Here is a 56,895-nt window from a genome sequence, read left to right on the forward strand (position 1 = left end):
TTTCAAAAGCGCGCGCCACTTTGATCACGGGGCGTGCCGCAGCTTTGACGATCGCTGCGCGAGCGACGGGTAAACGCGCGACCTACCAAGCCGTCAGGGATGATGTCGCATGACGTCCGAAGCACAAACATTGGCCCATGACGAGGTGCCGGCGGCATCGCGCAGCTCGTTCTACGCGGCCATGCGCATGCTGCCGCAAGAGCAGCGCGATGCGATGTATCACGTCTATGCCTTCTGCCGGGCTGTCGATGACGTCGCCGATAACGGCGGCCCGAGAGAAGCCCGCATGGCGGAACTCGCGCGCTACCGCACCGATATCGAGCAGTTTTACGCCAACGGACAGACGACGCTGCGGACGAATTACCTTGCGCGGCCGATTACGAAATTCGGGCTCAAGAAGGATGATTTCATTGCCGTTGTGGACGGCATGGAGATGGACATCGTGCGCGATATCCATGCTCCCGACTGGGCGACACTCGATCTTTACTGCGACCGCGCCGCGTCTGCGGTCGGTCGGCTTTCTGTTCCGATCTTCGGTATCGAGGGCGAACTCGGCATCGATCTCGCGCATTATCTCGGCCGGGCTCTGCAACTGACGAATATCCTGCGTGACATCGACGAAGATGCGTCGCTCGGCCGGCTCTATCTGCCGAAAGAAGCACTGAACGAAGGCGGCATTACCGAGACAGAGATCGACGCTATTCTTGTGCATCCCGCGCTGGACCGAGTTTGCCGGGGCATCGCCCAAAAGACGCGTAATTATTACCGGCGGTCGGAAGCCCTTATGGCGCGTTGCCCGCGCCGCTCGGCGCGTTCGCCCCGGATGATGGCGACGGTCTATCGCGGCATCCTCGAGAAGCTGATTGCGCGGGGGTGGCATGCGCCGCGCGCCGATGTCCGTCGCTCGAAGCGGTATGTGCTTTGGGCCGTGCTCCGCGACGGCATCTTCTAATGTCATCGGGTACGACGCACATCGTCGGGGCCGGTCTCGCCGGCCTTTCGGCGGCGGTTGAGCTTTCGCGCAGGGGTAAGCGGGTGGTCGTGCATGAGCTGGCGCGGCATGCGGGCGGCCGTTGCCGGTCGTATTACGAACCGGCATTGGGCCTCACCATCGACAACGGCAATCATCTCATTCTGTCGGGCAATGAGAGTGCGCTTGCCTTCCTCGATGTGATCGGGGGGCGCGATGTCCTCGCGATGGCGGATCACGCCGAGTTCACCTTTCATGACGTCAAATCGGGCGAGCGGTGGGTGCTGCGGCCCAACGATGGACCGGTGCCGTGGTGGGTTTTCTCAAAGCAGCGGCGTGTTCCGGGAACGCGCGCGGCGGATTACGCGCGCCTCGGAAATCTGTTGCTCGCAAACGGGTCCGATACCGTCACGCAAAAGATCGACAGCCGCAGCGACGTCTATCGCAAGTTGCTCTATCCGGTCTTGCTAGCGGCATTGAATTGCGATCCGGCGGAGGGCTCGGCGCGCTTGGCGGGCGCGGTCGTTCGCGGCACGCTGGCGAAGGGCGGGCGCGCGTGCCGGCCACTCTTCGCTGCCAAGGGGCTTGGACCGGCTCTGGTCGATCCGGCCGTTGCATTCATTCGCGAGAACGGCGGCGAGGTTCGCTTTGACGATGCAGTGCGGGCGTTCGAATTCAGTGAGGATCGTGTCCGGTCTCTGCAATTTGCAGAAGGCGCACTGAACCTTAATCCGGAAGATCATGTCATTCTTGCCGTTCCGGGGTGGGTCGCGCGGACGCTCGTTCCAGGTCTCCCGGTGCCGACGGACTATCGCGCGATCTTCAATCTGCATTTCAAGGTCGCGCCTCCTGCCGACTTGCCAAAGATCATCGGGGTCATCAACGGGACGACGGAGTGGCTTTTTGCATTCGACGGTCGGCTGTCGGTGACGGTCAGTGCTGCCGATCGCTTCAATGAAACGGAGCGGGAGCCGCTGGCGCGGCAGATCTGGTCCGAAGTCGCGAAGATCGCGGGGCTGAACGGCGAGTTTCCGCCGTGGCAAATCGTTAAGGAGCGGCGCGCGACTTTTGCCGCAACGCCGGAGCAGGATGCGCTCAGGCCCTCGACCGAAACGAGGTGGCGCAACTTCCATCTTGCGGGCGATTGGACTGCGACGGGCCTGCCGGCGACGATCGAAGGCGCGATTCGCTCGGGCGAGAAAGCAGCCAAACTGGCGATGGCCAGGGGTTTCTGATACGACGCAAGGCTTCTGGGAGAGCCTCCATGACCACCAACGCGGCCGCAACATTTGCTCGTTCCGTAGACAGCGCATCGCGAGATGTTTCGGGACATGATCTTGAAGCGGCGATCTCGTCGGCGCGCAACTCGCTGCTCGCGCTTCAACGTCCCGACGGGCATTTCGTGTTCGAGTTGGAGGCGGACGCGACGATCCCGGCCGAATACGTGCTGATGCGGCACTATCTCGGCGAGCCTGTCGATACGGTGCTCGAGGAAAAGATTGCGCGCTATCTTCGGCGCATCCAGTCGGACGACGGCGGCTGGCCGTTGTTTCACGACGGCGTGTCGAACATCAGCGCTGCGGTTAAGGCCTACTATGCGCTGAAGATGATCGGCGACTCGCCCGACGCGCCTCATATGAAGAAGGCGCGTGCGTGGATTTTGGCGCAGGGGGGCGCATCGCACAGTAACGTCTTCACGCGCAATCTCCTGGCGCTTTTCGGGTCCATTCCGTGGTCGGGCGTGCCGGTGATGCCGGTCGAGATCATGCTGCTGCCGCGATGGTTCCCGTTTCACATCGACAAGATTTCCTATTGGGCGCGGACGGTTCTCATTCCGTTAACGGTGCTCAACGCGCTGAAGCCGCGGGCACGGAATCCGAAAGGGATCGGCATTGCGGAATTGTTCGCCACGCCGCCGGAGCAGGTTCGGAATTGGCCTAAGGGCCCGCATCAGAAATTTCCGTGGTCGCAGGTCTTCGGCGGTATCGACCGGGTGCTGCGGTTGGTCGAGCCTGCTTTTCCAAAGTCGCTGCGCAAAAAATCCATCGATAAGGCCGTTGCTTTCGTAACCGAGCGTCTCAACGGTGAAGACGGCCTTGGCGCGATCTTTCCGGCAATGGTCAATTCGCTGCTGGTCTACGATGCGCTCGGGTATCCGCAGGATCATCCGGACTATGTGACGGCGCGCGGCTCGATCGAGAAGCTGCTCGTCGTCAAGGACGACGAGGCCTATTGCCAGCCGTGCCTGTCGCCGGTCTGGGATACGGCGCTCGCAGCACATGCGTTGATGGAATCGGGTGGTGCGCAGACGGAACAAAGCGTCGACCGGGCGCTTGCGTGGCTGAAACCGCTGCAGGTTCTCGACACAGTCGGTGACTGGGCGGCAACGCGACCCGGCGTGCGTCCCGGAGGCTGGGCATTTCAATATGCGAACCCCTATTACCCGGATGTCGACGATACGGCCGTTGTCGTGATGGCGATGGATCGCGCTGCAGGAAGAGACGCGTCGAAACGCGAGCAATATCGAGAGTCGATGGCGCGTGCGCGTGAGTGGATCGCCGGCGTGCAGAGCAAGAACGGCGGCTGGGGCGCGTTCGATGCCGACAACACTTACGAATACCTCAATCAGATTCCGTTTTCGGATCATGGCGCGCTTCTCGATCCGCCCACAGCCGACGTTTCGGCGCGCTGTGTCTCAATGCTGGCGCAGCTTGGCGAGCGGCGAGACACAAGTGCGGTCCTCGACAAAGCACTCGCGTATCTCGAAAACACCCAAGAGAAAGACGGAAGCTGGTATGGCCGTTGGGGTATGAACTACATCTACGGTACGTGGTCGGTGCTCTGCGCATTGAATGCTGCGGGCGTCGATCCGTCGGCGCCGCCAATGCGCAAGGCCGTCGACTGGCTCGTCTCGATACAGAACTCGGATGGCGGCTGGGGCGAGGACGGCGAGAGCTACAGCCTCGACTACAAGGGCTATGAGCGCGCACCGAGCACAGCATCGCAGACAGCGTGGGCGCTGATGGGATTGATGGCTGCTGGCGAGGTCGATCATCCGGCTGTCAAGAAAGGCGTTACCTATTTGACGTCCAAGCAGGGCAGCGATGGCTTCTGGGGCGAAGAGCGCTTCACGGCAACGGGGTTTCCGCGCGTCTTCTATCTTCGCTACCACGGCTATTCGAAGTTCTTCCCGCTGTGGGCGCTGGCGCGTTACCGGAACCTCAAATCGGCCAATACCAAATCCGTTCTTGTCGGGATGTGATGCCGTGCACGCTCAAGGCTTCGTCGTCGCTGCGACCGGCCTTCGAACAGAGGCGCGTGTTGCGGAGCATTCGCCCGGTGTGAAGGCGGTCATCGGCGGGGGTGACGAAGCACGGCTTGCGGCATTGCTCGAGCGGGCGCTCGTTGGCGGCGCGCTCGGGCTTATCAGTTTCGGGATCGCGGGGGCGTTGCAACCGGGTCTGAAGCCGGGAACGTACGTCGTCGGGATGGCTGTTCTGAGCGAAGGGCAGAAATTCGACGCCGACGGAGCGTGGACCGATCGGCTGTCTGCCGCGCTTCCCGGCGCGCGCCGCGAAACGGTTTTCGGTTCGTCGCGAGTTGTTGGCGAAGTCGATGCGAAAGCGGCGCTCTATCGGGCGACAGGGGCTGCGGCCGTCGATATGGAAAGTCACATCGTGGCGCGCATCGCGACTGCGCACGAATTGCCTTTCGCAATTCTGCGCGTGATCGCCGACAGCGCAGAGCAGCGCTTGCCTCCAGCCGCGGTCAACGGCATGAAGTCCGACGGAACGCCCGATATCGTGGCGGTACTCAAGTCCCTTGGCTCGCAGCCCGGTCAACTACCAGACTTGATGCGGACCGCTTTCGCGGCCCGGCACGCAATGGCTGAGCTATTCCGCTGCCACCGTCTTGTTGGGCCGGCCCTTGGCTTCAGCTTGATCGATTTCGGCTAGTTTCTTCTCGACATGACGCGAGAAGACGAACTCGGCCGGCCGCTGATTGTGCAACGGGATATCGGGAGCCATCGGGCCATCGGTCTTTACGCCTTTGAGCGCGACGGCGGCGATTTTCCACGGACGCCTGACGGCGTCGACGACGGCGGTTGCTTCGAAGCCCGAATGGACCATGCAGTCGGCACACTTTTCGTAGTTACCGGTGCCGTACTTGTCCCAGTCGGTGTCTTCCATCAGTTCCTTGAAGGTCTTGGCATAGCCTTCGCCAAGGAGATAGCAGGGCCGCTGCCAGCCGAAGACAGTGCGCGTCGGGTTGCCCCAAGGCGTGCACTGGTAGGTCTGGTTGCCTGCGAGGAAGTCGAGGAACAGCGCCGACTGGAAGAACGGCCAGGCGCGACCGCCGCGTCCGCGCTTCAGAATATCGCGGAAAAGCTGCTTCGTTTTCGTACGGTTCAGGAAGTGCTGCTGATCGGGCGCGCGCTCGTAGGCGTAGCCTGGCGAAATCGTGATGCCGCCGATGTCCATCGCCTTGACGTCGTCGAGGAACCTCGCGACGCGCTCCGGCTCGGCATCGCTGAAGAGTGTGCAGTTGATGTTGACGCGGAAGCCTTTGTCCTTGGCGATCCGGATGGCTTCGACGGCGCGATCGTAGACGCCCTGCTGGCACACGGACTTGTCGTGCATCTCACGGTCGCCATCGAGATGGATCGACCAGTTGAAACGCTTGTGCGGCTTATAGAGATCGATCTTCTTTTCCAGCAACAGCGCGTTGGTGCAGACCGTCACGAACTTGCCCTTGGCCAGCGCGCCATTGACGATCTCAGGCAGCTCTTTATGGAGCAGGGGCTCGCCACCTGCCATGACGACGACGGGCGCGCCGCATTCATCCATCGAATGGAGGGCGTCGGCGACCGAGATGCGTTGGTTCAGGATCTTGTCAGGATAGTCGATCTTGCCGCAACCCGCGCATGCGAGGTTGCAGCGAAACAGCGGCTCCAGCATCAGCACAAGAGGATACCGCTTACGGCCCGTCAGGTGCTGCTTCAGCACGTAGGCACCGATCGACAGTGCCTGGTCTAATGGAATTCCCACCCCTCAAGGCTCCTTCTAGCGGTGCTCATAACCCCGGTGCCTCACGACGCTTTGAGCAATTCAGGCGGCAAGCGAAAGGTAATTTTTTCCTCGACGCCTTGTAGCGCCTTGATCTCGACCGACCCCAGCTTAGCTAACGCCCCGATTACGTCATCGACAAGGACTTCCGGCGCAGACGCTCCCGCAGTTATGCCGATGGTTTCCTTTCCGGCAAGCCATCGCGGATCGATCTGACCGCCATCTGCGACGAGATAACTCGGGACGCCGCATTCTTCCCCGATTTCCCGAAGCCGGTTGGAGTTGGAGCTGTTTGCGGACCCGACCACGAGCAGGACCTCGACGTGACCGCAGAGGTTGCGCACGGCCGTCTGGCGATTCTGGGTGGCATAGCAGATGTCGCGCGTCTCGGGGCCGATGACATCGCTGAAGCGCGCTTTGACGGCCTCGATCGTCTGGCGCGTGTCGTCAACGCTTAGCGTCGTCTGCGTGATGTAGGCGATGGGCGTGTCGTCGGGAATGTTGAGGTTAAGAACGTCCTCGCGGTTCTCGACGAGGTAGACCGGGCCGGTGATTCGGCCCAGCGTGCCCTCAACCTCGGCGTGCCCCGCGTGGCCGATCAGGATGACGGTGCGGCCGAGGGACGAATAGCGCTGTCCCTGATTGTGGACCTTGGTGACCAGAGGGCAAGTTGCATCAATAACGTTCAAATTGCGCTTCGCAGCGCCATCCTCGACATCGCGCGAAACGCCGTGGGCGCTGAAGATCGCAACCGCGTCGGAGGGGATCTCGTCCAGATCCTCAACGAACTTCGCGCCTTTCGCCTTCAGGCTGTCGACGACGTGACGGTTGTGGACGATCTCGTGGCGCACGTAGACCGGTCCTTCGCCCGTGGCGAGCGCCCGTTCGACGATCTCGATGGCCCGGACAACGCCGGCGCAAAAGCCGCGCGGCTGCGCCAGGATAATTTTCATGCAGAATTCCCCGTTCTGCCGATACACGACTGCGATCTGCTCCAGCCCGGCTCCCGATGGGATGCGATCGCGTGCTGTGCTGAATACTTCAGTTTTTCCCAGAGCAGACTTTACGCGCTAAATATTTGAATATGGACTCACGGCGGCGTTACGCGGCGAAGGGCCGGACTCTGGTGTCTTAAAAGCAACATATCTGTTGGCTGGGGTGCGAAGCCAAGGCACATCTGATAAGCAGCGGTTTCATCCACTGAAATTCTGATGAGTTTGGCAGGCATGCCCATCATTTATTCCAGTTACCGGCACGAGCAGGGCGAGTCCGTGACGGCATGATCGAACGTATGGTTGCGGGCATCGTCGCCGCCGCGCTGCGTCTGCCGTGGCTGACAATCGTGCTTGGGGCTGCGCTTACTGTAGGCGCGATCTCCTACGTTGAGTCGCACTTCGCCATCACGACAGACACGAGCCAGCTGATCTCGTCGGACCTCGATTGGCGACAGCGCGAGCAGCAGTTCGACGCCGCGTTTCCGCAACATAGCGATACGATCGAGGTCGTCATCGACGGCACGACGCCGGAACTGGCCGAGTCGTCCGCGCGGAAGCTCTACACCGCTCTTTCCGCCAAGGTTCCGAAGCCCTTCGAAGCAGTTCACCGGCGCGAAGGCGGTGCGTTTTTCGACAAGAATGGCTTGCTTTACCTTTCGCTCGAAGAGGTCAAGCAAACGACGGAAAATCTGATCAAGGCGCAGCCGGTGCTCGCGACGATGGCCGCCGATCCGACTCTCAACGGCCTGGCGAAAGCGCTATCGTTCGTGCCCCAAGGCGTTGAAGCGGAGCGCGCGACGTGGGCCGATTATGAAAAGCCGCTGTCGGTGCTCGCCGGTTCCATCGACGATCTGGTCACGGGTAAGCCGTCAGTCTTTTCGTGGGATGAGTTGCTAACGAATGAGAAACCGGCTTCGGCGGACCTGCGCCGCTTTCTCGAAGTGAAGCCGATTCTCGATTTCGGAGAGTTGCAACCCGGTGCGGAAGCGTCTGAGATCATTCGAGAGACGGCGCGGCAGCTCGGTTTGACGCCGGATCACGGCGTGCGCGTCCGCCTGACCGGGTCTGTGCCTATGGCGGATGAAGAATTCGGGACGGTCGCGGAGGGGCTGGTCGTCAATACGGCTCTCACCATTGCGGCCGTTCTCGTGATTTTGTGGTTAGCGCTCAGGTCGGGACGGATCATTTTCGCCGTCATCGTCTCGCTGTTCGTAGGGCTGACGCTGACGGCAGCAGCGGGGCTCGCCATGGTCGGCGCCCTCAACCTGATCTCGGTCGCGTTCGCGGTGCTGTTCGTCGGCATCGGCGTCGATTTCGGCATTCAGTTTTCGGTCAGATACCGGCAAGAGCGGCACAATCTCGACGCGCTTCGCGAGGCTTTGGTTGCTGCGGGGCGGAACGCCGGAAAGCCGCTGGCGCTCGCCGCGGCAGCGACGACCGCCGGTTTCTATGCGTTTCTGCCGACAGCCTATCGCGGCGTCTCGGAGCTTGGTCTGATCGCCGGCAGTGGCATGATCATCGCATTTCTAACGAGCATTACGCTGCTGCCGGCGCTGCTCGTCTTGCTCAATCCGCCGGGGGAGCCGGACGAGGTCGGCTATCGCGCGCTGGCGCCCGTCGATCGTTTCATGGCGCGGCACAGAATCGCGATTCTGACCGTCACCGCGATCTCAGTGGCCGCCGGGCTGCCGCTGTTGCAGCGTCTGACGTTCGATTTCAATCCGATCAACCTCAGGAGCGACAAGGTCGAGTCGGTCGCGACGTTCAACGACCTGATGAAAGACCCTGCGACCGCTCCAAACACGATCGACATCCTGACGCCATCGCTTGGCGACGCGAAGGCGCTCGCTGCAAAAATCGAGCAGTTGCCCGAAGTCTCGCGCGTGGTGACGCTCGCGAGCTTCGTACCCGACCAGCAGCCGGAAAAGCTTGCGGTCATTCGGGATGCTGCGAATCTGCTCGGACCTTCTCTCGACACGCCGGATGAGCGCAAGCGGCCGACCGACGAGGAGACGAAGGCGACGCTCAAGGAGGCGGCGTCGGGATTTGCCGATGCTGCAAAGAAGGGCGGCGGATCGCCGATCGCGGCGCGCATGGCGGACGTGCTCGGCAGGCTCGCGGATGCAACGCCGGATCAGCGTTCAAAGGTCGAGAGCGCCTTGATGGATGGCTTCAAGCTGCGGCTTACGCAAATTCGCGCGGCGCTGGGAGCCGAGCCCGTGACGCTGGAAAAGCTGCCGCAGGATATCGTTTCCGACTGGACGACCAAGGACGGCCGGGCGCGCATTCAGGTCGCTCCCGCGGGCGACGGGAACGACAACGCCAATTTGCGGCGTTTCGCGACGGCCGTGCTTGCCGTGGCGCCGGGTGCGACGGGCGTTCCGATCCTCATCCAGGAATCCGCAAAGACGGTTGTCTCGGCTTTCATTCAGGCCGGCGCGCTGGCGCTGATCTCAATCACGCTGATCCTGTTCGTGGCTCTGCGACGGGTGAGCGACGTGCTGCTGACGCTCGTTCCGCTCTTGCTTGCGGGCGTCGTGACGCTTGAGCTGTGTGTTTTGATCGGATTGCCACTCAACTTCGCCAATATCATCGCGCTGCCGGTGCTTCTCGGCGTCGGCGTCGCGTTCAAGATCTATTACGTGCTCGCGTGGCGAGAGGGCGAGACGAGCTTGCTTGCGTCGGCTCTGACGCGCGCCGTCATTTTCAGCGCCATGACGACGGCGGTAGCGTTCGGAAGCCTGTTCTTCTCAAGCCATCCGGGGACGTCGAGCATGGGCGAATTGCTCGCGCTGTCGCTCGTGACGACGCTCGCCGCAGCGGTGTTGTTCCAGCCCATTCTGATGGGTCCGCCGCGGAACGAAAAAAAGCCGGAGCAAGTTAGCCCGGCTTCTTCGACTGAACTCAGTGAAAGTCTTTAGGCTTCTTCGCGGTTGCGCAGGAACTGGAAGAATTCGACACCCTCGCGCAGGCGTCGCTTCATCATCTCGGGCGACGTAATCATCTCGCCGACGATGGAAGCAATCTTCGACGGGCGGAAATAGAACTTCTTGTAGAAGTCTTCGACCGAATTGAAGATTTCCGTGTGGCCGAGGTGAGGATAGTTGAGTGGCGCGATCTGCGTGCCGCCTTCGGTCAAGAGATCGGTTTCCTCGGCGAACCAGCCGTTTTCTTTCGCCTGATTGTAGAGGAACGTGCCCGGATAGGGCGCGGCGAGGGACACCTGGATCGTGTGCGGGTTCACTTCCTTGGCGAACTCCAGCGTTTCCTGGATCGTCTCGCGCGTCTCTCCGGGAAGGCCCAAAATAAACGTGCCGTGGATGACGATGCCGAGTTCGCGGCAATCCTTCGAGAAGCGCTTGGCGACGTCGACCAGCAGGCCCTTCTTGATGTTGTGAAGGATTTTCTGATTGCCCGATTCATAGCCGACGAGCAGCAGCCGCAGGCCGTTGTCCTTCAGGATCTCGAGCGTCTTGCGCGGGACGTTGGCCTTGGCATTGCACGACCAGACGACGCCGAGCTTGCCGAGTTCCTTGGCCAGTGCCTCGACGCGCGGAATGTTGTCGGTCAGCGTATCGTCGTCGAAGAAGATCTCCTTGACCTGCGGAAATTCGCGCTGGACGTATTTCACTTCCTCAATGACGTGCTCGATCGAGCGGACGCGATAATTGTGGCCGCCGACGGTTTGCGGCCACAGGCAGAACGTGCAGCGCGATTTGCAGCCGCGGCCGGTATAGAACGAAATGTAGGGGTGCTTGAGATAGCCGCCGAAGTATTTGTTGATGTCGAGGTCGCGTTTGTAGACCGGCGTCACGAAGGGCAGCAGGTCCATGTTGTGCAGGACCTCGCGATCGTCGTTGCGGACGACGACACCTTCCTTGTTGCGGTAGGTGATGCCTTTGACGTTGGCCCAGTCGCGGCCGTCGGCGATTTCCTTGATGGTGAAATCAAATTCGTTGCGGGCGACGAAATCGATCGCCGACGTTTCCGTGAATGCCTTTTCGGGTTCGACCGCAACCTTGGCGCCGATGAAGCCAACCTTTGCAGTCGGGTTGACGTCCTTGATCATCTCGGCCGTCTTGATGTCCTGGCGGAAGGACGGCGTCGAGGTGTGAAGCACGATCAGGTCTTTGCCGCGGATATCGCCCTCGATGTCCTTGAAGGAGAGATCATGCGGTGGCGCGTCGATCAGCTTCGAGCCTTCGACGAGCGCGGCCGGTTGCGCGAGCCATGTCGGATACCAGAACGAGCGCACCTCGCGCTTCATCTGATAGCGCGCGCCCGCACCACCATCGTAGCCGTCGAAAGAAGGAGCTTGCAAAAAGAGCGTGCGCATATCGGCGCCTTTCAGAGCGGCGTGACGGACCCATCAGATTCGACGCTGTAGCGGCGGCCCCGCCAGCTGACGGCGCCGGGCACGAAACTCGCGACGAACACTGCGAAACTCACGAGATCTCGCAAAGGGCTGAGCCAGAGCGAACGTTTGCCCCCGCCCGGCAATCGCTCAACTTGTATCGGAACGAAAAGGCGCGACGCAAGCGTTGCGGCAAGGATCATCACGGCTATTGCGCTGAAGCCACTCAGCGGCAGCGCGGCCAGCGCGAAGGGGAGCGGGTGAGTGACGATAGAACCCACATAGCCCATTGGATCGACGAGGCGAATCGTGCGCGCCCAGCGAAGCTCGTGGGAAATGAGTTCCGTAAACGATGCGTCGGAAAAGGTGTGCCCGATGGTGAACGGAGGTATCGCGACTTTAAGCCCGAGTCGGCGCACTGCCTCTCCCATTTCATAATCGTCAGCGAGAGCATCCGCGAAAGCTTCAAAGCCGCCGATGCGCCGAAGCGTTTCACGTCGCAGCGCGATCGTCGATCCGAAGCAAGGGTGCGCGAGCCCGAATTGCAGCCCGACGAGGACGTTTGGGAGAAAATGCTGATCGACGGCGGCAGCCGCAAGGCGCGACCAGAATCCTCCGGCGGCACTGCCACGATAGAGGCAAGTGACGAGACCAACCCCGGGTTGTTGCAAAGCGGCGACGACATCGCTCACATAGTCCGGTCTCACACTCATGTCGCTGTCGCTCAGGATCAAAATATCGCACGACGTTTCGGACATCATATTAAGAATATTTGATATTTTTGGATTTCTGGCATTCGGTTTTGAGCCGATCGCGAGGCGGATGTCGCGGTTTGGAAACTGCGCGCGGAGGTTTTGGACGAAGAGTATTGCCGGATCGTGCGGGTCTTGGACGCCGCAAACGACCTGGATATCCGCCGCGTAGTTCTGGGCGCAAAATGATTCGAGATTTGGAGCCAGGGCAGCCTCCGCGCCGTGAAGCGGCTTCAGGAGCGTGACGTCTTCCGGATTTTGAAGCAGGGCCTTTGAGCCGGCCGCAAAGCGCGCGACGAGGGTGGCTGCCAGCAGAGCATAAGCGCTACCGATAATCGCAATGAGGGTGCAAACAAGCCACAGACAGGACGTCATTCCGACGCTACTTTCTGATTTATCAAGGGGAAGCTCTGCCAGTATCACCTGTTAAGGGTAGCTTCTGATTCGGAGCTGCGCTAAACCTCAGGATGCCTGACAGGCGGGGGCCTGCAAGGGGGAATATCGAGACGTGAAGTCAAGCGCCATCCTCAGTTGGGTCGGCTGCATATTCGTTGGCGTAGCGCTTTCCGGCTGCGCCAGCACGGGTGCGTCTGTGCCGTCTCCCGACTATCTGGCGTCCGCGGAAAAGGACGACTTGCCGAAGACGATCGCTGACCCTAACGAGAAGTTCAATCGCTCGGTCTTCGAAAGCAATCAGGACTTCAATCACTCGGTCCTCTATCCCGCCGCGAAAGCCTATAATGAGAACGTGCCGGAAGAGGTTCGCGATCGCCTGGATGCGTTCACGACGAACCTCAACGAGCCGATGGTGTTCGTAAATGACGTCCTGCAACTTCGGCCTGCGGCCGCAGCTACGACCCTAGGGCGGTTCGCTCTCAATACGACGCTCGGGCTCGGCGGGCTTTTCGACGTTGCGACAGCCCAGGGCTTGAGCAAGCAGTCGGGCGATTTCGGCCAGACGATGTACATCTGGGGCTATCGCGACAGCAGCTATCTCGTGCTTCCGGTTATCGGGCCGACAAATGTGCGTGATGCCATCGGCACCGGCGTCGAGTTCGCGGCGCAGCTTCCGGCAGCGGCGCTGATTCCGACGAAGTTAGCAACGCTGGCGAGCCGCGTGGATCTCGCTGGCACGGTGGCAAGTCCTCTGACGAACCTTAGCAAAGCCGAGGACATGCAGACGCTCGAGGATAGCTCGGTCGATTTCTATTCGATGCTCAGAAGCGTTACGGACCAGAAGCGGCAAGCCGAGCTTCAGGAAGCACTGAATACGAGCGCGCTGACGAGCACGCCTCCGCCGCCCGATCCGAATGCGATTGAGCCGGTCATGACATTGGTTTCATCGCCGACTATGCTTGAGAGCCGTCAGATGACCGACGTGCCGAAGATGCAGTCGGCCAGGCCGCGCACCGTCGTGATCGTGGGACCGCCGAAGACGGAAGATCCGACTGCCGTACGTTGAAGAGCCGGTCGCTCATCGACGATTTCATCATCGTATCGACGTGATTTGAGGCTGTTGCCGGGTCGGAAACGTGCGGCGCGATGATCCGGTGCTTTTCGCGGATCAGCCTTCCGAAAGAGAGACGTCATGGCTGGCGCTACCAACTACAGCCATGACGTCTAAGCGAAGCGACCTAGTTACTCTCAACTGCCCGATAGAAGCCTGTCACCCTGTTTTCGCAGCGAGGCGATCAGGGCGTCCGGCCCCCCGGACTTCAATATCGATGTAAATTCCGCCCGGCGGCTTGCAAGCTCACTGATTGTCCCGTCGAGGTAGACATCCACCACCCTCCACTCGGGCCCGGATTTCCGCATCAGATAATTGATCGGGACCGGCTTGCCGTTGCTTTGGACGATCTGGGTCTTGACCATCTTATCGGTTGCCCGATCGGTGACCTCAGTAATCTTGAAGGCTTCGCCTGAAAAGCCGTCGAAACGCTTTGCGTACGTGGCAATCATCATGCGCGAGAAAGCGTCAGTCAACGCGGCTTTCTGCGCAGGTTGCAGCGCTTCCCAATCCGGCCCGACTGCCATGCGCGTCATCGAGGCAATGTCATATGTTTTCGAGAGAACCGGTGCGAGTGCATCGTAGCGGCCCTGAACGCCGAGGGCCTGCGCCTGCTTCATCGTTGCAAGAAGTTGAGCGTTCAGTCCGTCGATCACATCCGGCGCGTCGGCTGCCCACGACGATGCGGCGCCTGGAACGCAGACTCCAGCGAACAGCAAACTGCGTAAAATCACGCTGATGACAAGTGACTTTCTAGTCGGGGCCATCGGCCGCCTCCTTCGTATTGCGTTTTCCAACAGAAAGGCCGTATTCGAAGCCGCGCATCGCGTAATCGAGCAGAATGGCCTTAATTTGCCCATGTTGTTACAGGTGTTTGCCAGTTGTGAGGCTCGGTTGCAACACTTCCCCGCAGAGTCCCGCACGAGCGGCATCATCCATTTTTTGAGCCGCTCCGAGGGTCCATAATTTATGCGGCGAAGGCTCTAAAGCATTTGGGGGGATGTCGGTATGGATGCGGTCGTAAATCGGTCATCCAAAACGCCCCTTCTCGACAGGGTCAATACTCCGGACGATCTCCGGAAGTTGACGGAATCCGATTTGCCGCAACTCGCTGCGGAGCTCCGTACTGAGACAATCGATGCGGTGTCGGTGACTGGCGGACATCTCGGTGCCGGTCTTGGAGTCGTCGAATTGACGGTGGCTCTGCATTATCTTTTCGACACACCGCGCGACAGGCTTATCTGGGACGTCAGCCATCAGACGTATCCTCATAAAATTCTGACCGCCCGTCGCGATCGTATCCGAACGCTGCGGCAAGCAAACGGCCTCTCCGGTTTCACGAAGCGCACGGAGAGTGAATACGATCCGTTCGGCGCAGCGCATTCCTCGACGTCGATTTCTGCCGGTCTCGGCATGGCCGTCGCGCGCGACATGAGCGGCGGCGACAACAACGTCGTCTGTGTCATCGGTGACGGCGCAATGAGCGCCGGCATGGCGTATGAAGCCCTGAACAACGCGGGCGCACGCAACGAACGGCTGATTGTCGTTCTCAACGACAACGACATGTCGATCGCACCGCCGACCGGCGCGCTCTCATCCTATCTGGCGCGCACGACATCGAGTGCGTCCTATTTCAAAGTTCGCGACATCGCCAAGCAGCTTGCGCAGCGCCTGCCGAAGAGCTGGGAACGTCGCGCAGCGCGTATGGAAGAATATACGCGCAATTTGTGGCAGGGCGGGGCGTGGTTCGAAGAGCTGGGGTTCTACTATGTCGGTCCGATCGACGGACACGACCTGGGCCAGTTGCTGCCTGTGCTGAAGAACGTCCGGGACGCCAAGCACGGGCCGATCCTCGTTCACGTCATGACGAAGAAGGGCAAAGGGTACGCGCCCGCCGAAGCCTCGCCCGACAAATATCACGGCGTCGCGAAATTCAATGTGGTCACGGGTGTGCAGGTGAAGCCGCAAGCGGCAGCGCCATCCTATACGCGGGTTTTTGCGGACAGCCTCATTCAGGAAGCCAAAAAGGATCCGAAGATCGTCGCGATCACGGCGGCGATGCCGGACGGCACCGGGCTTGACGTCTTCGGCCGCGAATTTCCCGATCGTACGTTCGACGTGGGGATCGCCGAGCAGCACGCCGTGACCTTTGCCGCCGGGTTGGCGACGGAAGGCATGAAGCCCTTTGCTGCGATCTATTCGACGTTCCTGCAGCGCGGCTACGATCAGGTCGTGCACGACGTGGCGATTCAGAGCCTGCCGGTACGGTTCGCAATCGACCGCGCCGGATTCGTCGGGGCCGATGGCGCGACGCATGCCGGCTCGTTCGATCTCGCTTACCTCGGTTGCCTGCCGAACTTCGTTATCATGGCGGCGGCGGATGAAGCCGAGCTGAAGCACATGGTGGCGACGGCCGTTTCAATAGATGATCGTCCGTCGGCGTTCCGGTATCCGCGCGGGGAGGGCACCGGCGTCGCGATGCCTGAGGTCGGCGAAGTTCTTCCGATCGGCAAGGGCCGCATCCTACGCGAGGGTTCGACCGTTGCGCTGCTTTCGATCGGTACACGACTCGGCGAAGCCATGAAGGCGGCCGATCAACTCGCCGCACTCGGTCTCTCGACGACCGTCGCCGATGCCCGCTTCATGAAGCCGCTCGATACGGACCTCATCCGGCAATTGGCGCAAAATCACGAGGTTCTCGTCACCATTGAGGAAGGGTCGGTCGGCGGGTTCGGCAGTCATGTGCTGCAGTATCTGGCCGACAACGGTCTGCTCGAACACGGTCTTAAGGTGCGCGCGAAGGTCATGCCGGATTGCTTCGTCGATCAGGACAAGCCCGAGGCGATGTATCAGAAGGCAGGGCTATCGGCTGGCGGCATTGTCGAAACCGTTCGCGATGCGCTGCAACTCGACAAAGCGGCAAGCACGCGTGAGCATCGAGTCCGCGGTTAGCGGCCTTCGACGTTGCGTGGCAATCGTAGCAAACGCCGCGCTTCGATCGCCTGCCAGAAGAGAAGAACCGGTACGCCCGTCAACAGCTCGCGCGCGCGCTTGAGCAGCGACAGTCCGAGAGCGACGTCGGGTGTCAGGCCGAATATTGCGCCGACGGCTACGTAGCCGCCCTCTTGTACGCCTGCGGCCCACGGGACGATGAACGCAATCGTGCGGAGCGCAAAGACGAGGCTCTCGATCACGAGAATTTCGGCGAAGCCGAGCGGGTAGCCCATGAACATCAGGGCAAGCCACGCTTCTGCCGCTCCGACGATCCAGGCCGCGAGATGCAGTGCCGTCGAAATGATCGGGCGGCGCGGTTCCCGGTAAATGTCTTCGATGCCGGCGTGAATATTCTGCGATTGATCGTCGGCGCTCCAGGGGGCCGTCAGCCCGAGCTTGTCGGGCAGCGACTGCAGAAACTGGAATAGGCCGCTGCGCTGGGCGATGACGAAACCCGCCATGGCGATGGCCGTTATCGCGAGTCCGGCGAGTGCCCACCCCGCAAGGGGCTCGCCGGGGCGTTCCCAGGCCAGAATTCCGAGCCCGAGTAACGTGTAAAAGAGCTGGCTGATGATTTCCATCGTCAGATCGACGACGGTCGTTGCGATGGCCGCTCCGGATTTTAGTCCGAACGCCGTCAGCTCTCGCGCGGCAATGGCCTCGCCCGCGCCGGGAATGATCGCCAAGATGTTCGCAACGCTGTCACGCAGCAGTCGCGCCCAATGAAAGACGGCGACCGCATTTCTCGGCGGCGTTGTCGCGAGGATCTGCCAAGCAAAGGCGCAGAGCGTCACGGAGGCGAGATAGAGTGCGGCCATTGCCGCGAGCCCCTGCCATCCGGCCGCGAGAAAAGCCTCCCCGACTTGAGCCGTTCCGAAATAGACGACGAGCGCCATCGCGAGTGCGATGCCGGCGAGTGCGCAGAGCGCGATGCCTGTTTTCACGCGGCCCGACGGCAAAGCGCGAGATTGCGGGGTGTCATCCGGCATTGCGCGACGCTTTCGGATTTTGGGAGATGGAGGTAGCATCAGCGTGCGACGCGTTTTCGGCCGCCATTAGCTTGCGGTAGGCCCTGATGCTGAAGGTTTCCTTGCCCCATTTGATATCGTTGCCGAACATGCCGGCGACCCAGGCAAAAAAGCACACGCATTCCCGCAATGGTACGAGCCACGGCTCTGACGGTGTCGCTATATGGAAGTGTCGGCGGACGAGAAAATGGAGAATGATTCGCAGCGTGATATGCGCGCCGATGATGGATAGCCCGGCGATGCTCGGTTGTGGCAGGAGCAAGAGGAGCAGCAGTGCGAGCGGCCAGGTAACGAGGGCCATAAACTGATCGAACGGACGGCAGGCGCGCTCGGAGCGATGCCAGCGCACTTCATGCAGGAACATTTCGGCAAAGCTCGATTCCGCGACGACCGTGTCGCACGCATAGGGTGATAGAATTACGCGCCAGCCGCGCCGCGCGACGAAGCGGCCCATCGAAAAATCTTCTGCTAGGCAGCCAGCCAGCATTTCGAATCCGCCGATGGCATCGAGTGCTTCGCGGCGGACGGCGCTCATAGCCCCGAAGACGAAATCGATGCCGCGCAGGTCGACATCGACCACGACCGACGGGACAAACCAATCGTTGAGGTAGAGTGCGCCGAAACGGGATGGCGCATTGTTGGCAGGACAGCCCTTGTAGATCGATGCGACGGCTCCAACGTCCGGATCGTCGAAAGGTGCGGCCATTGAAGCAACGCAGTCCGGATCGACGCGGACGTCGCTGTCGGCAAGCACGAAAATATCGTATTTCGCGGTCCTTGCGATGTTTGCGAGGTTTGCGGCTTTCCGATTTGGTCCTGCAAGCGTTTCATCGACGACAAGCCGCAGATCAAGGTTCGGGTTCTCGGCGATCAACCGATTGACGACGGCGACGGCCGGGTCGCCGGGCGTGTGGGCGCCGAAAATGACCTCGTATCTCGGATAATTCTGCAGGCAGAAGGAGCGCAGGCTTTCGTAAAGGTATGGATTCGTTCCGTAGACGGGCTTCAGCACGGAAACGCCTTGGCGCGGTTCGGCTCCGAAAACGGCACGCTCCCGGAAACGCGACACGGCGCGCACGGCAAGGGCGAGATAGGCGAGTCCGGCGAGGCCAAGGGCCACGCCTGCGAACTGCCAAAAGGAAATGACGAAGAACGGCATAACGGCTTTCGATCTGATTCTTACGCCGCGACATGCCGTCCGGCGGGAAGCGGCATAGCACGGCGGGGGTGCCATTTCGAGCGCTTCGAAGTGCAGTCACTCAGGGCGGCGAACGGCCTCACGGAACGGCGCGAGCGTCACATCAAGCGCCTTGGTCTTGGCTTTGACGTTGAGGCTCGTTAGTGCGGCGAACTCATCCATCGGGCGGTAGTGATCGGGCAGGTTGTCGACGCCCGGCCATCGCCTCGTCGCGGGATGAAAATAGAATTCGGTCGTTCCGTTAGGGAGTTTCTCGAGAAACTGCAAAACGCGCGTTTCCGTCATCGCGCCGCTGTCGTTCAGGCCGAACACGCGATCGTTGACGCCAAGTCCTGCCGCACGAACGCGATGCCGCAGGAGACGCGATTGTGCGTAGAAGAAGATCCATCCCGAGAAGCGGTCGCGAAACCGATCGGACGTAGCAGTGTACGATGGAATCAGCGGTTCGACCGGAATGCGTACAGGCGGATTTGCAAAGTCCTTAGCGAGCTTGGCGATGATCTTCGAGATTGCTGGGTGCATATGAAAATGCTGATGGCCATTGATGTGGTCCATGACTAGGCCGGTCTTACGAAAGGCTTCGAACTGCGCGGTTATCTCTGCTTCCGCCTGGCGCCGGAGATCTTTGGAGAAAAACAGCGCCGTTCCGAATTTGACGGGGTCCGTTGAAAAGCGGCCATCGCGTCCGACGAGGCCGGGAACTTCGGTCGGTGGAAGGACTGGACAGCCGTCGACGAGCGTCAGGTGCAATCCGACGCCGAGGTGCGGGAGTTTCCGCGCCCGCTCGATCGCGTCGTCGCGGGCTGGCGCTCCCACCATCAGGCTCGCGGCTGTCAAAATACCGTGCTGATGTGCCAACTCGACCGCTTCGTTCACGGGCAGCGAGAGGCCGAAGTCATCGGCAGTTACGATGAGTTTCTTCAAAGCCGCTCCTCGAAGCCGTTATCTCAATGGACTTGAGAAGCGTTTTACGACTGTGGCCGCAGCTATGCCAACTCGGCCCTTTCAGTGCTTGGCGCGCTCTTTCGACTTGGGCGGCGGGTCGATGACGTCGCGGCAAGCGGGGCTCAGCCGATCGCGCTTGCGGTTGAGGCAAGCGACGATTCGATCTTCGTTTGGAATTTCAAAGAAGCAAAGGCTCAAGACGTCAGGGGTGCAGGCGGCCTGTTCTTCGGCCGTTCCGCTATGGGCATAGCTCAGACTGGAAGTTGCAGCAAAACCTGTGATCACGAATCCAGCAGCGAGAATCCAACCTGGCGCTTTCATCAGAGGTCCCACAATGTCGACGCGCGAAGCCGAGATGCTCCTTCGCGTTTGTAAGATGCTCAGTTGATCCGTGCGTGGCGGTAAAACTGTGGCAGATTCTCCGAAAATCGGCCGCCGGAGCGGTTTGCCGACGGCGGCACCCGGTTTGGCCGGTGTTTACCAAATTTATGGGGTCGTTCCTGGCGGTGGATTGGGCGTGCTCTGCGTTTCAGGCGCCGATCCTTCGCGCACTTCGCAGAGCGTCGGCGTGTCGAGCGAGGTCTTGTTCATGAACGCCCAGTTGGCGAACGCGATGTAGCAAACGGCGACAGATTGCTTGCTCTGCAATGTTACGACGACCGTGTCCGTTTTCACCGATTCAGTCGCTCGCTTTGCAACCTCAAGCGGCACGAGCGTAACGCTCTTGACCTCGTAGTCTTTGGATAGCAGCGCCGTAAAGGAGGACTGTAGCGGCGGCTGATCCTGTGCCCCGGCTCCGGATGAGGCCAAGCAGAAAGCTGCAACAAGCAGAGTTCCAAGACCGGCGTTACGCATGCGATCCTCTCTTTTGTTCGGAATGAGACCCCGCGAAGTGAGTACTACGGCGGCGCAATAGCCTCAACAATGAACGCTCGTAAGTTCCGAAGGGCTGGGGACAAAATGGATAAATCGGCCTTTCGCGCGCCCTAGACTGATGCCGTCGCCGGATAAAAAATGGCAACGGGCATCGCGAAAACGGGGAGAGTCAGGCTGGCCGGTATCTCTTCGCCCGATTGCAAGTGATCGGGACGAAAGAGTGCATGCGCTCCCGATGTCGTGCCGGGCGCCAGGATTGGCGCGAAAACTTCGATGCGCGCCGCGGCCGATTCAACGACGCGATGCGGGCTCGCGGCGATGAGGTCTGTGGCGATCGCAGGCATGACCTCGGACCAATGCCGGCCCTCTTGACTGGATAGGCATTGGGTGAGTGCATCGTCGGCGGTCCGCACGCAGAAGCGGCTGCTTTTGCGGCCGACGCCGAAGTCGAAAAGCTTATCGTTGCGATGCGTTTCATCGATCGCATCGGCATCGGTGCCAAGCGTTTGAACGGCTTCGTGTGAAGGGATGCCTGCGCGGCTTCGCGGCAAGCCAAGAACAATGGGGCCACCGTCCCCAAATGCGAAGGCGCGGATTTTGTCACTGACGCGCAGCCGGAACGCCGCGTCATCGGTGTGCGCGATAATGGATGCTTCGCCTACGTCGACATCGATCCGGCGCTTGGGCGTGCAAGGAAATTCGGCGATGGCGCCGGGCGCTCCGGTCACCCACGTGCCGCGCCGGTCTGAAATCGTCTCCCACGCCCAGCCTGCAACCTCGTTTGGTGTCCAAGGCAGGAGGCGCACCCGTATCGCAAGTTTGGAATGGCGCTCGGGCAGGCTCAGCCAAACCTGACTGCGCCGGTCTTCGTCCATCACCATCCAGTCGGCAATCTCACCGCCGGTGCGGGCGCAACCGAGGCAAAAGCCGGTTGCCGGATCGAGCTTGCAGATGCCTACGCAAGGCGAGTGCCGTGTCAATTGACTGCCTTAACAAGCGCGGATGATGATGGCCGCAGACGTTTCGGGCCACCTCGCGGCGGCCCGGATGCGACGTTGATTAGTGTACCATTCTGGTTTGGCTGCGTTCGACCAACGCGCCGAGCGCCAGCCCGATCGTCGCCCAAAGGATTCCCTGCATCCCAAACGAGGCTACGCGGAATTTCCACAGGAGATCGGCCGGGAAATCGGCCGAGACTTCGTTGATGGGCGGGAGCGCATACGCGGCGATCGCGACAAGAACGATGTAGGCCAGCGCGCCGGCAACGGTCGCATTCCATGAGCCGATGCTGGCGGACAGCGCGCGCCCGAGCGTCACTGCGATCGCCAGTGCCGCCGCCGAGAAGACCAACATCGTAAAGTAAAGTTGCGTGCGATAGCCGATCGTATCTTCGGCACCGACGGCGGGTGGATTAGCCGGATACTTAAGATGAGGCACGATGTAGAGCGTGAGAAATCCCACGGCCGCTATCACGATGGCGGACGTGCGCGGCGGAAACTTCAGCAGCCGACCGCTGGCGAAGGCGAAGGCGAGTGCAAAAAGCCCTCCGAGCGCGGTGCCGAACACGGCGACGCCCGTCAGCAAGCCGACTCCGGCCTGTACCTCGCGGCTGACAAGTTCAGGTTCTTCGGCTTCGCTCGCCGCATTGGCGGCATGCGAATGTTTGTGTCCCGCCGCCGAATGCTGTTCCTCAAACGCGATGGCGCGATCGACCTGCGGCTCGCCGACAATCTTCGCGAAACTGAATGCCAACAAAGCAGCAAGAAACCCCGCGAGCATGCCGCGCAGCAACAACTGTCCCATGATTTTTATCTCCGCGAGCGATCAGTGGCAGGGGAAGCCGAGAAGGTGGCGTCCGTCGTGAACGAATTCGTGCACGTACATGCCGTTGAAGATCGCCATCGCTCCCTCTTCGACGCCGATGAAATACATCGCTAGAAGGAACAGCAGTCCGCCGAAGATCGCCCACGGGAGGATCTCGCGCATCGGAATGGGGGTTGCCACGGTATCGTGGATGATTGCAGAGTGTGACGTCATTTACAGGCCTCCTTGGGATTGCGCGTCCCGTTCAAGCTTTGCGGCCAATCACAAGAGGGTCTGACTTTCGGCCGGAGCCCATGGCGTCCGCCGATCACAGTGGCGCGACCGTTCCGGAATTTCACCGGCTTCCTTTCGTGACGTGCAAACAACCACCATAGGTTGGTCGGCGAATTTGTCAATGTGAAGCAAGTGCCATGATATCACGACTAACGCTCGTTTCGCACGCTCCGACAGTCGCCGTTCGGGCCGCAGCGTTTCCCTTGGACGAGGGTATCGATGAGAAGGCTCGGCGCGAGGCTTCGGCGCTTTCCGGCGCTCTGCCGCAGTTCGGTGCCGCGTGGACGAGCCCCGCGCTGAGAGCGCTCGAAACGGCGGCGGCGCTCAATATCGATGCTAAGGTCGAACCGTTGCTGCGCGACATGGATCTCGGACGATGGGCCGGGCGGACCTTCGCCGACGTCGAAGCATCGGAGCCGCATGAAATGGTGCGGTGGCTTTCCGACACGGCGGCGAGCCCGCACGGCGGAGAATCGGTCGAGGCCCTTCTTGCACGGGTCGCGAATTGGCTGAAGACGGTGGGGCAGCGGCAGGGGCGGAGCGCCGCCGTTACGCATCCCGCCGTGATCCGCGCGGCGATCGTCGTCGCCATCGAGGCCAAGCCGGCTTCGTTCTGGCGTATCGATATCGCGCCATTGAACATCGTCGAACTTGCATCGAATGGCAGCCGCTGGACGCTGAAATCTATCGGTGGGTGAGGGCTGCGCCGCTGCCTACCGGAATACGCGTGCGGCAACGGCGCGAGCCAGAAGATGCGGCTTGATCTTTTCATTCGAGACCGCGCGGGGGCCCGAGAAAATATACCGCAAGACGCTCGTCTTGGCTTTGTCCGTTGTCTCAAATTGCAGGCCGAAGCCGCTTTCCGTTCTTCGCCGAACGTGCGCTTCAAGACAGATATCGGAAAATCTGATCCGTACCGGCGCACCTATCGGGACCGGCAACTCGCCGATGAGGTGCATGCCGCTGATAGAAATGTCGGACGCGAAATAGTCGCGCAACTCGCCATTGAAGCCGAGCTTCACGGGAACGCGTACATCGAAGCGGTCTCCCTTGCGCCGCTGCTGCTGCTCGGAGCACACGTAGCAACAGAGCGTCAGAAGGATGATATTGTACCAGCTCCAGAAGAGTGCGATCGCACTCGACTCGGCGAGGGGGCGGCTTTGATCGACAAGGAAAGCGTTTGCTATTCCAAATGTCGTCAGAAACAGCAGCGTTCCGAAGATTCGCAGCAGTGGCCACTGGATGAACTGCTTGCTGCGATCTCCGCCCTTCGCAGTTACCTTGAATTTCTGGCCCTTAGGCCGCATCAATCCGGACCACGCAGACTTCAGGACCTCGGTTGCGCAGAGCATCTGATAGAGGTCCGTCATCAGCGGCAGGACACGCCCTTCCGTCAGCCATACGTAGATGGCGGACTGCACGACGACGAAGGGGGCCAGATGCCAGATAGCGTCGATGACGTTGGCATGGACAGCCTGTACGTCGAAAATCAGATAAAGCGCGGGCACGATGATCCCGAGGACGCGGAACAGATGCGTCGCAGTCCAGTGCAGAAATGTTTCGCAAAGCATCACGCGGTCGACGAAGGGAAGTCCATTGCCCCATCGCAGCGGGCCGCTTCGGCCTCTGCAAATCTGCACGAAGCCCAGACACCAGCGGCTGCGCTGGCCGGTATATTCGGCGAGACCTTCCGGGGCGAGTCCGAGGGACAGGATCTCGTTCAGGTATACGGTTTTGAAGCCTTTTTCCCTGAGCCGAAGCGATACAAGGTAATCCTCGGTGACCGAGTCGGTCGGGAAGCCGCCGATACTCTGCAGGGCATCGAAGCGAATGACGGAAGACGTTCCGCAACAGAACGCAGCGTTCCATGCATCCTTCGAGGCCATGACGATGTCGAAGAAGAACCGCTGCTCGTCGGGCCAGACCTTTGTCAGTGCGAGATTGCTCTGGATCGGGTCGGGATTGAAGAAGTGCTGCGGCGTCTGGACGACGCCGACGTTGGTGTCGAGAGCCAGCGAAACGGCGCGTGTCAGAAAGTTGGGTAATGGGACGAAGTCGGCATCCAGGATCGAGATGAAGTCGGGCTTCTCATCGAGTGCCGCAAGTTTCTTGAGGGCGGCGTTGATGTTGCCGGCTTTCGCATGGGCATTGTCAGCGCGCGTGAGGTAACCGACGCCACGGCGCTCGCAGAGATCCTTGAGCCAGGGGCGGCGACCGTCGTCGCAAACCCATGCGCGAAAATTCGGATAGTTGAGGCCGAGCGTGCCGATGATTGTCCGCTCGAGAATATCCTCATCCTCGTTATACGTGCAGATCAGAACGTCGACCTTCGGCAACTGCGGCTCAGCGAGCAGGAGCGGCACATTACGATCAGCTTCGGCCGTCCGGTTTCGGGTGCGCGTCAGGAATATCTGTGACGCCGTAGAACCGATCATCGCAATTGCTTCAATGGCGACGAAAATCAGGCCCGTGAAGAAATCGATCGGATTGCTGGAGGACGGAATGGTCTCGAAGATCCGCCACAGCATGTAGCGCCAGCCGAGAACAAGACAAAGCACGATAGCGGCCGCGCGAACGATCGTGTTGTTGCGATTGACCCACGGCAGGACTGCCAGGGCAATCAGCAGAATGACGAACGCCGGAACAAGCGCATCCCAATAGCTCATGCCTGCCGTCGACGTCATGGCGACTGCCCGTTTACTTTGCTACCGCCGATGCGGCCAAAGAAGATGTGTCGAACTGGACCAGGCCCGAACGGCCGATCTGACAGTCGGCGCCTTCGGAGAGGCCCGGAAAATCCAGAGTGACGTGATAGGGCTCTCGCGAGAGCACGCTCTGTTGAATCGCGCTGTTCGACGACACCGCCGCGAGTCCGTTCAAGCCGACGATGCGACCGCGCAGTTCCTTGCCGCCGTCGCGCGGTCGGAACGTTGCGCTCTGCCCAATTCTCAGCTTCTGATACGCCGTCTCGCTGACGCTTGCGGTTACCATGGCGCTGCCGCAGTCGAGCAGGCGCATGAGATCCTGTCCGGCGTTGACGTGCTCGCCGGGTGCGGTGAGTATTTCCCAGACGCGGCCGTTGACCGTCGATCGGATGACGGCCGAGGACAGTTCTTCGTTGCGGCGCGTTTCCGCATCGATGCGCGCCAAAAGCACTGGCAATTCTGTCTTGCTGCCTTGGAGACGGGCGCGAACGTCGGCCAATTCCAATGCGACTTCCATTTTTCGCTGCGCGGATTGCGGGGTGTCGTTATAGCTGTCGCCAATGAAGATGCCCTTTTTCGCAGCATCGAGTTCGACCATCGTTCCTTTGCGCCGTTCGACGAGGCTCTGGATCGTGTTTTTGGAGACGCGCTCATCCTGGAGCGCCTTGTCGAGGAACGCCTGACTCACGGCATCCGTTTTTCTCAACGCATTGGCACGCGTCAGCGCAACCACAGCCATGTCATGTTGTGCTTCGTTGGCCGCGATGTCGGCATCGATTTCCCGGACACGCTGTTCAAGCTGTGCGATGCGGCCGACGCGAAAGTTCTCTTGCTGATCGGTGAGCTCGGTGAGATTTGCGGTCAGGAGCCGACTTTTCGCGTCGAGCGCGGCAATCGTGGTGCCGAGCTGGTCGCGTTCGCGCCGCAGGCTATCGAGGTGCGAATAGTCGGCGCGCGGGTTCCGGATCGTCAGGATTTCCTCGTTGCTTCGGAAGGTGCTGCCGATGTCGGTTGCGGCTGCGGCCATCGTGACGTCACCTTCGATCGGTGCGCGCAGCGTGATCACACGGGCATTGACGACGGCTTCGGCACTCGTTGTTGCGAGCAGTCGCTGGGCCGGGGTCCAGCCCAGTAACAATGCGACGGCAATGGCCAATGCAGACTTTACAATCGTGGAGAGCCGGAGGTTTGCGGCCGGCGCTATCCATGAGGGTTTAGGGGCGACATTATTTTTAGGCGCATTGGGTGTCGCGCGTTCATCTTGCTCTTTGTCCGCCGTGCGCTGCGTCTTCCATTCTTTGACGACAGACTCGAGATAAGAGAGCTGCATATTGGCATTGAAGGTGGGTGCCGCAGGCTCGTCGATGTGCGGAATGTCCGTCGCCTCGGTCCGTGACGGCTGGCGCAATCGTGGCGAACGCTGAACAGAGTATTTCATTGGAAATGAACCTTGCGGGCTGACCTGAGCGAGGCAGAGAGATCGAATTCGCAAGCTTCATTTTGTACGCGGGCTGTATAAATAAACGCTGAGAATTTTATTTAATTTGTCGTTACCGATGACCAGATTAGAGACGCGCGCGCCGCGCTCCAGGTTCTTACGATTCTGTTAAATCCACGAGTGCGTTGCCCGTGGCGCGGCTGGCTAGACGCCTTGTGTGCGAGGCTGTCCGGAGGCGGCGCGGAGCCTATTGACGATGCGGCCCGCGCCGATTCTGCACTCAAGTGCCTGACGCGTCCTTGACGCATTTCGTCGTGAAGCTTTTCTCTGCAGCGCCATGTAGATTCTTTGCCTTGGCGTCGGCGTCGCACTTCGCTTTTGCGTCTTTCTCGCACTTCGTGACGAAGCTATTGAGCGCTGCGCCATGAAGGTTCTTTTCTTTCGCTATTGCATTGCACGTCGCATCTGCGGCCATTGCGACCGACGGCATGAGGAGACTTGCGACCAGGGTCATGAGCACTCTCATTGCATCCTCCGTAAAGGGCCAAGCGGCCGATTATAGCTCCGGGGACTCGGAATTCCCAACGCACGTTCGTATGGCTCGGATGATCAATAATGCTTAACCGGCGTTCGAACGGTATGGGAAAGGTTACGCAACAGGCTGGACGATAGTTCCGCCATGCGGTCAGCGACAGCGCATGGTGGAGCCGCTTTAATATCGAAGTTCGCGGAAGGGACCGGATGAGCAGTGAAAAGGTGGGGTCTGTGGAGAGCGGCGTGCGGCCGTTAAGCTTCGGGCTGATCCTGACGATGGCGATCGCGTGCGGCGTTGCCGTTGCGAACATTTACTACAACCAACCGATGCTCGGCGTCATCAAACGGGAATTTGCCGGTTCGTGGTGGGTCGGCTTGATTCCGACTGCAACGCAGATCGGATACGGGCTTGGGCTCTTTTTGCTTGTGCCGCTCGGCGACCTGATGGATCGCCGGCGTTTGATCGTCGGGCAATTTCTGCTTCTCGGAGTTGCATCGTTTGCCGCATCGCTTGCGCCGAATGCCGCCGCTCTGGTCGCTGCGTCACTCGTTGTCGGGGCTTGCGCCTCGGTCGCGCAACAGATCATTCCGTTCGCCGCATCTCTGGCGGCTCCCGATAAACGTGGGAGCACGATCGGAACGGTCATGGCGGGACTGCTTTGCGGCATCCTCCTTAGCCGGTTGCTTTCAGGCGTCGTCGCCACTTATGCGGGCTGGCGTGAGATGTTTCAACTCGGGCTGCCAATCTCTGTCGGCGGCGCGATCGCCATGGCGATCGCTTTGCCGCGGAACTACCCGCATTCGGGCCTTAGGTACACGGAGGCACTCAAGTCGCTGGTTCATCTCTGGGTCGCCGAGTCGTCGCTTAGGCGCGCGAGCTTGATGCAGGCTGCGATGTTTGCATCCTTCTCGGCCTTCTGGACCATTCTCGCGCTTCATCTGGAAGAACCGAACTTCAACCTCGGCGCCGACGCTGCGGGCTTGTTCGGTGTGGTCGGCGCCGTCGGAGTCGTTGCCGCGCCGCTTGCCGGGCGCCTTGCCGACCGGCGCGGGAGCGAGCTTGTCTTGTGCTTTGGGGCGGGGCTGGTCGTCGTTTCGTGGCTGCTCTTCGGAGTGTGGGATCACCTAGCCGGGCTGGTGGCCGGAGTGATCATCATGGATATTGGAGCCCAGGGTGCGCTGATCTCAAACCAACATATGATCTATGCCCTACGTCCCGAAGCGCGCAGCCGGCTCAATACCGTCTTCATGACGACCATGTTCGTTGGCGGCGCTTTCGGCTCGATCGGCGGCATCGTCGCGTGGGAGAGCGGCGGCTGGCTCGCCGTCTGCGGTTTCGGCGCGGCGCTCGCGCTGGCGGCCCTATCGCTGCAGATGTTCGACCGGGCGGTGGCGTCCGATGCGCGTTAGACGGCGCGAGCCAGCGCATCCTTCTGTTCGGCGTATTTGGAGAACTGAAGTTTGAAGAGGCGGCTGTAGGCGCCGCCCTGAGAAAGCAGCTCGTCGTGCGTTCCGCTTTCGACGACACGCCCCGCGTCGATCACATGGATGAGATCGGCGTGAAGAATTGTCGAAAGGCGATGGGCGATAACCAGCGTGGTCTTTCCCTTCGTCAACTGCTTCAGCTCCCGCTGAATGATTTCCTCCGTGTGACTGTCGAGAGCCGATGTCGGCTCGTCGAGGAGGATGATCGGCGCGTCCTTCAAAAATGCGCGGGCAAGGGCAATGCGCTGGCGTTGCCCTCCCGAGACCTGAGTGCCCAACTCTCCGACCTGCGACTCATATTTTTTCGGCAGCTTGATGATGAACTCATCGGCATTGGCCGACTTCGCAGCGTCGATGCATTTCTGCTCGGAGGCGGCTTCGAGGCCGGTACGGATATTGTCGATGATGGTTCCTTCGAACAGGAATGCATCCTGCCCGACCGTCGAGATATTCCGACGTACTGAAACCAGCGATGCAGATGCGATATTCTGGCCGTCGATCGTGATGAAGCCTGCATCGGGCTCCCGGAACCGCTGAAGCAGCGAGAAAATCGTCGTCTTGCCGCCGCCGGAAAGGCCGACGAGCGCGGTCGTCTTGCCAGCGGGTGCCGTCAAATTCAATCCGTTGATGACGTGCTTGCCACGTACATAGGAGAAGGACACGTCGTGGAATTCGATCTCGCCTCCTGTGACGTGGAGATCAGGCTTCCCAGGCGGCTCTTCTTCCTTGGCGGGTGTATCCAGCAGATCGTACATCATGCGAACGCCGACTATGGCAGAAGCAAGCTGCAGGTGGACGCGCGATACGCGCCGTGCGGGATCCGCACACATCAACAGCGCCGTGATGAATGCGAAAAACTGGCCCGGCGAGTCCCCGTAGTAGAGATTGCGCCAGCCTGCGTAAAACACGACGCCGGCGACGGCGAAGCCGCCTGCGGCCTCCATCATCGGGTTCACCGTCGCTTTTATGCGCAGCATTTTCGTGTTGAGTCGCTCGACAGCGCTGATCGCATTCATCGCGCGCGTTCGCATATGATTTTCAAGCTGAAACGATTTGACGACCAGCGTGCCCTGGCTTAGCTCGCGGGTCGCTTGAATAATTCCGGCTGTGGAGTTCACCTCGCTCTTGGCGGCTTTTTGAACGCGCTGACGGAGCTTTCGCGACGCAACAGCAATGAGAGGGCCGCCAATAAGCGATATCGCGGTCATGATCGGATCGAGGACGATCATCGTGCCAACCAAACCGATGATCGTGAACAGGTCTCGGCCGAAGCTCATCGAGATCATATTCAAGACGTCACGCGTCGAAGCCGCGTTATTCGAGATGCGCGTTACAAGATCGCTGGACGAATGTTTCTGAAAGTATGCGACGTCGACCTTCAGCAGGTGGTTGAACATCCGCCTTTGCGTTTCGGCAACAAGACGATTGCCAATAACGCCAACCATCACCTCGGACGCGTAGGCGGCTATGCCCTTAACGAGGAAGATCGCGACGATGCCAAGCGTGATGCCGACCAGGGCTGCGCGGTTCTGATGCACGAAGATCGTGTCAACCACGTGCTTCATGACGTATGCGCTGAGCGCCGTTGTGCCCGCTACGACCACCATGGCGACGATCGCCAAAGCGTATTGGGGCGCATATTCACGCCCGTAGTCGCGAGCGAGGCGTTTCAGTAGGTCCAGCGTTTCCGACGGCATGCATCTCTCGCTTAACGTGCGATGACGGTTAGATCTCCGGGTGCCCGGCACTGTCCCTTACAGTCCAGACGAGCAATGATTGTGGCAATCCCTCTATTTGCCCCCGCTGGCCCTTTTACTCCGCGAAGCGCGTCATTTCACGGCTCACGTGGGTCTGATCCCAAATCAAAATTTCAGCGTTCGACGGCAGGTGCGGCCAGCAACCGGCAAATGTCAATACGCGAACCTATTACAACTTATGGTTCAAAGCAGCTGTTGTCCCGCTGGGCAAGGGCGCCGCATCCAGATTGGCGAGCGGCGCTAAGGTTCATGAAGCGGGTTGGCCCGGCGCATCGAGTTCCGTGATCACGGCTTCGACATATTTTCCATAACTGTTGTTTCCGAGATTGGCGATCCACTTCCGCATCTCGCCGGGGGTAACAAACCCCATACGCAGCGCGATCTCTTCGGGGCAGGATATCTTGAGTCCCTGCCGGCGTTCCATCGTCGACATATATTCGCTCGCATCCTGTAAGCTGTCGAACGTGCCCGTATCGAGCCATGCGAATCCGCGGCCCATCATCACGACATAGAGGTTGTCGAGGTCCATATACATTTCGTTGAGCGTCGTGATCTCGAGCTCTCCGCGGGCGGAGGGCTGAACTTTCTCCGCCAGATCGACGACGCGGTTATCGTAGAAGTAGAGCCCGGTCACCGCCCAATTGGATTTTGGAAGCTGCGGCTTCTCCTCGATCGATCTCACGCGTCCGGTTTCGTCGAACGTCACGACCCCGTAGCGTTTTGGATCGGCAACTTGATAGACGAATATCGTTGCGCCGGAGGGTCGCGCAGCGGCGGCACGCACCATGTCGGCGAAGCCATGACCGTAGAAGATATTGTCTCCCAGGACGAGCGCACAGCGGTCACCGCCGATGAATTCCCGGCCAATGATAAATGCCTGCGCGAGTCCGGCGGGCGTCGGCTGGATCGCGTAGGTCAAGCGAATTCCGAATTGAGAGCCATCGCCGAGCAGGCGCTTGAATTGATCCCGATCCTGGGGTGTTGTGATGATGAGGATGTCCCGAATACCAGCCAGCATCAGCGCCGACAGCGGGTAATAAATCATCGGCTTGTCGTAGACTGGAAGCAGTTGCTTCGAGATCGCGAGTGTCAACGGATAAAGGCGCGTGCCGCTGCCGCCTGCCAGGATGATGCCTTTGATCCCACTCACGCGGCGTTATCCGCTCGTTGCGTAATAGTTGGCGTCGCCTCCGGAGTAAGAAGACCGAGACGCGATCCCGAATAGACGCCGTCGCGCAATGGACGCCACCACCATTCGTTGTCCAAGTACCATTGCACCGTAGTGGTTATGCCGGCAGCGAAGGATTGCTCGGCGCGCCAGCCGAGCTCAGATTCTATCTTCGTCGGGTCGATCGCATAGCGGCGGTCATGGCCAGGGCGATCCTCGACGTGAACGATGAGGTCCCGGCGCGGGCGCGGAGATGGGCAAAGAGCGTCCAACGCCTCGCAAATGTGTCTGACAACGGTGACATTTTCTATCGGGGCACGGCCTCCGATATTATAAGTTTCTCCGACGCGGCCATGCTCGACGACACGCGTCAGGGCCTTCACGTGATCGTCGACGTAGAGCCAGTCGCGAACCTGCCGGCCGTCGCCATAGATCGGCAGAGGCTTGCCTTCGAGCGCATTGAGAATGATGAGCGGGATCAGCTTTTCTGGAAACTGGTAAGGCCCGTAATTGTTCGAGCAATTGGTCGTTATGGTGGGCAAGCCGTATGTCGAGTACCAAGCGTTCGCGAGATGGTCTGAGGCGGCTTTGCTTGCCGAATAGGGAGAGCGCGGATCGTAGGCCGTGCTTTCGGTGAAAAAGTTGCCGGGAGGCAGCGTGCCGAAAACCTCGTCGGTCGATACATGGAGAAACCGGAAGCGGTTGCGTGCGGCATCATCGAGGTTCGACCAATAGCGTCGCGCGGCTTCGAGAAGAACATGCGTGCCGACGACATTTGTTTTGATGAATTCCGCCGAGCCGTTGATGGATCGGTCGACATGAGTTTCGGCTGCGAGATGGATGACGGCGTCAGGTTCAACATCGGAGAAGATCGCATCCATCGCTGCGGCATCGCAGATGTCGGCAGGAAAAAAGCGATGGCTCGGCTCCCGCGAAACGGACTTTAGGGATTCGACATTCGCGGCGTATGTGAGTTTGTCGACGTTCGCGACATGCCAATTGCGATCACGCACAAGATGACGAACAAGCGCCGAGCCAATGAAGCCCGCGCCGCCGGTGATAATAATTTTCATGCGCTCATCCCTCCCCTGAGAAGCCGCACGGTCTCTCAGAAGGCCATGGCCATATTTGCGAAGGAGGGTAGCCGCGTATCCTTGTCGGAAACTGTCACATCCTGCGGGTTGACCGGCCAAGCTATCGCGAGGCTCGGGTCGGACCACAGAATTCCGCCTTCTGCTTCCGGCGCATAGGGACTGGAGGTTTTGTAGACAACCTCGGTGTCGGCCTCCAGCGTGCAGAAGCCATGGGCGAATCCGACCGGCAGGTAAAGCTGGCCCCAGTTTTCCCGCGACAGCTCGACGGCGACATGCTTGCCATAGGTGGGGGAGGATCGTCGCAGATCGACGGCTACGTCGAGGATGCGGCCTCTGTTCACCCGGACGAGTTTGACCTGGGCGTGAGGTGCTCGCTGAAAATGCAGGCCGCGTATCGTTCCTCTGCGTGTGGACAGTGAAAAATTGTCCTGGACGAACGTGTCCGTCAGCCCGGCCTCCTTCAGAGCCTTTTCGCTATAGGTTTCCGAGAAAAATCCGCGCTCATCCTCAAAGCGCTGTGGGACGATCAGTTTCAAGCCTTCAATTTCGAGGTCCGTAACCTGCATCGGAGATCCGCGCGTTGAGTCGAAAGGGAGCGGTTGTTGGATTGGGCTGCTCTCAGCTCGCCGTCAACCGGAACTTCCGAGCCTCCGTCTGCGCTGTGTCGCTACGGAACAAGACGGGCTCCTGAGGGGTTCAGCACGGACACTTCTTGGAACCCTGTATGCCTCTCCTGGCAAATTCGCTTCGTTCACTGTCCGCAGCCCTCGTTGTTGCTGCGCTCTTGATCGCGACCCTGGTCCTTGGGCGAGAAATTCTAGTTCCGCTCGCGCTCGCCGTGATTGCCTGCTTCATCCTGGTGCCGGCTGTCCGCTGGCTGGAGCAGTATGCGCTACCCGAATGGCTTGCGGTTTCCTCGGTGGTTGTCATCGTTACGGGAATTTTGCTCGGCGCCTCTGTCGCGCTCAGTTCGCAGCTCTTATCCTTGGCTGCCGAGCTTCCGGCCTATCGTGCGAACGTCATGGACAAGGCCCATGCCGTCGTTGGCAGTTCGGCTCCGCCCGGTGTCGTCAGCCGAGCTATCGACGCCGTCGAGACCTATCAGGAAATGCTGAACCGCGAGCTGAAGCTCGGAGCCGACTCTTCGGCGCAGGAGGGCAAATCCGAAACGAAAGTCGTCGTCGCACAAGGCAGCGGCTCGGAGACATGGCACGGCATTCAAATCCTCGCCGAGCCTCTCGCGCAGACCGCGTTGACCTTCCTCTTTACGCTTTTCCTATTGGCTCAGTACCGTGATCTTCGGGATCGCGTCGTCCGGGTCTTCGGCACCGACAACATGACCGAAACCACATCGGCGATGTCCGACGCCGGCGAGCGCCTGTCAGCATTATTTACGGGGCAAGTCATTCTCAATGCTTCGTTCGGTATCTTTGTCGGCTGCGTGCTGATGATCGTCGGCGTTCCGAATGCGCCGCTCTGGGGCGTCGTTGCGTTCATCATGCGCTTCGTCCCATTTATCGGCGTCTATGTAGCCGCGATTCCTCCTGTTTTGCTCGCGGCAGCCGTTGATCCGGGCTGGACAAAAGCGATTTGCACGCTTGCCGTGTTCGTCATCGGAGAGCCGATCATGGGGCAAGTGCTGGAACCGTTCTTTCTCGGAAAGCGTGCTGGCTTGTCGCCTTTCGCGATGATCCTCGCGGCGAGCTTCTGGACGCTCGTGTGGGGGCCTATCGGGCTCGTGCTCGCAGCGCCTTTGACGCTCGTCGTGGTGGTTCTCGGACGATACATTCCCGATCTCGAATTCGTTTCGGTTTTGCTTGGAGACGAGCCGCCGCTCTCCGAGCAGCAGGAATTTTATCATCGCCTGCTTTCCGGGGACGCCTATGCGGCCGTCGATCAGATTGATGAGGCCAAGGAGGCGTCATCTCCCGAAGCCGTCTTGGACAATCTTGTCTTTCCCGCGTTGCATTTCGCGGTGATCGACCGGCGGCGCGGCCGTTTCGATGCGGAGGCGATGAAGGAGCTCGAAGAAGCGATAGGCGAAGTCGCCTCGGAGTGTCTGCCGCAAGTGGGCGCAGATGGGGCTCCGGTTTTGATTATCCCCGTGCGCGGCATCTTCGATACCCTGGCGGCGCGCTTCGCCGTGGGTGCGATCAATGCGCACGTTCCCGATGCGGCAAGCGGTATTTTAAGCGCCTCCGGTTTGACGGCCTTATCGAGCATCGATCTTGGCCATGCTTCGGCGCCGAAGAAGCTTGTTTTTATTACGGTCGCTGGCGTCGCCGAGAAAGCTCTCACCTTCCTTGCCAAGAAGGGTGCCGAGAAATTTCCGGAATCCCAAATCTCGATCTTGGACTTGACCCGGCCGGCAGGCAGCATCTCCGTAGCATCCCGCGGCAACAATAATCCGCAGGCGTTCAATCGGTTAACCGACCTGATGGCGTCCGTGGAGCCGAACGCTGTTTCTACTGCCGCAACCTCAACGATCGGATCAGCATCGTCTGCGGCGGAGCGAGGCACGGCGCTCTCTGGAGGCTACTGAGTCCGGCCGGAACAAAGTCGGCGGACACTGCGTTGGAATTCGCGATCGATTCCATCGCTCAATTGACGAGGTAAGCAATGGCACGTCACGACACTCCGTCCGAAGGACGTGGAGCATCCGATGATCTGGTGGAACGCGTTACGGATGCGGGAGCGCGTGCAGCAGACGCGATAGGGCGAGCCGCCACTCATGCCGAAGAGACTCGCGAAGAGCTTCTCGCACAGGGTGCTGAACTCAGCGCCAACGTCCAGAAGGTCGGCAAGAATTTTTCCAGGGCGCTCGACAAGTCTATCGCCGATCAACCGATGACGACTTTGGGTCTTGCGGTTGCGGCGGGCTTTGTTCTTGGAGCCCTTTGGAAGGCCTAAAGGCCAGGATACGTGCATGTTTGCTGCCTTATTCAAGCGCGCTGAGCAAAGCGTCGATTCTGCCATAGGCGACCTTGGCAATCGGATCGCCATCACGATTCCATTTCTGGTGGCATTAGGATTCGCGGCCGCGAGTCTCACGATCTACGTCAACAGGGTTTATGGGCCGGAGCTGGGTACTTTGATCGTTGCGGGAGCTTTCTGTGCTCTCGGCTTTGTCGTCGCGCTGGTTGTCAAAGCTCGCAGCCGGCAGGCCAATACTTCCGAAGCGACGTCGACGAACGAGACTGCGCCTGCGGAGGAGCAAGCCGCAACGACGGGAACGCAGTCGATTTTTGACGATGAAGCCGTGATGGCGGTCGTATCGTCGGCCGCCCCGATCGTCATTCCGGCCATGGTCCGCACGGGCTTGAAGAACTGGCCGATCCTTCTGGCCGCCGCTGCGGGTTTGTACGTCGCGAGCAGGCCGGAGCCGAATTCTGCCGGAACGCAACAAGATCCATCTTCATAATCATCTTGAGGTCGAGAACCGATGCCGAACACCACTTCACCTGATTTCGCGTCGACCGAGGATCGCGGCCAATATCCGGCGATCGACAACAACGGCGTGCGTCACGCCGCGCAAGAAGGCATGGACATTTTGAAAGACAATCCCATGCTGACGCTTGTGGCGGTCGGCGTGCTCGGATTTGCCATCGGAACGCTCGCAGGCCGATCGTCTATCAGGCGTCGCGGCTCGCTCGACGCGAATTTGGATTCGCTTCAGCAAGCGATTGAGGCAGCGCGTTCAGGCACCGCGGACACTGTCGGCAGTTGGACAAAGGCGTTCAGAGACGAGGGACTGCTACCGGATCAGATTCCGAACCGTGTAAAACAGCAGATCAAGCGGCTGCTTGCGTCCGTTCCGCATTGAATGGCTGCGCTTGTGCAGTGCATATCTCAGCGGACGAACAGGATCGTCAGTAGGAGCGACGAGTCTTCTATACCCTTAACTGTGTGACGCTGGCCGCCCTCAAGGTAAGCCCATTGCCCAGCGGAAAGCTCGATGGTTTCGCGGTCGAGCTGGAGCGCGGCGCGTCCTTCAAGGCAGTGCAGCGTTATCTCGCCTGGGACGTCATGCGCCGGAATTTCCTTTCCCGCGGGGACTACGAGGCGGATTGCTTCGAACGAATTCGATTTTGCGAGCGCGCTCGTCTTCGTATCGCAGAGCTTGCTTCCGAGCGGCGCGAGGTCTGCAACTTCTCCCGGTTTTACGTGATGTAATGCCATGCGGTATCCTCCTAGCTGGCGTCGCTTAACCGACATCCTTATTGTTCCGGCGCAGTTCCAAAATGCTAAGAGCTGCAACCGCGATGCCCGCGACGATATGGAGGATGCGTAGAGTGCCGCTCGCCGCATAGCTGAATATGAATGGCGACGCAGCCACCCAGACACCAAAAATCAATTGGCAGACTTCGATCCAGCGGCGAAAGTTTACGAGATCGGCTTCGGCAAGGACCATCACGATAAGTCCGGCGATTGCCGCATTTGCGACTGCGGGAGAATTTGCGACCTCCTCGACGATCCAAGGTGCCAAGGCGATCAGGATCCCAAGGAAAATGCCGAACCAGTCATCCCAACCGCGGCGCGTGCTTCTTAGGTTCCACTCGGCCATTCTCTCACGACTCCCTCGGTTTGACGTCGGATGGCGTCTCGAACTTATAGACCTTATTCTCCTAAGTTTATACCGGGGGCAGCGTGTTTGGGTTCACCTCATACGTGCGCGAAAGCTAGCGCGAACGCAGGCGTCACGAATTGAGGCGCAGCGATGGAAGCGATTGGGTAGAGTTACTTCTCGACGAATGCTTTCTCGACGACGAAGTCTCCCGGCTCGCCGGAGTTACCTTCCTTGAAGCCCCGCTCGGTGCAGAACGTCTTGAGCTCGCTCAGCATCGAGGGGCTGCCGCAAAGCATGACGCGATCATGTTTATTGGAGAGGGTGGGAAGGTTTATCTCGGCGAAGAACTCCGGCGATTTCATCAAGTCCGTAATGCGGCCGCGGTTCTTGAACGGTTCGCGCGTGACGGTTGGAAAATAAATGAGCTTCGAGCGGATGGCGTCTCCAATGTACTCGTCCGTCGGAAGCTCGCGCATGATCCTGTCACCGTAGGCGAGCTCGGAGACGATCCGGCAGCCGTGAACGAGCACGACCTTTTCAAAGCGTTCGTAGGTTTCCGGGTCGCGAATGATGCTCATGAACGGTGCGAGGCCGGTTCCGGTACCCAGGAGATAGAGGTTTCGGCCGGGCTTCAGGTTGGCGATGATCAAAGTGCCGGTCGGCTTCCGCCCGACGAGAATCCGATCACCTTCTTTGATGTGCTGCAGACGTGAGGTCAGCGCGCCGTCCGGAACCTTGATGCTCAGAAATTCCAGGTAATCGTCGTAGCTGGCACTCACGACGCTATAGGCGCGCGTCAGCGGCCGTCCCTCAATTTCAAGGCCCATCATGACAAACTGGCCGCTGTCAAAGCGGAGGCTGGGGCTTCGTGTCGCCGTGAAGCTAAAGAGAGTGTCGGTCCAGTGCTTGACCGAAAGGACTGCTTCGCTTGTGAATGGTGTCATTCCCCCCACCCATCTGAATAATGGTGCGCCGCTCCGGGCCAGCTGTATGACTGCAGGCGCGCAAATTCGCTGATTTCCCCTGATATATAAAGAAGAAAGACGCGTTATACGCTGATGCAAATCAACGCGGACTGGGCGATCACCGGGTATGCTTGGTTACTTTATTAGAATTCTTCAAAAAGGGCAGCCAGGGCTTTTGCGCCTTGTAGCTGGGCCTCGGAGTCCATTTTCGCATTCGTGGCAGCGATGAGTTTCGCGACGGTATTGTTGACGCCAGCGACCGGATTGCGCTCGTAGCCGCCCCGTTGAAAGAAGTTCGACGTCGGAATCTTATCGCGCAGGTCTTTCGACATCAGAACCATTTCGAAGCCGTTGCCGTCACCGGTCAAATTCATCATCTCGAGTTCGGCTGCCGATAGCGGTGCGTCGAAGTCGTAGCGCTTGGCAAATTCGACCGAGGTCAGCAGCTTTCTCACCTGAAGCAGCGGACCAATATCTACGTCGAGGTTGAGGGCGTGGATGCCTATGCCTTTCGGCGTGTCGGCGAGGCGGGCGTGGGCGTTCCAGCGATCGGGGACGCTTCGGCTGAATGCGATCATTTTCTTCAAGGTGTCGATCTTGCTCAGTAGCGCATCCTTGCGGACGCCATTTGCGGCGTTGGCCTTCCTTCTGAGAGCCGAGACAAATTCATCCCCGGCTTCCGCAAGAAGCTCGACGCTGTTGGTGCCGAGCAACTGATTGTATCCGAGAGCCGTCGAAACGGCGCGCGCGCCAGGCACATCATATTCCAGTCCCGCCTGCACATCATAAGTGCCGTCGCCGCCGGACTCGAACGCATAAATTCTGACGCACTGTTCGGCGGTCAGACCTGCGGCGCGTGCCGCCGCCGCATAGGCGCGCTTATAATCGTTCTCGGTCGCCGGTGTGTCCGGAACGAAATCGAACTGCGCCTTGGCTTCTCTCAAAAAGTCGGCGACGACGGGAACGGCTTTTTCGGCCGATGTTGCGCCTTCGGGGTTCTCTGGCTTCGGAGGGCCGGAATAGACGGGCGGCTGTTTCAGTACGTAGTCATTTGCAGCGATGTTCTGGAACGAATGTCTCGCGCGTCGCCTCGACCGTTTCTCCGTGATCGATTTCCAGTAAGGACCGGCGAGATCCTCGTAGGCCGCAAGCGCTTTTGCGTATTCGGCGAGCTTTTCGCGGTAAAGCGTTTGCTGTTTTGTGAGGTCTCTGTATGCGGCATGGGCTGTGGGAGTGTTGAACCAAGTCGCGATTGCCAGCATGGCACACGCAAGCGTCACTGCGCTCGCATTACGTTTTTCAGAAAGTAAGTCCAAGGGATTTCCGCTCGCGAATGGTGGCCCGAACCTGCTTTGCGGATGCTAACTCCATTTGGCGGCTGCGTCTCGGCGGCTTGCGCTCTTGCGACCGTCTCAGTTGCACGAAAGCTTTACATCGGGTTGCCCGGCGTTCGGCAGATAGCTCGTTGCGCACATTGCTCTTCGATGATTGCAAGTCGATGAGTGCAAGCGAGGCGCATTACGCGCCTCGCCACGGCGCTGGCGACGCTGCAGGACACACGCCAGCACCACCTGCGACTGGCAAGTAGATATGCCTGTCGCAGTTTTCGAATCCGAATTGTGGTTGAGACGTTTTCCCGCCCGACGCAGCCGACGCGTGCTGTCAGACCGGCGAATCTAATTTCGCATGGTTGACATTCCGTCAACGGACGATCTGCGTCTGTGCTCGGGACGCGTTGCGCTTCCGGGATCTCGCTTCCGAAAATCTGCTGCAAATAAATGAGTGCTTCGCGGCCTTCTGACGACCGTGTATCCAAACTCTATCTTGCGGGACGGCGACGGGTGCATGCGCATGTTGGCTCGCGCCCTGGTGTGCCTCAGAATAAAAATTCAAATTCTTCCTGAGAAAAAAATATTCTTACTAGTTGACGCAGGCCTTAAAGTCGCATAAGCCGATGTGCAGCATTCTCAACTAAAAAGGCAGGCCGTCATGTGCGGAATTGTTGGTCTTTTTCTTAAAAATCAGGCACTTGAACCAAAACTCGGGACCATGGTCTCCGGGATGCTGGGGACGATGTGCGAGCGTGGTCCGGACTCCGCTGGGTTCGCGGTTTACGGCACCCCGAGCAAAGGCAAAAGCAAAATCACAATCCAGTCGGCTGAGCCCGATGCGTTCAAGGGGCTTACCGAGCGGATCAAGAAAGAAGTCGGCGTCTCTTCGGACCTCACTTTGAAGTCCAGCCATGCCGTCCTGACGCTGCCGTCGGACAAGGCGGACGCGGTCGTGACCTGGCTCCGGGCCAACGTCCCGAACATCCGGATCATGGGCATGGGCGAGTCAATCGAGATCTACAAGGAAGTCGGGTATCCGACAGACGTCGCCAAGCGCTTCGAACTCGTGAAGATGTCCGGCAGCCACGCCATCGGCCACACGCGCATGGCGACCGAGTCCGCAGTGACGACCCTCGGCGCGCACCCGTTCTCGACCGGACCCGACCAGTGCCTCGTTCACAATGGGTCGCTTTCCAACCACGCCAGCCTCCGGCGCGAACTCGCGCACGATGGCATCCGCTTCGAGACCGAGAACGACACCGAAGTCGCCGCGGCCTACATCACCTGGCGCATGAAGCAGGGTCTCAATCTCGCGGATGCTCTCCGCGGTACGCTTGATGACCTCGACGGCTTCTTCAATTTCGTTGTCGGCACGAAGAACGGCTTTGGTGTTGTGCGGGATCCTATCGCTTGCAAACCGGCCGTCATGGCCGAAACCGACGACTACGTTGCGTTCGGATCGGAATATCGGGCATTGGTTGATCTTCCCGATATCGACAAGGCGCATGTATGGGAGCCGGAGCCCGCAACCGTTTATTTCTGGGAACGCTAACGTCAGCTAGGGTGCCGACACATGAGAACGATCGATCTTTCGAAGAGTTCGTTGCGCGAGCTCAATGAAGACCTTCACCGACAGGACTCGGGAGCGAATGAGGCGTCCTGGGAAGTTTTAAATCCGCGCGGCGCGCACGCCATTGCGGTCGGCGTCGACGCGCCGATCTCCGTCGATGTAAAGGGTAGCGTCGGCTACTACTGCGCCGGCATGAACAAACAGGCGGCGATTACGGTTCACGGTTCTGCCGGTCCGGGCGTTGCTGAAAACATGATGTCGGGCAAGGTCATCATTAAGGGCGATGCCAGTCAGTATGCCGGAGCCACTGGTCGTGGCGGAATGCTCGTCATCGAAGGCAACGCCTCGTCGCGCTGCGGCATCTCGATGAAGGGTATCGACATCGTGGTCAACGGCAACATCGGCCATATGTCGGCGTTCATGGCACAGTCGGGCCATCTCGTCGTGTGCGGAGATGCAGGCGATGCGCTCGGTGACTCGATCTACGAAGCCAAGCTCTTCGTGCGCGGCAAGGTGAAGAGCCTCGGCGCCGACTGCATCGAGAAAGAAATGCGTCCCGAGCATCACGAAACGCTGACCAAGCTCCTCAAGGACGCTGGACTTTCTAACGTCAAATCGAGCGAGTTCAAGCGCTATGGCTCGGCCCGCAAGCTCTACAACTTCAACATCGACAACGCGGACGCATACTGATGACGTACCATAACCCACAGACCACGCCGCGGAAATCCTGGACATTCGACGATTATACGTTGTCGGAAATCCGGCGTGCGGCAACAACCGGCATCTACGATATCCGTGGTGGCGGAACCAAGCGGCATTTGCCGCACTTTGACGATCTTTTGTTCCTCGGTGCCTCGATTTCGCGTTATCCGCTTGAGGGGTATCGCGAGAAATGCTCGACTACGGTTACGCTCGGAACGAGGTTCGCGAAGAAGCCGATCGAACTCAAGATTCCGGTTACGATCGCAGGCATGAGCTTTGGCGCTCTTTCGGCCAATGCCAAGGAGGCACTAGGGCGCGGCGCGACCATCGCCGGCACGTCGACGACGACGGGTGACGGCGGCATGACGCCGGAAGAGCGCGGGCAATCGAAGACGCTCGTCTATCAATACCTGCCGTCACGCTACGGCATGAACCCCGACGATCTTCGCAAGGCCGATGCGATCGAAGTCGTTGTCGGCCAGGGTGCGAAGCCCGGCGGTGGCGGCATGCTGCTCGGTCAAAAAATTTCCGATCGTGTTGCGGAAATGCGAAATCTTCCGAAAGGTATCGACCAGCGGTCGGCCTGCCGCCATCCCGACTGGACAGGACCCGACGATCTCGAAATCAAAATCATCGAGCTGCGCGAAATTACCGACTGGGAGAAACCGATCTATGTGAAGATTGGTGGCACGCGGCCCTATTACGACACGGCTCTCGCAGTCAAAGCAGGTGCCGACGTCATCGTTCTCGACGGTATGCAGGGCGGTACGGCCGCAACGCAGGAAATCTTTATCGAACACGTTGGCCTGCCGATACTTGCATGCATTCGTCCGGCCGTTCAGGCGCTGCAGGATCTCGGTATGCATCGCAAGGTTCAGCTCATCGTTTCGGGCGGAATCAGGAACGGCGCCGATGCGGCCAAGGCGTTGGCTCTCGGGGCGGACGCGGTTTCGATCGGTGCCGCTGCTCTGGTGGCTCTTGGCGATAACGATCCCTCGCTTAATGCCGAATATGCGAAGCTCGGTACGGAAGCTGGTTGCTATGATGACTGGCATGAAGGCAAGGATCCCGCAGGCATCACCACGCAAGATCCAGATCTAGCCAAGCATCTCGATCCGGTTCTCGCCGGGCGGCGTCTCGCCAACTTCCTCAAGGTGATGACGCTCGAGATTCAGACGGTGGCTCGCGCCGCCGGCCATAATAACGTTCATAACCTGGAGCCGGAGGATCTCTGCGCTCTTACGATGGAAGCGGCGGCGATGGCGCGTGTACCTCTCGCCGGCACAGCTTGGATTCCTGGAGTGAATGGTTCGGGCGGCTTGTAAGCCGCCCATTCTATTTTCAAATAAGCAGAAACGAACAAAAATCACGGGAGTGATAAATGCCCTTAGATCTAGCTCCGACTGCGCAAGATCTCGATCTCGCATCGATCGCGAAAGAGCGTGGCATCCGCTATTTTATGATTTCGTTCACGGACCTGTTCGGCTTTCAGCGCGCCAAGCTCGTCCCTGCATCGGCGATTGCCGATATGCAGAAGGACGGCGCAGGCTTTGCCGGGTTTGCGACGTGGCTCGACATGACCCCTGCGCATCCCGATCTATTTGGCCTTCCTGACCCGACGTCGCTGATCCAGGTTCCGTGGAACCGGGAAATCGGCTGGGTAGCTGCCGATCTCGTCATGGATGATAAGCCCGTTGCACAGGCGCCGCGCGTCGTCCTGAAAAAGCTCAGGGAGCAGGCTGCTGCGAAAGGTCTCTACGTCAAGACCGGCGTCGAATGCGAATTTTTCCTGACCAATGCCGAGGGCACGCAGGTGTCCGACGGCAAAGACAATGCTGCGAAGCCCTGCTACGATCAGCAGGCCCTGATGCGCCGCTATGACGTGATCGCGGAAATCTGCGATTACATGCAGGAACTCAACTGGGGTGCCTACCAGAACGACCACGAGGATGCGAACGGCCAGTTCGAGATGAACTGGAACTTCGACGATACCCTGCTGACCGCAGACCGCCATGCGTTCTTCAAGTTCATGACGCGCGCGATCGCCGAGAAGCACGGACTGCGCGCGACGTTCATGCCGAAGCCGTTCATGAACCTCACCGGCAATGGCTGCCACGCGCATATCTCGGTCTGGGATAAGACAGGCAAGGTCAACGCCTTCTATGACTCGTCGGACGAGATGGGGTTGTCGAAGCAGGGCTATAACTTCCTTGGCGGTATCATGCGCCACGCGGAAGCCCTTGCTGCCATCACGAACCCGACCGTCAACTCGTATAAGCGCATCAACGCGCCGCGAACGGCGTCCGGTGCGACATGGGCGCCCAATTCGGTGACATGGACGGGCAACAACCGGACGCACATGGTTCGTGTTCCGGGCAAGGGGCGCTTCGAGATCCGGTTGCCGGATGGCGCCGCCAATCCGTATCTGCTGCAATCCGTTATCATTGCTGCCGGTCTCAGTGGCATCAATAAGTCGGCTGATCCGGGTAAGCGTCTGGACATTGATATGTACCAGGACGGTCATCTCGTGACGGATGCGCCGAAGCTGCCGCTCAATCTGCTCGATGCTTTGAGAAACTTCGATAAAGATCAGGAGCTCAAGGAAGCGCTGGGTGTGGAATTTGCCGACTCTTACATCAAGATGAAGATGAAAGAGTGGAATTCCTACGTGTCTCACCTGACCCAGTGGGAGCGCGACCACACGCTCGACATCTGACCAAGACCTACGCCGTGGAGGGCCGTAAGGTCCTCCACGGGCGCCCGTTCCTTCCTCCCGGAGCCTCGTGGCCGTTACGACGATTTTCGATATCGCAAGCTTGCTTCCGGTGTGCGATTCTAAGTCTCTGTAACGGACCGCGGGGCGCTCTTGCAGAATGAGCTGCCGAAGGGGGTGGATCGGATGAAAATTCTCGTTTTGCAGCACGTGGACGTTGAGCATCCCGGTATTTTCCGGGACTTCTTCAAAGCCGACGGTCTCGGCTGGGATACCGTCGAGCTCGATGCCGGCGATCCATTACCGGACGTCTCTGCCTACGACCTCATGGTCGTTATGGGCGGCCCGCAGGACGTTTGGCAAGAAGACCGATACCCGTGGCTCGTCGCCGAGAAGGCCGCAATCCGCAAATTCGTTGTCGATCTAGGCCGGCCCTATCTCGGGATATGCCTCGGGCACCAGTTGCTGGCTGCCGCCGTCGGAGGCGAGGTCGCTCCGGGAAAGACACCCGAAGTCGGCATTTCAACGGTCAAGCAGACGCAAGCGGGTCATGACGATCCGATTTTCCGTGGTATTGCGGACCCGGTCGACGTCCTGCAATGGCATGGTGCCGAGGTTGTCAGGCTGCCTGACGACGTACATGTGCTCGCATCATCGGATGCTTGTGCAGTTCAGGCTTTCCGCTATCGCGATAGCGCCTACGGTTTTCAGTTTCACGTCGAGATAACGGAGCAGACGGTTTCCGACTGGGCTGCGATACCGGTCTATGCGCAGGCTCTCGATGCAGCACTCGGGCAGGGCGCGGCCGGCCGGTTGAAATCGGAGGTCGCAGCAAAGCTGCCGGCTTTCAATCGAACCGCAAAAACCATCTACGATAATTTTAAAGGCGTTTTGCGGCAGGCTGGATTGGTACACGCTCAAAAGTAGTCGCTGGCCCAGAGCGAAACAGCAGTGCAGCGACTCGGCGGTGTTTTCGAGACGCGCTTTTTTATTCTCCAACACGCGAGACTCATTTGCGTGGCGCCTGCGGTGATGGACTCAGTTCCGTTGCGTGCTTAGGCGACTTTAGTTTTTGCATGAGCGAGCAGTCGGGGAAAAACTTCCCGATATATACGTCTGCTTATTCCTATTAATTCCTGCTTTAGTGCTGCTTTGGTCACGATTGAGGAATGAAATCCCCACGTGGGAAATAATCCTATTCGGCCTTGGATTGACCCGCCATTCAAAAGCTCATTTTCCTCGAGGCTGCGGTTGCTGGTTTGACCGCTGGGAAAAATGTCCGTGTTCTGAATATTGCTCGGGAAGGCAAATGCGGAACACAGGAGTATGGGGAATACAGGGAAATGAGGCGCCAACTTTTCGCTTCGGCGGCAGCCATTGCACTTTTTGCAGTATTTGATGGGACGGGGATCGCGGTAGCTCAGGATGCGGGCGGTAATTCCGGGGCTTCGCAAAATCTGTCGGTAGCGGCAGATCAAGCGCCCGCGGCAGATGCTCAGGCTCCAGCGACCTCGGGAGGTAGTCTTCCGGAAGTGAAGGTGATTCAGCAGCAAGCCAAGCCGAAGCCGGTCAAGCAAGCGAAAAAGCCGAAACCGCGGGCTGCGCCTCAGCCAGTCGCAGAGACCGCTCCAACGACGCCGCCTGTAACGTCGACGTCCGAGGTGCCTCCCTCAAACGTCAAGATGTCACCGTTCGGGGCGAGTTCGCTTCCTGTCGAGAAAGTTCCTGCATCGGTTTCGCAAGTCACGACGACCGACTTCAAGCGCGATGAGACGGTTATTCCGCAGGAGGCGCTGCAAGCGCGCGTGCCCGGTATCATCGTGGGTGACCTGCAGGGCAACCAGTTTCAAACAAACGTTCAATACCGCGGCTTCGAAGCTTCGCCTGTCAACGGCGTCGCGCAGGGTCTCGCCGTCTATCAGAACGGTACCCGTATCAACGAAGCCTTCGGCGATATCGTCAACTGGGACTTCCTGCCGTCAAACGCCATCAACAACATCACGGTGATGAGCGGTAACCCGATCTTCGGCCTCAATGCGCTCGGCGGTGCGATCAGCATCGAGATGAAAGACGGCTTCAATTATCAAGGCGCGGAAGTCGACACGCGCTTCGGCTCCTTCGGACGTAAGCAGGTTTCGACGCAGGCGGGCCAGCAAGTTGGCAACTTCGGGATCTATGGCGCCTTCGAGGCGATCAATGACGACGGCTTCCGCGATTTTTCCGATGCCGAAGTGCGGCGCGGGTATTTGGATCTAGGATTTAAAAACACTTGGTCAGAGTTCCACTTCAATTTCACAGGTGCCGACAACCACGTTGGTGTAACCGCTGCAGCGCCTGAGGAACTGCTTGCAGAAGGCTGGGATCGGACGTTCACGTCGCCTCAGACGACGGATAACATCCTGCAGCTTTATCAGTTGAATGGCACCGTGAAGGCGACCGAGACGTTATCCGTCTCGGGTAATGCCTATTACCGCAAGTTCAAGCAGAAGCACGTTGACGGCAATATCGCCGAAGCAACGGAGTGTGGCGGCGGGTTGCTGTGCATCGAAGACGGTTTGGCCTACAGCGAGTCGGATGTCCCCGGGGTCGTCAATAGCAACGGAACAGTGAACTATTTTGACGGCACCCACTACGGTTCGGTCGACCGTACCGGGCAGGATGCCGACAGCTGGGGCACTGCACTGCAGGCTACCGACAAGTCGCGTCTCTTCGGCTATCGCAATCAGTTCACGATCGGCACGAGCTACGACCATGGCCATGTTGGCTACACGGCGAACAGCGAGCTTGGTATCTTCCAGCCGCGCTTCGTCGTGGGGGGTACCGGAGTCAAGTTTGGCACGCCACCGGATGACAGTGTTCCTTGTCCGATTGTAGTCGATGACGATGCGGAGTGCTGGTCCGACGATACCGCTCCACGCGATTTGACGACGACCAACGACTATTTCGGCGCCTACTTCATCAATACAACCGATCTTACGGATCGGTTGGCGTTGACGGTCGGCGGCCGCTTCAACTACGCAAGCATTACGATTAAGAACAACACCGATAACGAGGAATTGGAAGAACTCAACGGCACCAACACCTTCAACCGCTTCAACCCCATAGCGGGCCTGACCTATCAGCTCGCGCCTGGGCTTTCGCTCTATAGCGGCTATTCGGAAGCCAACCGTGCGCCGACGCCGGCTGAGCTTGCCTGTGCCAATCCGGAGTTGCCGTGCATTATCGAAAGCTTCCTCACCGCCGACCCGCCGCTGAATCAGGTCGTGTCGCGGACGGTCGAACTGGGTATCCGTGGGGAACAGGGTCTTGGATGGGAAGGGGATCGACTCAACTGGAGCCTCGGCGTCTTCCGGACACTCAACACCGACGATATCCTGAGTGTCGCGGATGAAACTTCGAACGGCCGTGGCTACTTCCTGAACGCAGGCGATACGCTGCGCCAAGGAATCGAGGCGGCCGTCGAATACCGCTCGCGCCGGCTCTATGCTTATGCGAACTACACCTTCCTTGACGCGACGTTCCGCGATTCGATCCAATTGTCATCGCCGGACAATCCGCACGCGGGTGTGTGCGAAGGAATAGACCCGGATGATTTCGATGAGGATGAAGTCCCGCATTGCGTCCAAGTGCGCCCTGGCGACCGTCTGCCGGGTACGCCGCGGCATCGTTTCAAGGTCGGCTTCGACTATTGGATGACGCCGAAGTGGAAGTTCGGTTCAGATCTCGTCGCACTCAGCAGCCAGTTCTTCACCGGCGATGAGGCCAACCAGGATAGTCCGTTGCCGGGCTTTGCGAGACTTAATCTCCATACGTCCTACGATGTGACGGACCAGATCCAGGTTTATGGATTGTTCGAGAACGTCTTCGACCGTCATTATGGGCTCTACGGCACCTATTACAATGCCGAACTCGCCAACGTTGGCGGTGCGGCTGACATCCCGCCGATCACGTTCGAGGAACCGGACGATGGTGGGCGTCAGCGGTCGATCACACCAGCGATACCGTTCGCTGCTTATGGCGGCGTGAAAGTGAAGTTCTAAAGTCTATCGATCTTCTTCCCGGCTTATGAAAACGGCGGACTTCGGTCCGCCGTTTTTTGCGTAGATTTCAGTAAGCATTGTATCTTTTGCCGCCTGACGCGGTGCGCCCATGCCGGGCTGCCGTCGCTTGGAGCCGCAGGGTTATTGCGGCCACGCGGTATGTGTCATAATGCGGGCGTAGTGCCATTGTGTCATTTCTCGTTACTCCAGCCGTTAAGAAGATGCCCGCATGTCCAGCACCGACCTCGCGAGTGTAGGCGATCATTTCATCGTCGGATTGCGGCCGACCACATCGCTTGACCCTAGGGATCGCGCGTTGCTTCGCGACCTGCGACCGGCGGGCGTCATTCTCTATAAAAGTAATTTCTGCCACGATCTGCCCTATGAAGCTTGGCTCGCCAATCATGCCAAGCTGATCAGCGCCGTCCGGGAGGAGACCGGACGAGAGCGTCTGTTCATTGCAATCGATCACGAAGGCGGCCGTGTCTGTCGAACGCCCGCGCCGATCACAAGATACGATTATGCGCGGTCGTGGGGAGAGGACGCCGGTGCGGTCGGCGCTGCGATGGGCGCCGAACTCGCGTCTCTTGGAGTCAACCTGAGTTTTGCGCCCGTTCTTGACATCGACAGCAATCCCAAAAATCCGGTGATTGGGGCGCGATCGTTTGACACGACCGTCGAAGGGGTTGTCGCCAAGGCGCTCGCATTCGCCAGGCAGATGGAAGCCGAGGGCGTCCGTGCGTGCGGCAAACATTTCCCGGGCCATGGCGATACGCAGGTTGATTCACATCTTGAACTACCGGTCATCGACGCCACCCTTGATGCATTGCGGCGGCGGGAGCTGCTGCCATTCGCGGCCGCAGTTGACGCGAGCTTCGGCATGATCATGACGTCGCACATTCTTTTCAAAGCGATCGACCCGGAGTGGCCGGCGACGTTATCGCGCAAGATCACACACGGCCTGCTGAGAGAGGAATTGGGCTTCGAGGGCGTCATCGTCTCGGACGATGTCGGCATGCGCGCGGTGAGCCGCTTGTTCGACAATCCCGAGATGGCGGTCAACTTCATGGCGGCGGGCAACGACATGCTGATGATCTGCGCGCACTGGGCAGATACGGAGCGTGCGCGTTTATTGGCGGAGCGCCTTATCGAAGCCCGGCGTTCGGGCGCGCTTGCGAGTCGCGATCTCGATCGTTCGAGAGCGCGTGTCGCGGCGATGCTAAGGGCCACGCCTCAGAACGCCGTCTCACCTCTCTCCGAGGATGTCTTTCGCCGTCACGCAGAAGTGGGCGCGCTGTTTTCCGATGAGACGGCGGAAGTCATCTGAAGTCGGATCCGCCGTGACCTTGAGTAATATGATCAAGCTCTGTGTCGTTTTGTAAGATTTGATTGGACCAAATCTGCGATTAAGAGTCTCTCTATTTTCAGCGACGTTTGCTTTCCGGGTAACCCGGCGGACCGCAGCGCACATCTAACGATTTGCGGCTCTACCGAGTGCGGTTTATAAGTTCGTTGCGAGACTTGGGAGTCGGCCTCCGCGGGAAAAGATACATCTAGGATAGATGTTTCGCGGTAAAAGGGGCATGCAGGAATGATCGGACAACTCACGAAATTCGAGCGTCAAACCGCGATGCTCATTTTGCTCGCATTGTCGGGCGTCGGCTTGGCGATGGCGATTGCGGGTCGTGACGATCCGTTCGGGGTGCACGGCGTTCTAGTCCTTCTTTATGCGCTCGCCGGCATCATCTTCGTCATATCGGGGTTTTTCGATCCGGAGCCCGGCGACGACCGCTTCGACCGTTATAATGACGATCCGACGAAAGCCGGCATCGTCCTTGCGATGATCTGGGCGGCGTTTGCTCTCTTCGTCGGTGACTGGGTCGCTTGGCTTCTCGTCAACCCTAACCTTACCTTCGATGCGGCGTGGTCGAGTTTCGGCCGCATCCGGCCGGTGCACACGACCGGCATCATTTTCGGGTTCGGCGGCAATGCTCTTATCGCCACTTCCTTCTACGTCATGCAAAGGACGTCGCGCGCCCGTTTGCCCGATCAGCTCAGCCCGCTGTTCGTGATTTTCGGCTACAACCTCTTCTGCCTGCTTGCCGTGACCGGCTATTTCATGGGTGTCACGCAATCAAGAGAGTACGCCGAACCCGAGTGGTACGCGGACATCTGGCTCGTCGTCGTCTGGGTTGTGTATTTCCTCGTTTATCTCAGGACGCTGGCGCGGCGAAAAGAACCGCATATCTATGTCGCCAACTGGTACTTCCTGGCCTTCATTCTCGTCGTGGCGATGCTTCACATCGTCAACAATCTCGCAGTGCCGACGTCGCTTGCGCGCGTGAAGAGCTATTCCCTCTTTTCCGGCGTCCAGGATGCGATGACGGAGTGGTGGTACGGGCACAACGCGGTCGCCTTCTTCCTGACCGCGGGCTTTCTCGGCATGATGTACTACTTCCTGCCGAAGCGCGCTGGCCGGCCGATCTATTCCTACCGGATGTCGATCATCAGCTTCTGGGGCATCACCTTCTTCTATATGTGGGCGGGCTCGCACCACCTGCATTACACGGCGCTGCCGCAATGGGTGCAGACGCTGGGAATGACCTTCTCCCTGATGCTGCTCATCCCGTCGTGGGTCTCGGCTGGGAACGCGCTGATGACGCTCAATGGCGCGTGGGACAAAGTTCGTGACGACGCGACGCTGCGCTTCATGATGGTTGCCGCCGTCTTCTACGGGCTTTCGACCTTCGAAGGGTCGTTCATGGCGATCCGCCCGGTGAACGCGCTATCTCACTATACGGATTGGACCGTCGGACACGTGCACGCGGGCGCCCTCGGGTGGGTTGCGATGATCACGTTCGGCTCGTTCTACGCGTTGGTGCCGTGGATTTGGAAACGTGACGGCATGTATTCGTGGAAGCTCGTTGAAGTTCACTTCTGGCTCGCGCTCGCGGGGACCGTCATCTACGTGTTCGCGATGTGGAACTCGGGCATTGTGCAAGGCTTGATGTGGCGGACGTACAATGACAGCGGCACGCTCGCCTACTCCTTCGTCGACTCTCTCGTCGCGATGCGACCCTACTACATCGCGCGGGCGGTCGGCGGCCTGTCCTTCCTGATCGGCGCGCTTGTCGGCTGTTACAACATCTGGATGACGATCCGAACGTCGTCGCATGCGGCGGGTGAGTTCATGGGCGATCTCCCCGATCCTGTGCTGGCGAGGACGCCGGCGCTGCAGGCAGGGGAGTAATCCGATGTTTGGCTTTCATTATCGTCTGGAACGCAAAGCGATCGGTCTGGTCGTCGGCATCATCCTGGTCGCGAGCATCGGCGGCATCGTCGAGATCGCGCCACTCTTCACCATCCACCAGACGGTCGAAGACGCGCCGGATATGCGGGTTTACACGCCGCTCGAGATCGCGGGTCGCAACATCTACATGCGGGAAGGCTGCTACGCCTGCCATTCGCAGATGATCCGGACGCTGCGCGACGAAGTCGAACGCTATGGGCCGTATTCGCTGGCGGTCGAGTCGAAGTACGACCACCCGATGCTGTGGGGCTCCAAGCGTACGGGGCCGGACCTAGCTCGGGTCGGCGGCAAGTATTCCGACGAGTGGCAGGTTGCGCATCTCGTCGATCCGCGAAGCGTGGTGCCTGAGTCCATCATGCCGGCTTATGACTGGCTTTCACGCAATCGTCTGAAGACGGACAATCTCGGAGAAGACTTGAAGGCCCTTCGCACCGTCGGTGTTCCCTACAGCGAGGACATGATCGCGAATGCCTCCTCGGATGCGCACGGCCAGGCGGCGCCCGATTCAAAGGAGGCTGAAAGCGTCGTAACGCGGTACGGTAAGGAGACTTCGGTCCGGCCGTTCGACGGGAAGCCGGAAGAGCTGACCGAGATGGACGCGCTCGTTGCGTATCTTCAGATCCTTGGCCGTCTTACAGACGCTGCCAAAAAGCCTGTTGCTACTGCGGAGCGATGATCATGGGCTTTCAACACGACACGCTGGTGTGGTTTTCGAAATCGTTCGGCCTCTTCTACTTGATAGGGCTGTCGGTGATTGTTCTCATTTATGCGTACTGGCCCTCCAACAAGAAGCAGTTCGATAAGGCGGCCGAGGCGATTATTGACGATGAGGACAAACCATGGCGGTAGAAGAAAAGGATCGGGATCCTCATACCGGCTACCTGACGACGGGGCATGAGTGGAACGGCATCAAGGAACTGAATACCCCGGTTCCGCGTGTCATCTATTTCTTCCTCTCGCTCGCTGTGCTGTTCGGCATCGGCTACTGGATCCTGATGCCTGCGTGGCCGACAGGCAGGAGCTATACCAAGGGGTTGCTGGGATTCGATCAGCGCCTCTTCGTGACCGAGGACGTGAAACAGGCGGCGCTCGATCGCGCGACCTGGACGGATCGCATCGAAAAAGAAAGCTTTGCGGACATTCAGAAAGATCCGCAGTTGATGCATGACGTCCGCGAAACGGGCAAGGCGCTGTTTGGCGATAATTGCGCTGCGTGCCACGGCCGGCATGCAACGGGCGGCAAGGGTTTTCCAAACCTGACCACGAATTCGTGGCTCTGGGGCGGGTCTCCGGAACAGATCGCAGAAACGATCAAAGTCGGGATCAATTCGGCGCATCCCGAGAGCCACACGTCGCAAATGCCTGCGTTCGGGCACGACGGAATTCTGCAACGCAACGATATCGAGAAAGTCGTTGCCTACGTACGAAGCTTGTCGGGGGCGGGCGACGCATCGGCCGACGACGTGAAGGCGGGCCAAAAGATCTTTGCCGACAATTGCTCGTCCTGTCATGGAGACGATGCGAAGGGGAACAGCGAAACCGGCGCGCCCAATCTCACCGATCGGTTCTGGATTTACGGAGGCGATCCTCAGACGGTCTATACGACTGTCTGGGGCGGCCGGCAGGGGCACATGCCGACCTGGGAAGCGCGGCTTTCTTCCGTCCAGCGCAAGATCCTGGCACTTTATGTGGCCGATTTGAGAATACCGGACCACGAATAGCGTCATCGAGCCATGGAAAAATGGAAACGCAACATCATGATCTGGGTTTCGGTGGTCGCGGGAGTGGTTTTCGTTGCGGCTGCGAATTGGAATCTGGTGCACGTCGCATTTTCGTCGCAACCGGATTGCGTCGCGCACTTGCGTCCTGGTGAGTCTCGTGGAGCGTCAGGATCATTCAGTGCTGCACAATCGTCCTGCACACCCTGAGGCGCCCTGCAGGTAGAGAGGTGACAATGGTAATTATTCCGGCAGTCCGCCCACCGCTGGCGCACGAGGAGAGGTGGAAACGCGATCTTGCTCCATCGATGGCGTTTCGCTGGCTGGCGAAAGGCTGGCGCGATTTCTGGACGTATCCCGCCCCGAGCCTCGCCTATGGGGTGCTGATCTTTTTGTTATCGCTCGTCATCGTCGGCGGCATGTTCTTTTACGGCCATGATTACATCCTCTTTCCGGCGCTCGCGGGCTTTTTGGTCGTGGGGCCGGTCCTGGCGATCGGTCTTTATGAGAAAAGCCGCCGGATCGCTGCAGGTGAGCCGGTCAGTCTCAGCCGGATGATCTTTGTGCATCCGAAATCGGGTGCACAGGTTCTGTTCATCGGCGCGCTGCTTTGTCTGCTCATGCTGCTTTGGATGCGCGCAGCGGTCATCATTTACGCGTTGTTTTTCGGCATGCGTCCGTTTCCCGGCCTGGACCATATCTCCGAGATGCTGGTCACGACGCCAACCGGCTGGGCGATGCTTGTAGTCGGGTGCGCAATCGGCGCGCTTTTCGGTGGCTTCTCGTTCGCCATCAGCGCCTTCTCGGTGCCGATGCTGCTTGACCGGCGCGTCGATGCGTTGACGGCGATGGGTACGAGTTTGGCATTGGTGTGGAACAATCTGCCGCTCATGCTGACGTGGGGTGCGATCATGCTCGTTCTCGTCGCGTTGAGTGTGGCGACGGGATTCCTCGGTTTGATCATCGTGTTTCCGGTGCTCGGGCATGGGACCTGGCACGCCTACGCGACCGTCAAGCCGTAGCTCCGTGATCTTCGCTCAGGCTCCGTCGATCCGGGCGGCGAGGAATATGACAAGCGGCAGTGGCGATGAGACGTCGAACGACTGAACTGGAAATTGCAATGGCTTCGGGCTTTGCCGAAAAGGCATTCTCTACGGCGGCCAATGGCGGTCGAGTGAGGGCCGACGAGTTGCGGCTCGCAAGCCGCGTTCTCAAGGACGGCTTCAGGCAGGTCGAGATCTCAGTCCCGACGATGCATTGCGGCGGCTGCATGCAGAAGGTCGAAAAGGGTCTGGCGAAGCTGCCCGGCGTGTCGGAAGCTCGGGTCAACCTCACAAGCAAGCGCGTCACGGTTCGCTGGCAGGATGAGGGGGTGCCTCCGCCGCTCGTCGAAACATTGCACAGTCTCGGTTTTGAGGCGCATCTCACCGATGCCAAGGCGGATGCAAAGGATCACACGTTTTCCGAACTCTTGCGCGCGCTTGCCATCGCGGGTTTCGCCGCCGGCAATATCATGATGCTGTCCGTTTCGGTCTGGACGGGCGCCGATCCTGCGACGCGAGACCTGTTTCACTGGATTTCCGCCGCGATCGCGGTGCCGGCGCTCGTTTATTCCGGCCGCATATTTTTCCGCTCGGCATGGGGCGCGCTCCGGCGCGGCCATACCAACATGGACGTGCCGATCTCGATCGGTGTCCTGCTTGCATTTGGATTGAGCCTTTACGAGACGATCCATCATGGTTCGCACGCTTATTTCGATGCTGCGGCGTCTCTTTTGTTTTTTTTGCTGATCGGGCGGACGCTCGATCATTTGATGCGTGAACGAGCGCGGACCGCCGTTACCGGCTTGGCTAATCTTGCGGCCCGGGGTGCGCTTGTTCTTCGTCCCGACGGGACGCGTGTCTACACGCCTGTCGATGATCTCAAGCCGGGCATGACTATCCAATTGTCAGCGGGCGAACGCATACCCGTCGATGCGCGCGTCATTTCGGGCCAATCGAATCTCGATTGCTCGCTCGTCACGGGTGAAAGTCTGCCGCGGCCAGCGTCGGCTGGAATGCTGCTGCAGGCGGGAACGATGAATTTGACCGGGCCGCTGACGATAGAGGCCATGTCGGATGCGAAGGACTCCTTTCTTGCCGAAATGGTCAGGATGATGGAGGCGGCGGAAGCCGGGCGCTCCGGATTCAGAAGGATTTCAGACCGTGCGGCGCAGCTCTATGCACCGGCCGTACACACCGCTGCTTTTCTGACGTTTGTGGGATGGATGATTGCGACTGGGGACGTGCACCGGGCGATTACAGTCGCCATTGCCGTTCTCATCATTACCTGCCCCTGCGCGCTGGGGCTTGCGGTTCCGATGGTGCAAGTCGTGGCCGCACGGAGGCTGTTCGAGAAGGGAATATTGCTCAAGGATGGCGGTGCGCTTGAAAGGCTGGCGGAAATCGACACCGTCGTATTAGACAAAACCGGTACGCTGACGCTTGGTGCGCCGCGCCTGTTGAACGGCGAAACGCTCGAACCTGCCATTATGGCTCTCGCGGCCAGAATTGCAGTGCATTCGCAGCATCCGTATGCGCGTGCTCTGGCAGCCTTTGCAGATGGCACCGATGTCTCTTTGCTCGACGACGCTCGCATAACCGAAGTTTCCGGCGCAGGGCTCGAAGCTCATATCGGTGAGCATGTGTATCGGCTCGGTCGACCGTCGTGGGCTGTTGCAGAGCGTGTCGAGGCCGGCGCCGGGCGCCATAGCTCGAACGTCGTTCTGTCGAAGGATGGCAAACTTCTGGGGGCGTTCGAATTCAGTGATCCGCTCCGCGACGGAGCCGCCGAAACTCTTCAGGAACTGAAGCAATCCGGTATTGCCATCGAGATCTTATCGGGTGATCGGGCCGAAACGGTCCGGCGCGTCGCTGAATCGCTGGGCATCGCCTTTTCTTCCGATGTTCGGCCCGATGGAAAGGTCGCTCACATTGGCAGTCTGCAAGACTCCGGTCGAAAGGTCCTGATGGTGGGC

At 59.5% G+C, this 56,895-nt stretch carries 51 protein-coding genes (2 of these 51 cut by a window edge); 27 read left to right on the forward strand and 24 right to left on the reverse strand.

All coding sequences use genetic code 11. The features are described 5' to 3' along the window. The 5 genes in view from hpnC to HYPDE_RS02210 are tightly spaced (at most 29 nt apart) and all read left to right on the forward strand, a layout consistent with a single transcriptional unit that may run on beyond the window. Positions 1-113, forward strand: the 3' end of a protein-coding gene (gene hpnC, locus HYPDE_RS02190; protein WP_015596696.1) for a squalene synthase HpnC. The gene continues 772 nt to the left of window position 1, outside the view; the window shows 113 of its 885 coding nt (coding positions 773-885); its start codon lies beyond the left edge, outside the window; it ends in the stop codon at positions 111-113. After that, positions 110-952 (forward strand): presqualene diphosphate synthase HpnD, encoded by an 843-nt coding sequence (gene hpnD, locus HYPDE_RS02195; RefSeq protein WP_015596697.1) that lies wholly within the window; start codon positions 110-112, stop codon positions 950-952. Before hpnC ends, hpnD begins: the two co-directional genes overlap by 4 nt. Then, a complete protein-coding gene (gene hpnE, locus HYPDE_RS02200) occupies positions 952-2,205 on the forward strand; it encodes a hydroxysqualene dehydroxylase HpnE (protein ID WP_015596698.1) in 1,254 nt (417 codons plus the stop codon). The genes hpnD and hpnE overlap by 1 nt, the downstream gene beginning before the upstream one ends. A 29-nt stretch (positions 2,206-2,234) precedes the next feature. Continuing rightward, positions 2,235-4,232 (forward strand): squalene--hopene cyclase, encoded by a 1,998-nt coding sequence (gene shc / locus HYPDE_RS02205; RefSeq protein ID WP_015596699.1) that lies wholly within the window; start codon positions 2,235-2,237, stop codon positions 4,230-4,232. A gap of 4 nt (positions 4,233-4,236) precedes the next feature. Beyond that, positions 4,237-4,926 carry a phosphorylase gene (locus HYPDE_RS02210; RefSeq protein WP_015596700.1) on the forward strand — a complete coding sequence of 230 codons (690 nt, stop codon included), beginning with the start codon at positions 4,237-4,239 and terminating at the stop codon, positions 4,924-4,926. Here the strand turns inward: HYPDE_RS02210 and hpnH are convergent. Further along, complete coding sequence (gene hpnH, locus HYPDE_RS02215; protein WP_015596701.1) at positions 4,864-6,018, reverse strand: adenosyl-hopene transferase HpnH; 1,155 nt, start codon at positions 6,016-6,018, stop codon at positions 4,864-4,866. The genes HYPDE_RS02210 and hpnH overlap by 63 nt on opposite strands. Positions 6,019-6,059: 41 nt before the next feature. Beyond that, positions 6,060-6,989, reverse strand: coding sequence for a 4-hydroxy-3-methylbut-2-enyl diphosphate reductase (ispH, locus tag HYPDE_RS02220; RefSeq protein WP_041319813.1), 930 nt, complete (start codon positions 6,987-6,989; stop codon positions 6,060-6,062). Positions 6,990-7,315: 326 nt separating this feature from the next. Here ispH and HYPDE_RS02225 point away from each other — a divergent pair, with 326 nt between their 5' ends. After that, the gene (locus HYPDE_RS02225; protein WP_015596703.1) at positions 7,316-9,952 is read left to right on the forward strand and encodes an MMPL family transporter; all 2,637 of its coding nucleotides are present in this window, start codon (positions 7,316-7,318) and stop codon (positions 9,950-9,952) included. Here HYPDE_RS02225 and hpnJ read toward each other — a convergent pair. Together hpnJ and hpnI (HYPDE_RS02235) are read right to left on the reverse strand one after the other, a co-directional pair. After that, positions 9,949-11,367 (reverse strand): hopanoid biosynthesis associated radical SAM protein HpnJ, encoded by a 1,419-nt coding sequence (gene hpnJ, locus HYPDE_RS02230; RefSeq protein WP_015596704.1) that lies wholly within the window; start codon positions 11,365-11,367, stop codon positions 9,949-9,951. The two genes, HYPDE_RS02225 and hpnJ, sit on opposite strands and share 4 nt — an antisense overlap. Positions 11,368-11,378: 11 nt before the next feature. Beyond that, positions 11,379-12,512 carry a bacteriohopanetetrol glucosamine biosynthesis glycosyltransferase HpnI gene (gene hpnI / locus HYPDE_RS02235; protein WP_015596705.1) on the reverse strand — a complete coding sequence of 378 codons (1,134 nt, stop codon included), beginning with the start codon at positions 12,510-12,512 and terminating at the stop codon, positions 11,379-11,381. A 133-nt stretch (positions 12,513-12,645) separates the two neighbouring features. Here hpnI (HYPDE_RS02235) and HYPDE_RS02240 point away from each other — a divergent pair, with 133 nt between their 5' ends. Then, a complete protein-coding gene (locus HYPDE_RS02240) occupies positions 12,646-13,599 on the forward strand; it encodes an MlaA family lipoprotein (RefSeq protein WP_015596706.1) in 954 nt (317 codons plus the stop codon). A gap of 182 nt (positions 13,600-13,781) precedes the next feature. On the opposite strand, the gene HYPDE_RS02245 is transcribed toward HYPDE_RS02240, so the two are convergent. Continuing rightward, the gene (locus HYPDE_RS02245; protein WP_041319816.1) at positions 13,782-14,411 is read right to left on the reverse strand and encodes an ABC transporter substrate-binding protein; all 630 of its coding nucleotides are present in this window, start codon (positions 14,409-14,411) and stop codon (positions 13,782-13,784) included. Between the two features lie 241 nt (positions 14,412-14,652). On the opposite strand from HYPDE_RS02245, the gene dxs reads away from it, so the two are divergent. Beyond that, entirely contained in the window at positions 14,653-16,596 is a 1,944-nt protein-coding gene (dxs, locus tag HYPDE_RS02250; RefSeq protein WP_015596708.1) for a 1-deoxy-D-xylulose-5-phosphate synthase, read from the forward strand. On the opposite strand, the gene HYPDE_RS02255 is transcribed toward dxs, so the two are convergent. From HYPDE_RS02255 to HYPDE_RS02290, 8 genes are all read right to left on the reverse strand, one after another. Continuing rightward, the gene (locus HYPDE_RS02255) at positions 16,593-17,627 is read right to left on the reverse strand and encodes a lysylphosphatidylglycerol synthase domain-containing protein (RefSeq protein ID WP_015596709.1); all 1,035 of its coding nucleotides are present in this window, start codon (positions 17,625-17,627) and stop codon (positions 16,593-16,595) included. The two genes, dxs and HYPDE_RS02255, sit on opposite strands and share 4 nt — an antisense overlap. Continuing rightward, positions 17,617-18,825, reverse strand: a complete 1,209-nt coding sequence (gene hpnI / locus HYPDE_RS02260; RefSeq protein WP_041319818.1) for a bacteriohopanetetrol glucosamine biosynthesis glycosyltransferase HpnI — start codon at positions 18,823-18,825, stop codon at positions 17,617-17,619. Before hpnI (HYPDE_RS02260) ends, HYPDE_RS02255 begins: the two co-directional genes overlap by 11 nt. A 96-nt stretch (positions 18,826-18,921) precedes the next feature. After that, a complete protein-coding gene (hpnK, locus tag HYPDE_RS02265; protein ID WP_015596711.1) occupies positions 18,922-19,788 on the reverse strand; it encodes a hopanoid biosynthesis-associated protein HpnK in 867 nt (288 codons plus the stop codon). Between the two features lie 81 nt (positions 19,789-19,869). After that, the gene (locus HYPDE_RS02270; RefSeq protein WP_041319820.1) at positions 19,870-20,130 is read right to left on the reverse strand and encodes a hypothetical protein; all 261 of its coding nucleotides are present in this window, start codon (positions 20,128-20,130) and stop codon (positions 19,870-19,872) included. Positions 20,131-20,295: 165 nt separating this feature from the next. After that, complete coding sequence (locus HYPDE_RS02275) at positions 20,296-20,664, reverse strand: hypothetical protein (protein ID WP_015596713.1); 369 nt, start codon at positions 20,662-20,664, stop codon at positions 20,296-20,298. 131 nt (positions 20,665-20,795) lie between these two features. Further along, positions 20,796-21,665, reverse strand: a complete 870-nt coding sequence (locus tag HYPDE_RS02280; protein WP_015596714.1) for a DUF1289 domain-containing protein — start codon at positions 21,663-21,665, stop codon at positions 20,796-20,798. A gap of 79 nt (positions 21,666-21,744) precedes the next feature. Then, positions 21,745-22,488: a CbtA family protein gene (locus HYPDE_RS02285; protein ID WP_015596715.1), complete on the reverse strand. Its 744-nt coding sequence runs from the start codon at positions 22,486-22,488 to the stop codon at positions 21,745-21,747. 21 nt (positions 22,489-22,509) lie between these two features. Beyond that, positions 22,510-22,722, reverse strand: coding sequence for a CbtB domain-containing protein (locus HYPDE_RS02290; protein ID WP_051111949.1), 213 nt, complete (start codon positions 22,720-22,722; stop codon positions 22,510-22,512). A gap of 197 nt (positions 22,723-22,919) precedes the next feature. Here HYPDE_RS02290 and HYPDE_RS02295 point away from each other — a divergent pair, with 197 nt between their 5' ends. Then, entirely contained in the window at positions 22,920-23,480 is a 561-nt protein-coding gene (locus HYPDE_RS02295) for a histidine phosphatase family protein (protein WP_015596716.1), read from the forward strand. A gap of 15 nt (positions 23,481-23,495) precedes the next feature. On the opposite strand, the gene HYPDE_RS02300 is transcribed toward HYPDE_RS02295, so the two are convergent. The 3 genes from HYPDE_RS02300 to HYPDE_RS02310 all read right to left on the reverse strand — a co-directional run bounded on the left by HYPDE_RS02300 (position 23,496) and on the right by HYPDE_RS02310 (position 27,451). Continuing rightward, positions 23,496-25,466: a glycosyltransferase family 2 protein gene (locus HYPDE_RS02300; RefSeq protein ID WP_015596717.1), complete on the reverse strand. Its 1,971-nt coding sequence runs from the start codon at positions 25,464-25,466 to the stop codon at positions 23,496-23,498. 13 nt (positions 25,467-25,479) lie between these two features. After that, the gene (locus tag HYPDE_RS02305) at positions 25,480-26,925 is read right to left on the reverse strand and encodes an HlyD family secretion protein (RefSeq protein ID WP_041319825.1); all 1,446 of its coding nucleotides are present in this window, start codon (positions 26,923-26,925) and stop codon (positions 25,480-25,482) included. A gap of 280 nt (positions 26,926-27,205) precedes the next feature. Next, positions 27,206-27,451, reverse strand: coding sequence for a hypothetical protein (locus tag HYPDE_RS02310; protein ID WP_041319827.1), 246 nt, complete (start codon positions 27,449-27,451; stop codon positions 27,206-27,208). Between the two features lie 215 nt (positions 27,452-27,666). Here HYPDE_RS02310 and HYPDE_RS02315 point away from each other — a divergent pair, with 215 nt between their 5' ends. Continuing rightward, positions 27,667-28,869: an MFS transporter gene (locus tag HYPDE_RS02315; protein ID WP_051111950.1), complete on the forward strand. Its 1,203-nt coding sequence runs from the start codon at positions 27,667-27,669 to the stop codon at positions 28,867-28,869. Here the strand turns inward: HYPDE_RS02315 and HYPDE_RS02320 are convergent. The 4 genes from HYPDE_RS02320 to rfbC form a co-directional block, all read right to left on the reverse strand. After that, positions 28,866-30,641, reverse strand: a complete 1,776-nt coding sequence (locus HYPDE_RS02320) for an ABC transporter ATP-binding protein (protein WP_015596721.1) — start codon at positions 30,639-30,641, stop codon at positions 28,866-28,868. The two genes, HYPDE_RS02315 and HYPDE_RS02320, sit on opposite strands and share 4 nt — an antisense overlap. A 307-nt stretch (positions 30,642-30,948) precedes the next feature. Next, positions 30,949-31,842, reverse strand: coding sequence for a glucose-1-phosphate thymidylyltransferase RfbA (rfbA, locus tag HYPDE_RS02325; protein ID WP_041320755.1), 894 nt, complete (start codon positions 31,840-31,842; stop codon positions 30,949-30,951). Positions 31,843-31,847: 5 nt separating this feature from the next. After that, the gene (gene rfbB / locus HYPDE_RS02330; protein ID WP_015596723.1) at positions 31,848-32,942 is read right to left on the reverse strand and encodes a dTDP-glucose 4,6-dehydratase; all 1,095 of its coding nucleotides are present in this window, start codon (positions 32,940-32,942) and stop codon (positions 31,848-31,850) included. Between the two features lie 35 nt (positions 32,943-32,977). After that, positions 32,978-33,529, reverse strand: a complete 552-nt coding sequence (rfbC, locus tag HYPDE_RS02335; protein ID WP_015596724.1) for a dTDP-4-dehydrorhamnose 3,5-epimerase — start codon at positions 33,527-33,529, stop codon at positions 32,978-32,980. Positions 33,530-33,687: 158 nt separating this feature from the next. On the opposite strand from rfbC, the gene HYPDE_RS02340 reads away from it, so the two are divergent. The 4 genes from HYPDE_RS02340 to HYPDE_RS02355 all read left to right on the forward strand — a co-directional run bounded on the left by HYPDE_RS02340 (position 33,688) and on the right by HYPDE_RS02355 (position 36,786). Further along, positions 33,688-35,505: an AI-2E family transporter gene (locus HYPDE_RS02340; protein WP_015596725.1), complete on the forward strand. Its 1,818-nt coding sequence runs from the start codon at positions 33,688-33,690 to the stop codon at positions 35,503-35,505. A 77-nt stretch (positions 35,506-35,582) separates the two neighbouring features. Beyond that, the gene (locus HYPDE_RS02345) at positions 35,583-35,873 is read left to right on the forward strand and encodes a hypothetical protein (protein WP_015596726.1); all 291 of its coding nucleotides are present in this window, start codon (positions 35,583-35,585) and stop codon (positions 35,871-35,873) included. Positions 35,874-35,889: 16 nt separating this feature from the next. Then, entirely contained in the window at positions 35,890-36,384 is a 495-nt protein-coding gene (locus HYPDE_RS02350; protein WP_015596727.1) for a hypothetical protein, read from the forward strand. Between the two features lie 21 nt (positions 36,385-36,405). Continuing rightward, positions 36,406-36,786: a hypothetical protein gene (locus tag HYPDE_RS02355; RefSeq protein WP_015596728.1), complete on the forward strand. Its 381-nt coding sequence runs from the start codon at positions 36,406-36,408 to the stop codon at positions 36,784-36,786. Positions 36,787-36,812: 26 nt separating this feature from the next. Here the strand turns inward: HYPDE_RS02355 and HYPDE_RS02360 are convergent, their stop codons facing one another. The 4 genes from HYPDE_RS02360 to HYPDE_RS02375 form a co-directional block, all read right to left on the reverse strand. Continuing rightward, on the reverse strand, positions 36,813-37,142 hold the full coding sequence (locus HYPDE_RS02360; protein WP_015596729.1) for a cupin domain-containing protein: 330 nt from the start codon (positions 37,140-37,142) through the stop codon (positions 36,813-36,815). Positions 37,143-37,167: 25 nt separating this feature from the next. Further along, positions 37,168-37,527 carry an SPW repeat domain-containing protein gene (locus HYPDE_RS02365; RefSeq protein ID WP_015596730.1) on the reverse strand — a complete coding sequence of 120 codons (360 nt, stop codon included), beginning with the start codon at positions 37,525-37,527 and terminating at the stop codon, positions 37,168-37,170. 173 nt (positions 37,528-37,700) lie between these two features. Beyond that, positions 37,701-38,474, reverse strand: coding sequence for a ferredoxin--NADP reductase (locus HYPDE_RS02370; protein ID WP_015596731.1), 774 nt, complete (start codon positions 38,472-38,474; stop codon positions 37,701-37,703). A gap of 164 nt (positions 38,475-38,638) precedes the next feature. After that, the gene (locus tag HYPDE_RS02375; RefSeq protein WP_432263864.1) at positions 38,639-39,757 is read right to left on the reverse strand and encodes a hypothetical protein; all 1,119 of its coding nucleotides are present in this window, start codon (positions 39,755-39,757) and stop codon (positions 38,639-38,641) included. 727 nt (positions 39,758-40,484) lie between these two features. Here HYPDE_RS02375 and HYPDE_RS02380 point away from each other — a divergent pair. The 13 genes from HYPDE_RS02380 to HYPDE_RS02445 all read left to right on the forward strand — a co-directional run. After that, positions 40,485-41,378 (forward strand): class II glutamine amidotransferase, encoded by an 894-nt coding sequence (locus tag HYPDE_RS02380; RefSeq protein ID WP_015596734.1) that lies wholly within the window; start codon positions 40,485-40,487, stop codon positions 41,376-41,378. Positions 41,379-41,399: 21 nt separating this feature from the next. Further along, the gene (locus tag HYPDE_RS02385; RefSeq protein ID WP_015596735.1) at positions 41,400-42,086 is read left to right on the forward strand and encodes a GXGXG domain-containing protein; all 687 of its coding nucleotides are present in this window, start codon (positions 41,400-41,402) and stop codon (positions 42,084-42,086) included. Continuing rightward, complete coding sequence (locus HYPDE_RS02390; RefSeq protein WP_015596736.1) at positions 42,086-43,423, forward strand: FMN-binding glutamate synthase family protein; 1,338 nt, start codon at positions 42,086-42,088, stop codon at positions 43,421-43,423. The genes HYPDE_RS02385 and HYPDE_RS02390 overlap by 1 nt, the downstream gene beginning before the upstream one ends. Positions 43,424-43,479: 56 nt before the next feature. Continuing rightward, entirely contained in the window at positions 43,480-44,814 is a 1,335-nt protein-coding gene (gene glnT, locus HYPDE_RS02395) for a type III glutamate--ammonia ligase (RefSeq protein ID WP_015596737.1), read from the forward strand. A gap of 183 nt (positions 44,815-44,997) precedes the next feature. After that, positions 44,998-45,738 carry a type 1 glutamine amidotransferase gene (locus tag HYPDE_RS02400; RefSeq protein ID WP_041319830.1) on the forward strand — a complete coding sequence of 247 codons (741 nt, stop codon included), beginning with the start codon at positions 44,998-45,000 and terminating at the stop codon, positions 45,736-45,738. A gap of 416 nt (positions 45,739-46,154) precedes the next feature. Further along, entirely contained in the window at positions 46,155-48,851 is a 2,697-nt protein-coding gene (locus tag HYPDE_RS02405; RefSeq protein WP_015596739.1) for a TonB-dependent receptor, read from the forward strand. A 229-nt stretch (positions 48,852-49,080) separates the two neighbouring features. After that, positions 49,081-50,178, forward strand: coding sequence for a glycoside hydrolase family 3 N-terminal domain-containing protein (locus HYPDE_RS02410; RefSeq protein WP_015596741.1), 1,098 nt, complete (start codon positions 49,081-49,083; stop codon positions 50,176-50,178). Between the two features lie 264 nt (positions 50,179-50,442). Continuing rightward, positions 50,443-52,101: a cytochrome-c oxidase, cbb3-type subunit I gene (ccoN, locus tag HYPDE_RS02415; protein ID WP_015596742.1), complete on the forward strand. Its 1,659-nt coding sequence runs from the start codon at positions 50,443-50,445 to the stop codon at positions 52,099-52,101. A 4-nt stretch (positions 52,102-52,105) separates the two neighbouring features. After that, positions 52,106-52,837: a cytochrome-c oxidase, cbb3-type subunit II gene (gene ccoO, locus HYPDE_RS02420; RefSeq protein WP_015596743.1), complete on the forward strand. Its 732-nt coding sequence runs from the start codon at positions 52,106-52,108 to the stop codon at positions 52,835-52,837. Between the two features lie 2 nt (positions 52,838-52,839). Continuing rightward, complete coding sequence (locus tag HYPDE_RS02425; RefSeq protein WP_015596744.1) at positions 52,840-53,010, forward strand: cbb3-type cytochrome c oxidase subunit 3; 171 nt, start codon at positions 52,840-52,842, stop codon at positions 53,008-53,010. Continuing rightward, a complete protein-coding gene (gene ccoP, locus HYPDE_RS02430; protein ID WP_015596745.1) occupies positions 53,001-53,882 on the forward strand; it encodes a cytochrome-c oxidase, cbb3-type subunit III in 882 nt (293 codons plus the stop codon). Before HYPDE_RS02425 ends, ccoP begins: the two co-directional genes overlap by 10 nt. A gap of 233 nt (positions 53,883-54,115) precedes the next feature. Next, on the forward strand, positions 54,116-54,901 hold the full coding sequence (locus HYPDE_RS02440; RefSeq protein ID WP_015596746.1) for a DUF2189 domain-containing protein: 786 nt from the start codon (positions 54,116-54,118) through the stop codon (positions 54,899-54,901). 98 nt (positions 54,902-54,999) lie between these two features. Next, positions 55,000-56,895, forward strand: partial view of a cation-translocating P-type ATPase gene (locus tag HYPDE_RS02445; protein WP_081625067.1) — the 5' portion only. Its footprint extends 387 nt past the window's final position; only the first 1,896 of its 2,283 coding nucleotides appear in the window; the start codon lies at positions 55,000-55,002; the stop codon falls past the right edge of the window.

Source organism: Hyphomicrobium denitrificans 1NES1, from assembly GCF_000230975.2.
Lineage (GTDB): Bacteria > Pseudomonadota > Alphaproteobacteria > Rhizobiales > Hyphomicrobiaceae > Hyphomicrobium_B > Hyphomicrobium_B denitrificans_A.

Excerpts from the sequence above, each read along its gene's own strand:
- dxs (WP_015596708.1), top strand. The coding sequence starts at position 14,653 with ATGGATGCGGTCGTAAATCGGTCATCCAAAACGCCCCTTCTCGACAGG.
- HYPDE_RS02390 (WP_015596736.1), top strand. The coding sequence starts at position 42,086 with ATGACGTACCATAACCCACAGACCACGCCGCGGAAATCCTGGACATTC.
- HYPDE_RS02405 (WP_015596739.1), top strand. The coding sequence starts at position 46,155 with ATGAGGCGCCAACTTTTCGCTTCGGCGGCAGCCATTGCACTTTTTGCA.
- HYPDE_RS02225 (WP_015596703.1), top strand. The coding sequence starts at position 7,316 with ATGATCGAACGTATGGTTGCGGGCATCGTCGCCGCCGCGCTGCGTCTG.
- hpnI (WP_041319818.1), bottom strand. The coding sequence starts at position 18,825 with ATGCCGTTCTTCGTCATTTCCTTTTGGCAGTTCGCAGGCGTGGCCCTT.
- HYPDE_RS02315 (WP_051111950.1), top strand. The coding sequence starts at position 27,667 with ATGAGCAGTGAAAAGGTGGGGTCTGTGGAGAGCGGCGTGCGGCCGTTA.
- HYPDE_RS02310 (WP_041319827.1), bottom strand. The coding sequence starts at position 27,451 with ATGAGAGTGCTCATGACCCTGGTCGCAAGTCTCCTCATGCCGTCGGTC.
- hpnD (WP_015596697.1), top strand. The coding sequence starts at position 110 with ATGACGTCCGAAGCACAAACATTGGCCCATGACGAGGTGCCGGCGGCA.
- HYPDE_RS02270 (WP_041319820.1), bottom strand. The coding sequence starts at position 20,130 with ATGAAAGCGCCAGGTTGGATTCTCGCTGCTGGATTCGTGATCACAGGT.
- HYPDE_RS02305 (WP_041319825.1), bottom strand. The coding sequence starts at position 26,925 with ATGAAATACTCTGTTCAGCGTTCGCCACGATTGCGCCAGCCGTCACGG.
- rfbB (WP_015596723.1), bottom strand. The coding sequence starts at position 32,942 with ATGAAAATTATTATCACCGGCGGCGCGGGCTTCATTGGCTCGGCGCTT.
- ccoO (WP_015596743.1), top strand. The coding sequence starts at position 52,106 with ATGTTTGGCTTTCATTATCGTCTGGAACGCAAAGCGATCGGTCTGGTC.
- HYPDE_RS02385 (WP_015596735.1), top strand. The coding sequence starts at position 41,400 with ATGAGAACGATCGATCTTTCGAAGAGTTCGTTGCGCGAGCTCAATGAA.
- HYPDE_RS02365 (WP_015596730.1), bottom strand. The coding sequence starts at position 37,527 with ATGGCCGAGTGGAACCTAAGAAGCACGCGCCGCGGTTGGGATGACTGG.
- HYPDE_RS02380 (WP_015596734.1), top strand. The coding sequence starts at position 40,485 with ATGTGCGGAATTGTTGGTCTTTTTCTTAAAAATCAGGCACTTGAACCA.
- HYPDE_RS02425 (WP_015596744.1), top strand. The coding sequence starts at position 52,840 with ATGGGCTTTCAACACGACACGCTGGTGTGGTTTTCGAAATCGTTCGGC.
- ispH (WP_041319813.1), bottom strand. The coding sequence starts at position 6,989 with ATGAAAATTATCCTGGCGCAGCCGCGCGGCTTTTGCGCCGGCGTTGTC.
- shc (WP_015596699.1), top strand. The coding sequence starts at position 2,235 with ATGACCACCAACGCGGCCGCAACATTTGCTCGTTCCGTAGACAGCGCA.
- HYPDE_RS02375 (WP_432263864.1), bottom strand. The coding sequence starts at position 39,757 with ATGCTGGCAATCGCGACTTGGTTCAACACTCCCACAGCCCATGCCGCA.
- HYPDE_RS02275 (WP_015596713.1), bottom strand. The coding sequence starts at position 20,664 with ATGCGTAACGCCGGTCTTGGAACTCTGCTTGTTGCAGCTTTCTGCTTG.
- HYPDE_RS02345 (WP_015596726.1), top strand. The coding sequence starts at position 35,583 with ATGGCACGTCACGACACTCCGTCCGAAGGACGTGGAGCATCCGATGAT.
- HYPDE_RS02255 (WP_015596709.1), bottom strand. The coding sequence starts at position 17,627 with ATGCCGGATGACACCCCGCAATCTCGCGCTTTGCCGTCGGGCCGCGTG.
- HYPDE_RS02290 (WP_051111949.1), bottom strand. The coding sequence starts at position 22,722 with ATGACGTCACACTCTGCAATCATCCACGATACCGTGGCAACCCCCATT.
- rfbC (WP_015596724.1), bottom strand. The coding sequence starts at position 33,529 with ATGCAGGTTACGGACCTCGAAATTGAAGGCTTGAAACTGATCGTCCCA.
- HYPDE_RS02400 (WP_041319830.1), top strand. The coding sequence starts at position 44,998 with ATGAAAATTCTCGTTTTGCAGCACGTGGACGTTGAGCATCCCGGTATT.
- HYPDE_RS02285 (WP_015596715.1), bottom strand. The coding sequence starts at position 22,488 with ATGGGACAGTTGTTGCTGCGCGGCATGCTCGCGGGGTTTCTTGCTGCT.
- HYPDE_RS02340 (WP_015596725.1), top strand. The coding sequence starts at position 33,688 with ATGCCTCTCCTGGCAAATTCGCTTCGTTCACTGTCCGCAGCCCTCGTT.
- HYPDE_RS02320 (WP_015596721.1), bottom strand. The coding sequence starts at position 30,641 with ATGCCGTCGGAAACGCTGGACCTACTGAAACGCCTCGCTCGCGACTAC.
- HYPDE_RS02440 (WP_015596746.1), top strand. The coding sequence starts at position 54,116 with ATGGTAATTATTCCGGCAGTCCGCCCACCGCTGGCGCACGAGGAGAGG.
- hpnE (WP_015596698.1), top strand. The coding sequence starts at position 952 with ATGTCATCGGGTACGACGCACATCGTCGGGGCCGGTCTCGCCGGCCTT.
- HYPDE_RS02300 (WP_015596717.1), bottom strand. The coding sequence starts at position 25,466 with ATGACGTCGACGGCAGGCATGAGCTATTGGGATGCGCTTGTTCCGGCG.
- hpnJ (WP_015596704.1), bottom strand. The coding sequence starts at position 11,367 with ATGCGCACGCTCTTTTTGCAAGCTCCTTCTTTCGACGGCTACGATGGT.
- HYPDE_RS02360 (WP_015596729.1), bottom strand. The coding sequence starts at position 37,142 with ATGGCATTACATCACGTAAAACCGGGAGAAGTTGCAGACCTCGCGCCG.
- HYPDE_RS02295 (WP_015596716.1), top strand. The coding sequence starts at position 22,920 with ATGATATCACGACTAACGCTCGTTTCGCACGCTCCGACAGTCGCCGTT.
- hpnI (WP_015596705.1), bottom strand. The coding sequence starts at position 12,512 with ATGACGTCCTGTCTGTGGCTTGTTTGCACCCTCATTGCGATTATCGGT.
- HYPDE_RS02350 (WP_015596727.1), top strand. The coding sequence starts at position 35,890 with ATGTTTGCTGCCTTATTCAAGCGCGCTGAGCAAAGCGTCGATTCTGCC.
- HYPDE_RS02245 (WP_041319816.1), bottom strand. The coding sequence starts at position 14,411 with ATGGCCCCGACTAGAAAGTCACTTGTCATCAGCGTGATTTTACGCAGT.
- HYPDE_RS02370 (WP_015596731.1), bottom strand. The coding sequence starts at position 38,474 with ATGACACCATTCACAAGCGAAGCAGTCCTTTCGGTCAAGCACTGGACC.
- HYPDE_RS02410 (WP_015596741.1), top strand. The coding sequence starts at position 49,081 with ATGTCCAGCACCGACCTCGCGAGTGTAGGCGATCATTTCATCGTCGGA.
- glnT (WP_015596737.1), top strand. The coding sequence starts at position 43,480 with ATGCCCTTAGATCTAGCTCCGACTGCGCAAGATCTCGATCTCGCATCG.
- ccoP (WP_015596745.1), top strand. The coding sequence starts at position 53,001 with ATGGCGGTAGAAGAAAAGGATCGGGATCCTCATACCGGCTACCTGACG.
- ccoN (WP_015596742.1), top strand. The coding sequence starts at position 50,443 with ATGATCGGACAACTCACGAAATTCGAGCGTCAAACCGCGATGCTCATT.
- HYPDE_RS02355 (WP_015596728.1), top strand. The coding sequence starts at position 36,406 with ATGCCGAACACCACTTCACCTGATTTCGCGTCGACCGAGGATCGCGGC.